Source organism: Streptomyces sp. NPDC051921 (assembly GCF_040680975.1).
In the GTDB taxonomy this organism is placed as follows: domain Bacteria; phylum Actinomycetota; class Actinomycetes; order Streptomycetales; family Streptomycetaceae; genus Streptomyces.
In genome coordinates, this window is sequence record NZ_JBFAXU010000013.1 from 31436 (window position 1) to 88456 (window position 57021).

Genomic DNA, 57021 nt, shown 5'->3' on the forward strand with positions numbered 1-57021 from the left:
CACCACGGTCGTTGTCACGACGCTCGAAGCCACCACGGTCGTCACGACGGTCGCGGTTGAACGACGGACGGTCGTTGTCCCGGCGGAAGCCACCGGACGGACGGTCGTTGTCGCGACGGAAGCCGCCACGGTCACCACGGTCGTTGTCACGACGCTCGAAGCCACCACGGTCGTCACGACGGTCGCGGTTGAACGACGGACGGTCGTTGTCCCGGCGGAAGCCACCGCGGTCACCACGGTCGTTGTCACGACGGTCGCGGTTGAAGGACGGACGCTCGTCGCGGTCGAAGTCGCGGCGCTCCTCGCGGACCGGCTCCGCGGCAGCGGCGGCGACCTCGGCCTCGGCGGCCTCCGTCACCTCGGCGACCGCGGCCTCCGGGTCCTCACCGCGCTCGCGGGCGGCGCGGGCCACCAGGCGGTCGGCCTCCTCGCGGAGCTCGACGGCGCGGCGCTGCAGGCGCTCCAGCTGCTTGGTCAGGTCGACGACCTCGCGCTCGGCCTGCTTGGCGGCGTTGTTCGCGGAGTCGGCCTGGACCTCGGTCAGCGACCGGGCACCGGTGATCTCGGCGACCTCGGGGTCGAACGCGCCCGCCCCGCCGACGATGTGGCGCGAGGCGTCCACGCCCGCGTCCTCCATCAGGCGGAAGATCTGGCGGCGCTGGTGCGGCAGGGCCAGGGAGACCACGACACCGGAGCGGCCGGCCCGGGCGGTGCGGCCCGAGCGGTGCAGGTAGTCCTTGTGGTCGCCGGCCGGGTCCACGTTGAGGACCAGGTCGATGCCGTCGACGTGGATGCCGCGGGCGGCGACGTCGGTGGCGACGAGGACGTTGACGTAACCGTCCTTGAAGTCGGCCAGGGTGCGGGTGCGCGCGCCCTGGGTCATGCCACCGTGCAGCGCGTCGGCCTTCACGCCGGAGTCACGCAGCTGCTCGGCGACGCGGTCGGCGCCCAGCTGGGTGCGGACGAAGATGATGGTGCGGCCCTTGCGGGCGGCGATCGCGGCGGTGACCGGGGCCTTGTCCTTCGGCTTCACGACCAGGACGTGGTGGGTCATGGTGGTGACGGCGCCGGCGGACGGGTCGACCTCGTGCGTGACCGGGGCCACCAGGTAGCGCTTGACCAGGGTGTCGATCTCGTCCTCCAGCGTGGCGGAGAAGAGGAGACGCTGGCCACCGGTCGGGACCTGGTCGAGCAGCTCGGTGACCTCGGGCAGGAAGCCCAGGTCGGCCATCTGGTCGGCCTCGTCGAGGACGGCGACCTGGACCTGCTCCAGGGAGCAGGCGCCGCGGTTGATGATGTCGCGGAGACGGCCCGGGGTGGCGACGAGGATGTCGACGCCGCGCTCCAGGGCGTAGATCTGGTTGCCCATGGACGTACCGCCGCAGACGACCTTCATCCGGAGGCCGAGCACGTCGCCGTAGGGCTGGAGGGCGTCCGCGACCTGCATCGCGAGCTCACGGGTCGGGGTGAGGATGACGCCGCGGGGCTTCTTCTTCTCGGTGTGGCCGTCCGCCAGCGTGGCGAGCAGCGGCAGACCGAAGGAGAGGGTCTTGCCGGAGCCGGTGCGGCCGCGGCCGAGGATGTCCTTGCCGGCCAGGGCGTCCGGGATGGTCGCGGCCTGGATCGGGAAGGGGGTGGTCACGCCGTTCTGGGCGAGCTTGCGCACGACGCCCTCGGGGAGACCCAGGTCACCGAAGGTGAGCTCAGGGGTCTCGTCGGCGGGGGTCTCGTCGGCCTCGACGACGGTGTGGACGTCGGCCTCGACTACCTCGATGACGTCGACGATCTCGTCGTTCTCGGGCAGGACGGCGTGATCAGAGCTGAAAATGGACATGCGAAATGCGAAACCTTCCGGAGTCTCGGCACGCGCCCGTCAACTCCGTGTTTCGCACTACGACCGCCTCAATGCGGTCAGCCACGGCAAGGGAGAGTACGCGCCAGTCACGGCGCTCTTCGGTCGTGGCGCCGGGCAAATGGGATCAAACGATCTACCACCATACGCACTCTCCCCCACCCAAGGCAAACCGAGCTGCGTCACACCGGCCCGGCCTGCGGTGATGCCTCCGGCTCCGTCGCCCCGCCGGGCCTGTCGGCGGCCCGCATGGCACTCATGTGGGTGTCCGCGCCGGGCGTCGTCGTGGGCGTCTCGGTGACGGTCGGTTCCGGCGTCGGCTCCTGCGTCGGGCTCGGCTCCTGGGTCGGCGTCGGCTGCGGCGGATCCACCGGAGGAGTCGTGGAACCGCCGGACGCCCCGGGGTCGCCGCCCGCCCCGCCGTCCCCGCCGTCGGGCGGCTGCTGCGGCTCCGGCGCCCCGCCCGGGCCGGCCGGGCCCGCCCCGTCGGAGGGCTTCGCCGTGACGGACGCCGAGCCGCTCGGCACCGGCGACTCCTTGCCCTCGCCGTCCGGATCGGGTCCGCTCCGCCCCGTACGGTCGAAGCCGCCCCCACCGTGCGAACCGGAGAGCCCGCCGTCATCCCCGGAACCGGCCGCCGCCTGCTTCCCGGCGGAGTTGCTGGGCGCCGGCTTCGCGCCGTCGTCGCCGACACTCATACAGCCGCTCAGACCCGCGCAGGCGGCGACCGCCAACGCGGTGGCGGCCCATCTCACGGGGGTGGGCAAATGGCGCACGGAGGGCACCTCCAGGACACGAACGGCAGGAACGGGACGCGGTCTCGAACGCGTTGCCCTGCCCAACTCCCTTTGTGCCACCGGGGACACGCCCTCCGCGCTCCTGCGGGAACTCAGCCGCCGAGGCCCAGGAGGCCGCCCACGAGGCCGAGCGGCGCGACGGCCTTGCCGAGGGCGCCGGCGGTGCCGGAGGCCTTGGCGGGGGTCGTGGCGGCGGCCGTGGCCGGGGTGGCGGTGGTGGTGCTCGTGGTCGTGGCGGTCTCCTTGGCGGTACCGGCGGTGTCCTTGACCGCCGCCGTGGCGGCGGCGGTGGTGCCGCGGTCGTCCGCGGACGCGCCGTCGCCGAGCAGCCCGACGCCTTCCAGGACGTCGTGCAGGTCCAGGACGTCGTCCACGTCGACGAGGTTGGCCACGCCGTAGACGTCGCCGGTGTCGGCGTGGGCGGCGCCCGCGGTCCCGAGGACGGCCAGGGCAGCGACAGCGGCGCTCGCGAGGGAGCGCTTGAGGGTGTTGTTCATGCCCCGCAAAACCCACGGGCCCCACGGAGGGTCACCGTCCTCACGCGATCGCCACTCCAATGCCGCTGCGATTCACCGCCCCGGCACCGGAGAATGGGCTCGTGCTGGAGATGACGCGCGACACGTTCGAAGAACTGGTGTCCCAGGCCCTGGACACGATCCCGCCGGAGCTCACCCGGGTGATGGACAACGTGGCGGTGTTCGTCGAGGACGAACCGGACCCCTCGGACCCGGAACTCCTCGGCCTGTACGAGGGAACGCCGCTCACCGAGCGCGGCGAGTGGTACGCCGGCGTGCTGCCCGACCGCATCTCCATCTACATGGGTCCGACCCTCCGCTACTGCGAGACGGCGGAGGACGTGGTCCACGAGGTGGCCGTGACCGTGGTGCACGAGATCGCCCACCATTTCGGCATCGACGACGAACGCCTCCACGAGCTGGGCTGGGGCTGACGCGCCCCGCCCGGGGAGCCCGCCAGGGGGCCGCCGCGAGCCCGCCACGAAACCGTTTTGGCGATACCGCCTGCCATCCCATATGCTTCTCACGTCCCCGACGCGCTGATGAAGCGCCCAGGCGGGCCCTTAGCCCTCATCGTCTAGTGGCCCAGGACGCCGCCCTTTCAAGGCGGTAGCACGGGTTCGAATCCCGTTGGGGGCACGCACAACCCTGTGCGAGACTTGTCTCGCACACCATATGGTCCTGTGGAGCAGTTGGTTAGCTCGCCACCCTGTCAAGGTGGAGGTCGCGGGTTCAAGTCCCGTCAGGATCGCTGGAGCTGGAAACAGCTTCGTGGCTGGGTAGCTCAGTTGGTACGAGCGATCGCCTGAAAAGCGATAGGTCGCCGGTTCGACCCCGGCCCCAGCCACAAGGAGAAGGCCCCGTTCGCGAGAACGGGGCCTTCTGCGTGCCCGCCCCCTACTCCTCCTGCTCGCGGCCGCGCCGGCCGCGCCAGGCGAGCGCCGCCGCCACCACCGCCACCACGGCCACGAGCAGCGCCCAGTCCGGGACCGCGCGCCCCAGGACGCCCACGCGCTCCTCCACGGCGAAGGAGTCGTCGACCGAGAGCAGCCCGGGCAGGGCCGTGGTGCCGTCGAAGACCAGGAAGAGCGTGCCGAGGGCGATGAAGAAGAGGCCCGAGAGCAGCGAGGTCGAGTGCAGCTCGAAGCGGCCCAGGCGGATCGGCCGGCCGCGCAGCCAGCGCCGCCGGCCCAGGTCGTAACGCTCCCAGAGCAGCGCGAGCACGAAGAGCGGAACGGCCATGCCGAGCGCGTACACGGCGAGGAGCAGGCCGCCGTAGACCGGGCTGCCGCTGAGCGCCGCCACCGTCAGGACGCTGCCCAGGATCGGGCCCGCACAGAAGCCGGCGAGGCCGTAGACCAGGCCCAGGGCGTAGACGGAGAGTGCCGTCGTGGGGCGGATCCGGCCGCTCGCCCGGGCGAGCCGGCGGGACGCGAAGCCCAGGCCGAGGATCTGGAGCACCCCGAGGCCCACGATCAGCCAGCCGCCGACGGCCACCAGGAGGTCCCGGTGGCCGTAGAAGAGGCGGCCGGCGAAGGAGCCGGCCGCGCCCAGCGGGACGAGGGTGGTGGCCAGGCCCGTGTAGAAGATCCCGGTCCGGGCCACCAGCCGGGTCCGGGTGTCGACGGAGTACGCGAAGAACGCCGGGAGCAGCAGGGCGCTGCACGGGCTGAGGAGGGCGAGCAGGCCGCCGAGGAAGGCGGCGAAGTAGCCGATCCCGGAGGTCATCGCGCGTTCCCGGCGGACGCCCCGTCCCGGCCCGCGTCCGGTCCCGCCGCCTTGGACCCGGCGGCCTCCGCCGCCCTGGCCGCCGCCTCGACGGCCTCGGTGAAGGTGTCCATCGGCTGGGCGCCCGCGATCGGGCGGCCGTTGACCAGGAAGGACGGGGTCGATGTGGCGCCGAGCGAGTAGCCCTGCTCCTGGTCCCTGCTCACGGCCTCCCGGGCCGCCGCGCTGTCGGTGTCCCGGGTGAACCGGGCGAGGTCCGCGACGCCCGCCTCCTTCGCGAGGACGGCCAGGCGCTGCGCGCCGAAACCCTTCTCCTTGGCGCCCGGCGCGTACGCGGCCCTGTGGAACTCCCAGAACCGGCCCTGCTGCCCGGCCGCCCACGAGGCGCGGGCCGCCGCCTCGGACTCCTCGCCGAAGATCGGGAAGTTCCGCCACTCGATGCGCAGGACGCCGGCGTCCACGTACTTCTTCACCAGCACGGGCTCGGTGTCCCGGGCGAACTTGCCGCAGTAGCCGCACTTGAAGTCGGCGTACTCGATCAGGACGACGGGCGCGTCGGCGCGGCCGAGGGCCAGCCCGTCGTTCGCGTCGCGGCGGGCGTAGGCCTCCAGCTCGGGGTAGACGCCGGCGGACGGGTCGGCCGAGACCTCGGCGACGGAGGACCCGGAGGGCGAGGACGGCTTGGTGGTCGCGTAGGAGACGACGCCGAGCAGCGTGGCCGCGAGGGCCACCCCCGCGACGACGGCGACGGGCTTGGACCTGGACATGCGAAAGCGCTCCTGAGGACGGAGGAGAAAAGGGGACGGACGGCGAGGAGGGGCGCCCGTCTAGACCCTCAGGATCGACAGCTCCAGCGGTGACGGCGGTACGAGCTCCGGCGGCGCGGGACCCGGCGTCGCGTCCGCCGCGGCCTGGTCCGCGCCCCAGCCGCCGCACGGGGTCCGCTGCCCGGCGAGCGCCGGGAGCAGCTCGCCCGAGCCGTGCGAGCGGGGCGGTACGGCGGGGGCCGCGGCCCCCGCGTCGTCGCCGTGGCCCCGGTCGCAGCCGGGGCCGCCGGCCGGCGCGCTCGCCACCGCGGCCGTGGCCGCGGCCGTGACCGTGACCGGGCCGGGGCCCTCGCCGACGGCGACGGCCGTCGCCGTGCCGCAGCCCAGCAGGACCAGCACCAATCCCGCCAGGGCGGCGAGGGCCGCCGGCACGCGGTGGGTGCGGGACATGCGGAAACCTTTCGGGAGGATGCTGGCCGGTGTGCCCGAAATACTACGCAGGGTCGCCGCGCCGCCCTCGTAAATCGGTTCGCCGCTTCTCGTCCGCAGGTGCGATCCTGGGTTCCGTATGTCTACTTCCTTCGCCGCCCTCCAGTCCGTCCTGGCCGAGGTCTCGCTGCGGGACTCCCACCGGCTCGGCCGCCGTCTCGAAGGCGCCCGCCGCATCCGCAAGCCCGAGGCCCGCGCGGCCGTCCTGGACGAGATCGCCGCCGAGGCCGGCAAGGCCAAGGAGCGCGTCGAGGCGCGCGCGGCCCTCGTGCCGCCCGTCACGTACCCCGAACAGCTGCCCGTCTCGCAGAAGAAGGACGAGATCGCCGAGGCGATACGCGACCACCAGGTCGTGATCGTCGCCGGTGAGACCGGCTCCGGCAAGACGACGCAGATCCCGAAGATCTGCCTGGAGCTGGGCCGCGGCGTCCGCGGCATGATCGGGCACACCCAGCCCCGCCGGATCGCCGCCCGCACGGTCGCGGAGCGCGTGGCCGAGGAGCTGAAGACCCCGCTCGGCGAGGCGGTCGGCTGGAAGGTCCGGTTCACGGACCAGGTGAACCCCGACGAGACCTTCGTCAAGCTGATGACGGACGGCATCCTGCTCGCCGAGATCCAGACGGACCGCGAGCTGCGCGCCTACGACACGATCATCATCGACGAGGCCCACGAGCGGTCTCTCAACATCGACTTCCTGCTCGGCTATCTGGCCCAGCTCCTCCCGAAGCGCCCCGACCTGAAGGTCGTGATCACCTCCGCGACCATCGACCCGGAGCGCTTCTCGCGTCATTTCGGCGAGGCCCCGATCGTCGAGGTCTCCGGCCGCACGTACCCGGTCGAGGTGCGCTACCGGCCGCTCCTGGAGGAGGACTCCGAGGAAGCGGACCGGGACCAGATCACCGCGATCTGCGACGCCGTCGACGAGCTCCAGAAGGAGGGCCCGGGTGACGTCCTGGTCTTCCTCTCCGGCGAGCGGGAGATCCGCGACACGGCGGACGCCCTGATCAAGAAGAACCTCTTCAACACGGAGATCCTGCCGCTGTACGCCCGGCTGTCGCACGCCGAGCAGCACAGGGTGTTCCAGGCGCACTCCGGCCGCCGGATCGTGCTCGCCACGAACGTCGCCGAGACCTCGCTGACCGTCCCCGGCATCAAGTACGTGATCGACCCGGGCACCGCCCGCATCTCGCGCTACTCGCACCGCACCAAGGTGCAGCGCCTGCCGATCGAGCCGATCAGCCAGGCCAGCGCCAACCAGCGCAAGGGCCGCTGCGGCCGTACGTCGGACGGCATCTGCATCCGGCTCTACTCCGAGGACGACTTCCTCACCCGGCCGGAGTTCACGGACGCCGAGATCCTCCGGACGAACCTGGCCTCCGTCATCCTCCAGATGACCGCGGCCGGCCTCGGCGACATCGAGAAGTTCCCCTTCATCGACCCGCCGGACCACCGCAACATCCGGGACGGCGTCCAGCTCCTCCAGGAGCTCGGGGCGCTCGACCCGACGCAGAAGGATCCGAAGAAGCGGCTCACGCAGCAGGGCCGCAAGCTGTCCCAGCTCCCGGTCGACCCGCGGCTCGCCCGCATGGTCCTGGAAGCCGACCGGAACGGCTGCGTCCGCGAGGTCATGGTGATCGCGGCGGCGCTGTCCATCCAGGACCCGCGGGAGCGGCCGGCCGAGAAGCAGGCGCAGGCCGACCAGCTGCACGCCCGCTTCAAGGACGAGACGAGCGACTTCCTCGCCTTCCTCAACCTGTGGCGCTACGTGCGCGAGCAGCAGAAGGAGCGCGGCTCCAGCTCCTTCCGCCGGATGTGCAAGCAGGAGTACCTGAACTTCCTGCGCATCCGCGAGTGGCAGGACATCTACTCCCAGCTGCGCACGGTCGCCAAGCAGATGGGCATCCACCTCAACGAGGAGGACGCGCCCGAGCAGTCCGTCCACGTCTCCCTGCTCGCCGGCCTCCTGAGCCACATCGGCCTGAAGGACGTCAAGGAGTCCAAGGACGGCGGCAAGGACGGCAAGCGGGAGGGCACGCGGAACGAGTACCTGGGTGCCCGCAGCGCCAAGTTCGCGATCTTCCCCGGCTCGGGCCTCTTCAAGAAGCCCCCGCGGATGGTCATGTCCGCCGAGCTGGTGGAGACCTCCCGGCTCTGGGCCCGGGTGAACGCCCGGATCGAGCCCGAGTGGGTCGAGCCGCTGGCCCAGCACCTGGTGAAGAAGACGTACAGCGAGCCGCACTGGGAGAAGGACCAGGCCGCCGTCGTCGCCTTCGAGAAGGTCACGCTGTACGGCGTGCCGATCGTCGCCGACCGCAAGGTGAACTACGGCCGGATCGACCCCGAGGTCTCCCGCGACCTGTTCATCCGCAACGCGCTCGTCGAGGGCGACTGGCGCACCCACCACAAGTTCTTCGCCGACAACCGCAAGCTCCTGACCGAGGTCGAGGAGCTGGAGCACCGGGCCCGGCGCCGGGACATCCTGGTCGACGACGAGACGCTCTTCGACTTCTACGACAAGCGCGTGCCGGAACACGTCGTGTCCGGCGCGCACTTCGACTCGTGGTGGAAGCACAAGCGCCACGAGGAGCCGGAGTTCCTCGACTTCGAGCGCGAGATGCTCATCAACGAGAAGGCGGGGGCGGTCACCAAGGCCGACTACCCGGACTCGTGGCGGCAGGGCGCGCTGAAGTTCCGGGTGACCTACCAGTTCGAGCCCGGCGCGGACGCGGACGGCGTGACCGTCCACGTCCCGCTGCAGGTCCTGAACCAGGTCACCGACGAGGGCTTCGACTGGCAGATCCCCGGTCTGCGCGAGGAGGTCGTCACCGAGCTCATCCGGTCGCTGCCCAAGCCGATCCGCCGGCATTACGTGCCCGCGCCGAACTTCGCGGGCCGCTTCCTGGACTCGGTCGTCCCGGTGCAGGAGCCGCTGACGGCGGCGCTCGCCCGCGAGCTGCAGCGGATGGTCGGGGTCCCGGTGACGGCGGAGGACTTCGACTGGGCGAAGGTGCCCGAGCACCTCAAGGTGACCTTCCGGATCGTCGACGAGCGGCGCCGCAAGCTGGCCGAGGACAAGGACCTGGAGGCGCTGCGCCTGCAGCTGCGCCCCAAGGCCCGCCAGGCGCTCTCCAAGGCCGCCAAGGCGGCCACGGCGGGCCCGGACGGCTCCGGGCCCTCCCTGGAGCGCACAGGGCTCAAGGACTGGACGATCGGCACCCTCACCAAGGTCTTCGAGACCCGGCGGGCCGGCCAGCCGGTCAAGGCGTACCCCGCGCTGGTGGACGAGGGCGAGACCGTGGCCGTACGGCTCTTCGACTCGGAGGCCGAGCAGGCGCAGGCGATGTGGCGGGGCACCCGGAAGCTGATCATGCTGAACATCCCGGTGAACCCGGCGAAGTTCGCCTCGGACAAGCTCACCAACCAGCAGAAGCTGGCCCTGTCCGCGAACCCGCACGGCTCGATCCAGGCCCTGTTCGACGACTGCGCGACCGCCGCCGCCGACCGGCTGATCGCGGACCACGGCGGGCCCGTGTGGGACGAGGAGTCCTTCCGGAAGCTGTACGACAAGGTCCGCGCCGACCTCGTCGAGCTGACGATCCGTACGGTGGGTCAGGTCCAGCAGGTCCTGGCGGCCTGGCAGGCCTGCGAGCGGCGTCTGAAGACCGCGCACAGCCCCGCCCTCCTGCCGAACCTGCAGGACGTGCGGGAGCAGCTGTCCTGGCTGATGCCGGCCGGCTTCGTCACCCGTACGGGCCTGAAGCGGCTGCCGGACCTGATGCGCTACCTGGTGGCGGTGGACCGGCGGCTGCAGCAGATGCCGACGGGCGTGCAGCGGGACACCACCCGGATGGAGAAGGTGCACGAGATGCTGGACGAGTACGCCTGGCTGCTCGAACAGCTCCCGAAGGGGCGCCCGGTGCCCGCCTCGGTCACGGACATCCGCTGGATGATCGAGGAGCTGCGGGTGAGCTACTTCGCCCACGCCCTGGGCACGGCGCACCCGGTGTCGGACAAGCGGATCGTGAAGGCGATCGACGCCGCGGTGCCGTAGCGGCACCCTCGCCGTCGGTGAGTTCGACCAGACCGCTGACCTGCTGTACAGTTTTCCTCGCAGCCACGCAGCAGAGGTTGCGAAGGTCCTGTGGAGCAGTTGGTTAGCTCGCCACCCTGTCAAGGTGGAGGTCGCGGGTTCAAGTCCCGTCAGGATCGCAAGTGGAAGGCCCGCACCGTTCGGTGCGGGCCTTCTTGCGTTGTCACCACCGAAGGACCAAGGTCCCACCAAGGGGTGACCAAGGGCGGGGTGGCGGCCGTTCGGGCGCTGGAAGGCTGTTCCACGACAACACTTTGACGGTGTGACGGGAGTCACTTAATCCGTTTCAGAAGGTGGCTCACTTACACCCCTCCTACATCACCCCCATTTAATATGTGCAATTGCACGGGGTCTACGCGGGATGCGCGAGGGTGCGGGCCGGCCCGCGCGGGCACAAAAAAGATCGCGCTGGACCCGGCGGAGTCCAGCGCGATCGATGACGGAGAGCCTGTTGGGGCAGGCACCAGTCGGCAGAGCTTGGGGTGGGCGAACCGGGTTGGGGGACCCGGAATGTGCCCGGTGAAGCGGGGTGTTACTGCGTTACGCGGGCGCCTCAGGCCTCGCTGCGCTGCTGCGGAATGCCCGCCAGCAGGGCGCGGACCTCGGCCTCGCGGTACCGGCGGTGTCCACCCAGGGTGCGGATGGACGTGAGCTTGCCGGCCTTCGCCCAACGGGTCACCGTCTTCGGGTCCACGCGGAACATCGTGGCAACCTCGGCAGGGGTCAGCAGCGGCTCGGCATCAGGGGTGCGAGCGGTCATGAGCGGCCTCCTCGGGAGAACCGAACCTTCTCGGTTCTTTCCTCTAAATTCTGCACCTTGACCCGCGTTGCCCGAAATGGCAGAAGCGGGCCGAGTCGGTTATAGGACGAACGGCTTGTCCTCGGCACTACAACTACACCATCCGTCCAGCCACGTCGGCCAAACCGATGGAATTGCCCTCGCAGGTGTTCATCAGCGGCGGAAGTCGATGGACCATGCCATAACGGACAGTCACGCCCCTGTGACGATCAGTCACAGAGCGATCAGGAGTCCTCAGACCCCCCATAGAGTGCAATGCTGAGCGTTCCGCCCTTACTTGGACGGAAGGAACCCTCCCCGGACTCCTTGTCCTATTTTGGCACGAGGGTGGGTGATGGACGCAAGGGTGCGTTAAGTGCTGTCCGTCACGCTTGAGCCAAAGGCCCGGATCGGGACCTACGTCCCGGCACACCCGCGCCATCGGCCCCACAAGAGCAGACCAAAGGCCCGAACTGGTGTCCAGCGACGAAGATCATTTACATCAGGTGGACGTGTCCTGTCGATGGTCAGTTGGCGAACTGCAGGTTGCGGATCGCCCGCCACCGCTCCGCGAGCCGCCCGTAGGCCTCCTCCGCGCCCTCGCCGTCGCCGTCCCGCAGCGCCGCGATGCCCTCGGCCAGGTCCGCCGCCGACCGGTCAGCCGCCAGCGTCTCCGCACCGACCGCGTGCACCAGGCCGCCGTAGTCCAGCTCCACCAGCGCCCGCGGATGGAACTCCTCCAGCCAGCGCCCCACCCCGACCAGGCCCTCGGTCATCGGACCCTCCGCGATCGCCCCCCGCAGCGCCTTCAGGGCCCGCGCGAGCCGCCGCCGCGCCTGCGCCATGGGCGTCCGGTAGCGCAGCACCGGCGCCTCGCCCGCCGCCCGGTCCCCCGGCGCGTACTCCCGCTCCTCGTCCGAGAACACGGCGAACCAGCTCAAGGGGACCCGCCACACCGCGCTGCGGATCCACGGACGCGCGTCCGGGTTGCGCTCCAGCCACCGCTCGTGGTCCGCCGCCACCTGCTCCCGCACCACCGGCGGCAGCATCGCGTCCAGCACCGGCGCCGGCAGCGTCCCGCCCACCAGCTCCTCCAGGGCCAGCCAGCCGCGCAGCCGGGTCCGCCACGGGCAGACCAGGACCACCCCGTCGAGCGTCGCCACGAACGCGTCGCCGCTCTCGTGCACCGGCACCGGCACCGGCGGGACCGACACCAAGTCGGCCAGCGAACGCCTCAGTTCCTCCTGCGCGCCCGGGGTGTCCGTACGGCACGCGTACCGGGCCCAGTGCCCCCGCTCCGGCTCCGGGAAGGCGGCCAGCGGCTCGTACACGCGCAGATACGCGGCATAGGGGACGAGTACCGACGAGGGGACCGACATGTCGTAAATCCTTCCACGCGGGTCATCCTGAAGGGGGTGATCCTCAGCACTGCGTCCCTGCTACGGCCAGGTAGGACTTACCCTTCTGCCGACCTGGTCCCACCCCCACCCGCAGGGGGGACCTTCCGCCGCTTCGTAATTGGGAGTCACCACCGTGACCGATGTGACCGGCGTTCCTGACGTACTGCACACCCTGTTCCACTCGGAGCAGGGGGGCCACGAGCAAGTCGTGCTGTGCCAGGACCGCGCCACCGGCCTGAAGGCCGTCATCGCCCTCCACAACACCGCCCTGGGCCCGGCCCTCGGCGGAACCCGCTTCTACCCGTACGCCACCGAGGCCGAGGCGATCGCCGACGCGCTGAACCTCTCCCGCGGCATGTCGTACAAGAACGCCATGGCCGGCCTCGACCACGGCGGCGGCAAGGCCGTCATCATCGGCGACCCGGAGCAGATCAAGAGCGAGGAGCTCCTCCTCGCCTACGGGCGCTTCGTCGCCTCCCTCGGCGGACGCTACGTCACCGCCTGCGACGTCGGCACCTACGTGGCCGACATGGACGTCGTGGCCCGGGCGAACCAGTGGACCACCGGCCGCTCCCCCGAGAACGGCGGCGCCGGCGACTCCTCCGTCCTCACCGCCTTCGGCGTCTTCCAGGGCATGCGCGCCTCCGCGCAGACCCTGTGGGGCGACCCCTCCCTGCGCGGCCGCAAGGTCGGCGTCGCCGGCGTCGGCAAGGTCGGCCACTACCTGGTCGAGCACCTCCTGGAGGACGGCGCCGAGGTCGTGATCACCGACGTGCGCGAGGAGTCGGTGCGCCGGATCACCGAGAAGCACCCGCAGGTCGCCGTCGTGGCCGACACCGAGGCGCTGATCCGCGTCGAGGGCCTCGACATCTACGCGCCCTGCGCGCTGGGCGGCGCCCTGAACGAGGAGACCGTGCCGTTCATCACCGCCCGCATCGTCTGCGGCGCGGCCAACAACCAGCTCGCGCACCCGGGCATCGAGAAGGACCTCGTCGAGCGCGGGATCCTCTACGCCCCGGACTACGTGGTGAACGCCGGCGGCGTGATCCAGGTCGCCGACGAGCTGCACGGCTTCGACTTCGACCGCTGCAAGGCGAAGGCGACGAAGATCTTCGACACCACCCTGGAGATCTTTGCACGTGCGAAGTCGGACGGCATTCCGCCGGCCGCGGCGGCCGACCGGATCGCCGAGCAGCGCATGGCCGAGGCGCGTCGGGCCTGAGCTTGACAGGGACGGCCCGCCGGGCGGCGAGCGATTCGCGAGACTTCGCTCACGCCGATCGGCGGGTCGGACCTCAAGAAGAGGTTAAAATCGCGATTGACCAGCGAGGACGGGGCACCTCGATGGTTCTGTACCGGGGTATGTGATGCGCGCGGCGTACCGTAGACCGACGGAAACAGGTACCGTTGAAGCCCTACGGACCGGTCTCTCTTCGAGAGCCCGTTTCGGACCATGAACGCGTGTCAAGACTCTGGGGCCAAAGAGCCCCGTCACCGAGGGGGTCGAGCCATGGGGCGCGGCCGGGCAAAGGCCAAGCAGACCAAGGTCGCCCGCCAGCTGAAGTACAGCAGCGGCGGGACTGACCTGTCGCGTCTGGCCAATGAGCTGGGCGCATCGACTTCGAGCCAGCCGCCGAATGGCGAGCCGTTCGAGGACGACGACGAGGAAGACGACCCGTACGCGCAGTACGCGGATCTCTACAACACGGACGACGAGGACGAGGACGACGAGTCCGGTCCGGCGTCCACTCAGCGTCGCGCTTGACCTTCTGAACATCGAAACCCGGTCCGGGGTACCCGGACCGGGTTTCTGCGCTGTCCGGAGCCGCTGAGGGGCGACACGGCGGCGTCACGGGCGCCCCTGGCGGGCCGCCTTCGGCGGATGCCACGAAGGAGCACTCCGAACGGGAATGCTCCTTCGTGGCTTCGTACGATGTACGGCAGGCGCTACTTCGCGTAGTCGCCGATCAGCTCCGCGCCGGTCGTGTGGTCGCCGCGCTCGGTGATCTCACCGGCGACCCAGGACTCGACACCCCGGTCGGCCAGCGTCGCGAGGGCCGCGTCCACCGAGTCGGCGGGGACCACGGCCATCATGCCGACGCCCATGTTCAGGGTCTTCTCCAGCTCCAGGCGCTCGACCTGCCCGGCCTTGCCGACCAGGTCGAAGACGGCGCCCGGGGTCCAGGTCGACCGGTCGACCACGGCGTGCAGGCCGTCCGGGATCACCCGGGCCAGGTTGGCGGCCAGGCCACCGCCCGTGATGTGGCTGAAGGCGTGCACGTCGGTGGTCCGGGTGAGCGCCAGGCAGTCGAGCGAGTAGATCTTGGTGGGCTCCAGGAGCTCCTCGCCCAGGGTCCGGCCGAACTCCTCGACCTGCTGGTCGAGGGCCATGCCGGCCCGGTCGAACACCACGTGGCGGACGAGCGAGTACCCGTTGGAGTGAAGACCGGAGGACGCCATGGCGATGACGGCGTCACCCGTACGGATGCGATCCGCGCCGAGCAGCCGGTCGTACTCGACGACACCCGTGCCCGCGCCGGCGACGTCGAAGTCGTCCGGTCCGAGGAGGCCCGGGTGCTCGGCCGTCTCGCCGCCGACGAGGGCGCAGCCCGCCAGGACGCAGCCCTCGGCGATGCCCTTCACGATGGCGGCGACCCGCTCGGGGTGCACCTTGCCGACGCAGATGTAGTCGGTCATGAAGAGCGGCTCGGCGCCGCAGACGACGATGTCGTCCATGACCATGGCGACCAGGTCGTGGCCGATCGTGTCGTACACGCCCATCTGGCGGGCGATGTCGACCTTCGTGCCGACGCCGTCGGTGGCCGACGCGAGCAGCGGACGCTCGTAGCGCTTGAGGGCGGAGGCGTCGAAGAGGCCGGCGAAGCCTCCGAGACCGCCGAGGACCTCGGGGCGCTGCGTCTTCTTCACCCACTCCTTCATGAGCTCGACGGCGCGGTCGCCCGCTTCGATGTCGACGCCCGCGGACGCGTAGCTGGCACCAGTGGTCTCAGGCATGGCTGGGAACTTTCGTGTCGTCGTACTGCGGTTGCAGCGGGGTCTTACGGGCGCCGCAGGGCGTCGGCAGCCGCGGTCGCGGCGGGGCCGGCGGCCAGCTCGGTCTCCAGGAGCTGCTTGCCGAGCAGCTCCGGGTCCGGAAGCTCCATCGGGTACTCGCCGTCGAAGCAGGCGCGGCACAGGTTGGGCTTCTGGATCGTGGTCGCCTCGATCATCCCGTCGAGGGAGATGTACGAGAGCGAGTCCGCACCGAGCGACTTGCCGATCTCCTCGACCGACATGCCGTTGGCGATCAGCTCCGCGCGGGTGGCGAAGTCGATGCCGAAGAAGCAGGGCCACTTCACCGGCGGGGACGAGATCCGGATGTGGACCTCGGCGGCGCCGGCCTCGCGGAGCATCCGGACCAGCGCGCGCTGGGTGTTGCCGCGGACGATCGAGTCGTCGACGACCACCAGGCGCTTGCCCTTGATGACTTCCTTGAGGGGGTTCAGCTTCAGCCGGATGCCCAGCTGGCGGATGGTCTGCGAGGGCTGGATGAAGGTCCGGCCCACGTAGGCGTTCTTCACCAGACCGGCGCCGAACGGGATGCCGGAGGCCTCCGCGTAGCCGATGGCGGCCGGGGTGCCGGACTCCGGTGTCGCTATCACCAGGTCGGCCTCGACAGGGGCTTCCTTGGCGAGCCGGCGGCCCATCTCCACGCGGGAGAGGTACACGTTCCGGCCGGCGATGTCGGTGTCGGGGCGGGCCAGGTACACGTACTCGAAGACACAGCCCTTGGGCTTCGCTTCTGCGAATCGAGAGGTGCGGATGCCGTTCTCGTCGATCGCGATCAGCTCGCCCGGCTCGACCTCGCGGACGAAGGTCGCACCGCAGATGTCGAGGGCGGCGGACTCGGAGGCGACCACCCAGCCGCGCTCCAGCCGGCCGAGCACCAGCGGGCGGATGCCCTGCGGGTCACGGGCGGCGTAGAGCGTGTGCTCGTTCATGAAGACGAGGGAGAAGGCGCCCCGGACGTCGGGGAGGACCTTCGCGGCCGCCTGCTCGATGGTGAGCGGCGTGCCGTCCTCGGCCACCTGGCCCGCGAGCAGCGCGGTCACCAGGTCGGTGTCGTTGGTGGCGGCGACCTGAGTGGTGCGCCCCTCCTTCTTGGGGAGGTCGGCGACCATCTCGGCCAGCTGGGCCGTGTTCACCAGGTTGCCGTTGTGGCCGAGCGCGATCGAGCCGTGGGCGGTCGCCCGGAAGGTCGGCTGCGCGTTCTCCCACACGGAGGCCCCGGTGGTCGAGTAGCGGGCGTGACCGACCGCGATATGACCCTGGAGGGAACCGAGAGAGGTCTCGTCGAAGACCTGGGAGACAAGTCCCATGTCCTTGAAGACGAGGATCTGGGAGCCGTTGCTGACCGCGATTCCCGCGGATTCCTGGCCCCGATGCTGGAGGGCGTAGAGCCCGAAGTACGAGAGCTTTGCGACCTCTTCGCCGGGAGCCCAGACTCCGAAAACGCCGCAGGCGTCCTGGGGGCCCTTCTCACCGGGGAGCAGGTCGTGGTTGAGTCGTCCGTCACCACGTGGCACGCCACCGAGTGTAGGCGAGATCGACCATCGGTCCGAATTCGCGAACGGGGCGTGGTAGGCCCTCCAACCTGCTCGTAGGATCACACGAACTGATCCTTCGATCCTTGTCGGAGCCCACAAAGCAAGGGCCGCAAGGGTTACTGACCAGTAGCCAAGATCAGGACCGTGCCGAGCGGACGCTCGTACGGTACGGGGCGAACGGTCGGGATGTGACGGAGTCCACGGTGCGGGACGGTCGTTGACACCTCCGACGGCCCTCGGCCAGGCTTGACGATCATGCAGCCCGTCAGCGACCTCGACCTTTCGGTCTCCCTGGTGACGCGCCGGCACGTGGACCTGGCCCGTGTCGCGAGCGCGATCTGTCGCCGCGTCTGAACCCGCACGGCCGCCCCAGGCCTTCCCACCGCCCCGCGCAGGCACCACCCGCCTGCCCCTTCCGGGCGTCCCACGCTGCATTCCCACCAGGAGACCCGTATGTCCACGCCCCTGTCCCGGCGTGCCCTCGGCGGTGCCGCCGTCGGCGCCGCCGCCGGAGTCGCCCTCGGCGCCTCGGCGCCCACCGCCTCCGCCGCGCCCTCCGGCTCCGCCACCGCCGCGCCCTCCGAGCGGCCCTTCCGGGCCGCCACCGGGCGTCACGCGCCCCGTCCCAACATCCTCTTCATCCTCGGCGACGACCTCGGCTGGGCCGACCTCTCCTCCTACGGCTCCCCGCACATCCGCACGCCGCACCTGGACCGGCTCGCCCGCCAGGGCGTCCGCTTCACCGACGCCTACTCCGGCTCCGCGACCTGCTCCCCCACCCGCTTCAGCCTCTACACCGGCCGCTACCCGGGCCGCACCAAGGGCGGACTCGCCGAGCCCATCGCCGACAGGTCCGTCGGCCTGGAGCCCACCCACCCCACGCTCGCCTCTCTGCTGCGCGACGCCGGGTACAGCACCGCGCTCATCGGCAAGTGGCACTGCGGCTACCTGCCCGACCACTCCCCCACCCGCTCCGGCTGGGACGAGTTCTTCGGCAACTTCGGCGGCGCCCTGGAGTACTACTCCAAGCTCGGCCTCGGCGGCGAGTACGACCTCTACGAGGGCGACGCCGAGTACAAGGACCTGCGGTACTACACCCGCGTCCTCACCGAGCGCGCGAGCGAGTACGTGAGCCGCGACCACGACCGCCCGTTCCTGCTCAACCTCAACTTCACGACCCCGCACTGGCCCTGGATCGCGGACGGCGACGAGGAGACCAGCGCCGAGATCGTCCGGCGGATCAAGGCCGGCGACCGCTCCGCCCTGTGGCACCAGGACGGCGGCTCCATAGAGAAGTACAAGGAGATGGTCGAGGACCTCGACCGGTCCGTCGGGACGGTGCTCGCCGCCCTCAGGCGGGCCGGCCGCGAGCGCGACACCCTCGTCTTCTTCGGCAGCGACAACGGCGGCGAACGCTTCTCCTACAACTGGCCGCTCGCCGGCAACAAGGGCTCACTCCAGGAGGGCGGCATCCGCGTCCCGTCCATCCTGCGCTGGCCCGCCCGGATCGACGGCGGCCAGGCCAGCGACCTGCCCGTGTACTCCCCCGACTGGACGGCCACCCTCCTCGACATCGGCGGCGCCCGCCCCCACCCCGCCTACCCCCTCGACGGCACCAGCCTCGCCGGACACCTCCTGCGCGGCGAGCAGGTCGCCGAGCGCGACCTGTTCTGGCGGGTGCGCGGGGAGCGGGCGCTGCGCCGCGGCGACTGGAAGTACTACCGGGGCAGGAGCGGCCGCGACCAGCTCTTCCACCTCGGCGAGGACGCCCGTGAGCAGGCCGACCGGGCCCCGTACGAGACGGAGCGCCTGGCCGAACTGAAGGCCGCCTGGGAACGGACGGACGCCGGGCTCCTGCCCTACGGGAGCTGACGGCGCCGCCCCTCGCGGCCGGACGACCTAGCCCGCCTGCGCGGTGAATCCCTGGCCGTCCGCGTCGGTGACGGTCAGGGTGCGGTGGTCCACGCGATAGGTGAGGGGGCCGTCGAGGGCGTCGTACAGCTGGGTCTCCAGCTCCATCTGCGGGCCCGTGCACATCATCCGGGTGGTGGCGATCGCGCCCAGGGTGATCGTCCGGTCCGTGATCTTCGCGGGGGCGGTGACCCGGTTGCAGCCGAGGCTTCCGGTGAGCCGGCCCTCCTTGCCGAAGGTCAGCTTCGCCTTGCCCTCGGAGCCGGCCGGCAGCGAGCCCGCGGTGTCGCCGGTGAGCAGCGCGTCCACCGTCCAGGCCGTGCCGACGAGCGGGGCGCCGGTCTCGGCGGCCAGCTCGACCCCGCTGCGTCCGTCGGCGGAGGTCAGGGTGAGCGCCTTGTCCTTCAGCGCTCCGTCGAGCTTGCCGGTGAGCGCCTTGAGCAGGGCCCGCTCGAACCGCTCCCGGTCGGCCGGGCAGCCGATCTCGGTGACCTCCTCGGGAGAGACCGTCAGGGTGTCGCCGTTCACGGCGACGGCGGCGCCGAAGTGGTTGCAGCCGGTGTTCCCCTGGGCACGCCCGTTCTCGGCGATCTCCAGCCGCGCCCCGGGCGGGGCCACCGACCGGACGCCGTCGAGCGTGACCGCGGCGATCGTCCAGTGACTGCCCTGGACGGGCAGATCGGGGGTCTCGGCGCCGGATCCGGGGGCCGCGCCCTGCTCCGTACCGCACGCGGAGAGCAGGACGAGGGCGGAGACGGCGAGGGCGGCGGCGAGTGTGCGCGGCTTCTGCATGCCGGTGGGACGGGCGCCGCGGCCGTACGGTTCCGGCGCCGGCGGCGTACCGGTCCGGGGCCGGTGCCGTACCGGACCGGGGCCGGTGCCGTAGACCCGGGCCGGCCAGGGCCGTGCCGGTCCGGGGCGTCCGGTGCCGTACCTGACCCGGACCCGGGCCGGGGGCCGTACGGTCCTTGGCCGGTTGGCGGGCTCAGCCCATCAGGGGGAGCAGGGCCGCCAGGTCCGCCCGTTCCCCGCTCGCGCTCACCCGGGCCGCGTCCAGCTCCGCCGCCCAGGACGCCCGGCCGGTCGCGAGGCGGATCCAGGTCAGCGGGTCCGTCTCCACCACGTTGGGCGGGGTGCCGCGCGTGTGCCGTGGGCCCTCGACGCACTGCACCACCGCGTACGGCGGGATCCGCACCTCCACCGCGCCGCCGGGGGCCCGGGCCGCGAGGGCGTCGGCGAGCAGCCGGGTGCAGGCGGCGAGCGCCTGCCGGTCGTAGGGGATGTCGAGCCCGGTCGCCGCGCTCAGGTCGTCGGTGTGGACGACGAGTTCGACGGTCCGCGTGACGAGGAAGTCGGCGAGGGTCATCGCGCCGAGGCTCACCGGCAGCAACCGGGTGTCGGCGGCCGCCGCCACCGCGGTCCCGTACGCCTCCCGGGTCCGCCCGTACAGACCCGGGAGATCGGCGGAGTCGAGCCCCCGGGTGTGCTCGTCGATCCGACCGGCCGCCCCGGCGGTCGCGAACGGCCATTCGAGGAGCGGGAGTTCCTGCTGCGCGGGCTCGGGTGCGGCGAGCAGCTGCGGCACGCTGTCGACCATCCACGCGATGTGCCCGGCCAGGTCCCGCACCGTCCACTCCCCCAGCCGGGTCGGACCGTCGAGCGCCTCCGTCGGCAGCGCGAGCACCGCGTCCCCGACATGCCCGAACTGGGCGAGAACGGCGGCACGGATCTTGGCGGGGTCGTAGCTGCGGGTGCGCTTCTTGGCGGGTGGCATGGGCTGAGGCTAGCCCCGAGACTGGAGAGGAGGGGGGAAGGCCCTTCGCGAAAGGCAGTGACGGGACCATGACCCATCACGAGCACCCCGATGCCGCCCTGGTGCGCCGGGGCTACGAAGCGTTCAGCAAGGGTGACATGGAGACCCTGGGCTCCCTGCTGACCGGTGACTGCACCCACCATTCGCCCGGCACCACCCGCTTCGGCGGGCATTTCAAGGGCCGGGACAACGTCCTCGCCCACTACGGGGACATATTCGAGTACACCGGCGGCACCATGCGCATCGAACTCGAGGGCGTCTTCCCCGACGGACGGGGACACGTCATCGCGACCCACAAGTGGTACGCCGAGCACGGCGACCGCGGGATCGAAATGCGCGGTGGCCTCTTCTTCACTCTGATCGGAGGGAAGGCCTCCGACATCGACGAGTGCGTCGAGGACATCGAGGAGGCGGACGCCTTCCTCTCCCTGGGCGACTGACCGCCGACAGCAGCAGAGCCCCCGCCCGGGAAGGGCGGGGGCTCAGCTCCGTACGCGTACGGGACGGGTCAGGCCAGCAGGCCCGGGATCGTCGCCTCGTGCACGGTGCGCAGCTCCTCCAGGGAGGCGCTGAACTCGCCCTGCACCTCGACCGCGTCGCCGTCGACGACACCGATCCGGGTCGCCGGCAGACCCCGCGCACCGCACATGTCGGTGAAGCGGAGCTCCTCGCTGCGCGGGACGGACACGACCGCACGGCCGGCCGACTCGCTGAAGAGGAAGGTGAAGGCGTCGAGGCCCTCGGGCACGACCAGGCGCGCGCCGTTGCCGCCGCGCAGGCAGGACTCCACGACCGCCTGGACCAGACCGCCGTCGGACAGGTCGTGCGCCGCGTCGATCATGCCGTCGCGCGAGGCCGAGATCAGGATCTCGCCGAGCAGCTTCTCCCGGTCGAGGTCCACGGCCGGCGGCATGCCGCCGAGGTGCTGGTGGATCACCTCGGACCAGGCCGAACCGCCGAACTCCTCCTTGGTGTCGCCGAGCAGGTAGAGGAGCTGGCCCTCTTCCGCGAAGGCGATCGGGGTGCGGCGGTTGACGTCGTCGATCACACCGAGGACGGCCACGACGGGCGTCGGGTGGATGGCCACGTCACCGGTCTGGTTGTACAGCGACACGTTGCCGCCGGTCACCGGGGTGCCCAGCTGGAGGCAGCCGTCCGCGAGACCACGGGTGGCCTCGGCGAACTGCCACATCACGGCCGGGTCCTCGGGCGAACCGAAGTTCAGGCAGTCCGAGATGGCGAGCGGCTTGGCGCCGGAGGCGGCGACGTTGCGGTACGCCTCGGCCAGCGCGAGCTGCGCACCGGTGTACGGGTCGAGCTTGGCGTACCGGCCGTTGCCGTCGGTCGCCATGGCCACGCCCAGGTTCGACTGCTCGTCGATCCGGACCATGCCGGCGTCCTCGGGCTGGGCGAGCACGGTGTTGCCCTGCACGAAGCGGTCGTACTGGTCGGTGATCCACGCCTTGGAGGCCTGGTTCGGGGAGCCGACCAGCTTCAGGACCTGGTCCTTGAGCTCGGCGCCGGTCTGCGGGCGGGCCAGCTTGCCGGCGTCGTCGGCCTGGAGGGCGTCCTGCCAGTCCGGACGCGCGAACGGCCGGTGGTAGGTCGGGCCCTCGTGGGCGACAGTGCCCGGCGGCACGTCCACGATGAGCTCGCCGTGCCAGAAGATCTCCAGGTGGTCGCCGTCCGTGACCTCACCGATGACGGTGGCGGTGACGTCCCACTTCTCGCAGATCTCCATGAAGCGGTCGACGTGCTGCGGCTCCACGATCGCGCACATGCGCTCCTGCGACTCGCTCATGAGGATCTCCTCCGGCGAGAGCGTCGCGTCGCGCAGCGGCACGGTGTCCAGCTCGACCCGCATGCCGCCGGAGCCGGCCGAGGCCAGCTCGGAGGTGGCGCAGGACAGGCCGGCACCGCCAAGGTCCTGGATGCCCGCGACCAGCTTCTCCTTGAAGATCTCCAGGGTGCACTCGATGAGGAGCTTCTCCTGGAACGGGTCGCCGACCTGGACGGCGGGGCGCTTGGTGGGCTTGGTGTCGTCGAAGGTCTCGGACGCGAGGACCGAGACGCCGCCGATGCCGTCGCCACCGGTGCGGGCGCCGTAGAGGATGACCTTGTTGCCGGGGCCGGAGGCCTTGGCGAGGTGGATGTCCTCGTGCTTCATGACGCCGATGCAGCCGGCGTTGACCAGCGGGTTGCCCTGGTAGCAGGAGTCGAAGACGACCTCGCCGCCGATGTTGGGCAGGCCCAGGCAGTTGCCGTAGCCGCCGATGCCGGCGACGACGCCGGGCAGCACGCGCTTGGTGTCGGGGTGGTCGGCGGCACCGAAGCGCAGCGGGTCGACCACGGCGACCGGGCGGGCACCCATGGCGAGGATGTCGCGGACGATGCCGCCGACGCCGGTGGCCGCGCCCTGGTAGGGCTCGATGTAGCTGGGGTGGTTGTGCGACTCGACCTTGAAGGTGACCGCGTAGCCCTGGCCGACGTCGACGACGCCCGCGTTCTCGCCGATGCCGACGAGCATGGCGTCGTTCTTCGGGGCCTTCTCGCCGAACTGCTTCAGGTGGACCTTGCTGCTCTTGTACGAGCAGTGCTCGGACCACATGACGGAGTACATGGCGAGCTCGGCGCCGGTGGGACGGCGACCGAGGATCTCGCGGATGCGCTCGTACTCGTCCTGCTTGAGGCCGAGCTCCTTCCAGGGCTGCTCGACGTCGGGCGTCTCGGTCGCGTGCTTGACCGTGTCCAGAGTCATCAGGCGTTGACCAGCTTCTTGAGGATCGAGGTGAAGAAACCGAGGCCGTCGGTCTTGCCGGTGCCGACCAGCGGCTCGACGGCGTGCTCCGGGTGCGGCATGAGACCGACCACGTTGCCCGCGGCGTTGGTGATGCCCGCGATGTCGCGCAGCGAGCCGTTGGGGTTCATGTCCAGGTAGCGGAAGGCCACCCGTCCCTCGGCCTCCAGCTCGTCGAGCGTGCGCTCGTCGGCGACGTACCGGCCGTCCATGTTCTTGAGCGGGACCTCGATCTCCTGGCCCACGGTGTAGTCCGAGGTCCAGGCGGTCTCCGCGTTCTCCACCCGCAGCTTCTGGTCACGGCAGATGAAGTGCAGGTGGTTGTTGCGCAGCATGGCGCCCGGCAGCAGGTGGGCTTCGGTGAGGATCTGGAAGCCGTTGCAGATGCCGAGGACGGGCATGCCCGCCTTCGCCTGCTCGATGATCGTCTCCATCACCGGCGAGAAGCGGGAGATGGCTCCGGCCCGCAGGTAGTCGCCGTAGGAGAAGCCGCCCGCGAGGACCACCGCGTCGACCTGCTTGAGGTCCTTGTCGCGGTGCCAGAGCGAGACCGGCTCGGCGCCCGCGAGGCGGGCGGCGCGCAGCGCGTCCTGGTCGTCCAGCGTTCCGGGGAACGTGACGACGCCGATGCGTGCGGTCACGACTCCACCTTCACGGTGAAGTCCTCGATCACGGTGTTGGCAAGGAAGGTTTCGGCCATCTCATGGATGCGGGCGAGGGCGGCCTCGTCGACCGGTCCCTCCACCTCGAGCTCGAAGCGCTTCCCCTGACGGACGTCGGCGATCCCGTCGAATCCGAGGCGGGGCAGTGCACGCTGCACCGCCTGTCCCTGCGGGTCGAGGATCTCCGGCTTGAGCATGACGTCGACTACGACGCGTGCCACTGGCACTCCCGGTGGTGTGTTGCGGGCGGTTCCCTCAGCGTACCTGCCTCCAAATTCTACGCGGGTAGAAGTCTGAAGGATCCTACAAAGCACCCTCAAGCGCCGGGGTGGTGAATTCAAGCGGAATATCGTCCACCGACCGAGACACGCGGAAGCAATTGACTGGGCTTCACAATGCGACACCGGTCGCTGTACAAAGGGAATGCAGGGAAAGTTCGACAGGCCCGGCATTACCCCCGGGGAGCCGTCACATCGGCATCGCCGCACGTCAGAGCGGTGAACCCACCGAAACGACACGGCCCTCCGCAGGAAAGGACCGATATCAGTGGCACAGCGTGTGGTGGTCACTCTCTCCGACGACATCGACGGCGGAGAGGCGGCGGAAACGGTCGCGTTCGGCCTGGACGGGAAGATGTACGAGATCGACCTGAATCCCGCCAATGCAAAGAAACTGCGCAAGGCCCTCGCCCCCTACCTGGCCGCCGGCCGCAAGGTGAGTGCGACAGGTCACAGGAAGGGCGCCAAGCCGGGCGACGGGGGCTACCGGCACACCACCCTCGAGCCCGACCCGGCCGCGGTGCGCGCCTGGGCCCAGTCCAACAAGCTCGACGTGCCGGCCCGGGGCCGGATCCCCAAGCGGGTGTACGAGGCCTTCCGCGCCGCCGGCTGAGCCGATTTGCCATGCACCCCCCATGATCCGCTACAGTCTGAATCACGCCGAGGGGCGAGGCCGAAGGGCCGGACCTCACGCAGCGTGCGGGTGTAGTTCAGTAGCAGAACAGCCCCCTTCCAGGGGGAAGGCGCAGTGTGCAATCCCTGTCACCCGCTCTGCATCACGGTTACCGAGCACTCCGGTGCATCAGGTAGAGTGGTGCTCGCACCGCCCGGTGAAAGCCGGTCGGAGGCATGCGGACGTGGCTCAGTTGGTAGAGCATCACCTTGCCAAGGTGAGGGTCGCGAGTTCGAATCTCGTCGTCCGCTCAGGGAGCAAAGGCCCCGGTTCTCAGGAACCGGGGCCTTTGTCGTCCCTCCACCCACAGGGTGTGGTGACGGCCACAGGTCACGGCCGGGAAAACCGTGTCATCGGCCCCCACCATCCTGTGTATAGTTAGCAGCGCGCTACGGCGCATGCGGACGTGGCTCAGTTGGTAGAGCATCACCTTGCCAAGGTGAGGGTCGCGAGTTCGAATCTCGTCGTCCGCTCCATGAAGAAAGCCCCCGGTCGAATCGACCGGGGGCTTTCTCGTTCCCTAGGACCAGGTGTACCCGGTCAGCAGCTCGTACGCCTCGACGTACTTGGCGCGGGTCCTCTCCACGACCTCCTGCGGCAGGGCCGGCGGCGGCTGCTCGCTCTTGCGGTCCCAGCCGGAGGCCGGCGAGGTCAGCCAGTTCCGCACGATCTGCTTGTCGTACGAGGGCTGGGCACGGCCCGGCTGCCACTCTGCGGCCGGCCAGAAGCGCGAGGAGTCCGGGGTGAGGACCTCGTCGGCGAGGACCAGGCGCTCGCCCTCCGGGGTGCTCTCGAACCCGAACTCGAACTTGGTGTCCGCCAGGATGATGCCGCGGTCGCGCGCGATGTCCCGGGCACGCGTGTAGACGGCGAGGGTCGTCTGGCGCAGCAGGGCGGCCGTCTCCGCGCCGACCTGGCGGGCGACCTCCTCGTACGAGACGTTCTCGTCGTGGTCGCCGACGGCGGCCTTCGTCGCCGGGGTGAAGATCGGCGCGGGCAGCTCCGAGCCGTCGGTCAGGCCCTCGGGCAGCGCGAGGCCGCACACCGTGCGCGCCTCGTCGTACTCCAGGAGGCCGGAGCCGGTGAGGTAACCGCGGGCGACGCACTCGACCGGGACCATGTTCAGGGACTTGCAGATCAGGGTCCGGCCCGCCCAGTCGGCGGGGGCGCCGGCCGGGAGCTCGGTCGACAGGACGTGGTGGGGGACCAGGTCGGAGAGCCGGTCGAACCACCAGAGCGAGAGCTGGGTCAGCACCCGGCCCTTGTCGGGGATCTCGGTCGGCAGCACCCAGTCGTACGCGGACATGCGGTCGCTCGCCACCATGACGAGATCGCCCGCCTCGGTGCGGTACAGGTCGCGAACCTTGCCCGTGTGGAGATGGGTCAGGCCCGGGACCTGGACGGGTTCGGGCTTTTCTACGAATCCGGACACGGTTCCTCCGCGTAGGTTGATCCAGGAGCGTGTCCGATTCTCTCGCACATCCGGGCGGCTCGGGCCGCCGGGCCCCGTGACCCCCCGCTCAGTCCCTCTTGCAGATGCGGTCGAGGAGGTTCGCGGTGGCGCGCTGGATGCGGGTGTCCACGTGGCCCGGCCGGTCCAGTGCCGGTGACCAGGCGAAGGTGCCCGAGGCGAACACCCAGGCGCCGGACGGGGCCCGGTAGAGGCTCGTCTCCTGGTGGCGCAGGGCCCCTTCGCCGTCCCGGTAGGGCGAGTGGGAGAGCAGGATGCGGCCCTGGTGCTCGGGGAGCGCGGTGCGCGGGAAGTAGCGGTCGGCCTCGCCCGCGACCAGGCCGGGGATCTCGTCGCCCTCGCCGGCGCCGGTGGCCTCCCAGAGCCAGTGGTCCGCGTTCCGTACGACCATCGGGTGCGGTTCGGGCACCCGGCCCGCGTACTGGATGCCGAGCAGCTGCTGCTCGGGCCGGTCGACCTCCCGCCAGAGCGCGGGGCGGCCCGGGCCGCGGCGCTTGCGGCAGGTGAGGAGCCGGTCCGGGGCGCCGGACGGGGAGGGGGCGAGCTCCACCTGCCAGTACATGGTGTTGGCGGAGAGGAAGACCAGCGACGTGCCCTGGTCGCGGGCGAGCTCGACGGTGCGGCGCATGGGCACGGACCAGTACTCGTCGTGGCCGGGGAAGACCAGGCCCCGGTAGCGGCTCGGGTCGACCCGGCCCGCGTGCAGGTCGCGGGTCTCCGCGTACGCCAGGTCGTAGCCGTAGCGCTCGGCCCAGCGGATGAAGTCGTAGGCGTGGCCCACGTGCAGCGGCAGGCCCGCGCCCGCGTAGGGACGGTCGAAGGAGACGGTGACCGCCGCCTCCTCCTCGCCCAGCAGCCGGCCCTCCTCGTCCCACGCGTGGTAGAGGCTGGCGCCCGTGCGGCCGTCCTCCGGGTAGAGGTTGTACGCCTGCCACGTCACGTCCGGCAGGACGAGCAACAGGTCCGCCGGGTGGCTGTCGCGGACCGTGAAGGGGACGTGGGAGCGGTATCCGTCGGCGGTCGTGAGCACGGCGACGTACGCGCCGATCGACCAGTACGACGGCACCTGCAGCCGCCAGGACTGCCACCAGTGGTGGCAGGACACCGTCCGGTCGGCGGTGAGCGGGGCCGGCTGGACGATCCCGGACAGCCGCGGGCTGGTGGTGATCTTGGCGGCGCCGTCGCCGCCGTAGTGCCCGATGCGGTAGATGTCGACCGAGAACTGCTGCGGCGGGTCCACCGTGATGTGGAAATCGATCGCCTCGCCGGGCGCGACGGCCCCGTTCGAGACGAAGCCCTTGATCTGGCCGTGCGCGTCGTCGGCGGTGCGGGGGCCGCCGGTGCCGCCGCGGGCCAGGGTCTCGTCCGCGTACCAGGGCACCATCTGGCCGGTGTCGTCGAAGTAGTTCTCCGAGCCGCGCAGCCAGGGCAGCGGCCCCTGGCCGAAGGGATCGGAGACCGCATGGGCGAGCGCGCCCGATTCCCACCGCCTGATCTGCTCCGCCCCCATGCCGCGCCCCTCCCTCGACTCCCCCGGTCGGCCGGTCAGTGCCTCTGGATACTGCCTCTGTCAGTGCCGGTCTCCAGCACATCACATAACGCGCGCACTCCGTCACCGTTCGTCGTGAATTGACGAGAGTGGAAGACAGTCCTCCGGGTTTGTTCCTCCCGTCCTCCGGCCCGGCAGCCCCTGGCCGGGGCTGCCTCAGATCAGGCGTACGGGCTTCTCCGGGCGCACCCCGGTCCTGGCGAGCCAGGCGCGCAGCGGCTCCGGGTCGCCGTCCTCGACGAGCATCAGGACGGCACCGGTCAGATCCGTGCTCCGCTCGCCCCGTACGAACAGGGCCGGTCCGTCCAGCCAGTCGAGGCCGGGCGCCGCCTCGGCCGTGTCGACGGCGGCGCAGCACACCATCGCCGTCACATGGTCCGCGAGCAGATCCCGCCCGCTCCGCGGCGGCTGCAACGGGAACAGCGGCACCGGCCCGTCCGGCCCCTCGGCCGCGGGCGCGACCGGCCGCAGCCCGTCCTCCCGCGCGGCCTGCGCGGTGAGCGCGGCGGCGAGCGCGTCGGCGGCCCCGCCGTCGCCGCCGTGGGGGCCGGCGAGGTGGGCCATGACGCGGGAGAGGGTGGGGGCGGCGTCCGAGTCCGACGCGGCGGCGCTCCCGCGCACCGGCCCGTCGGCGGGGTCGGGGGCGGCACCGGCCGGGTCCGGGGCGGCGTCGGTGGGGTCGGGGGCGGCACCGGCGGCGGGTCCGTGGGCGGTCGCGCCGGCCGGCTCGGCGGGCGCGGGCGACGTCGGGACGAGCGCGTTTGGCGTCGGGTCGGGCGCGGGCGGCGGCCAGGCTCGCGTGTCCGGCGTCGGGGCGGGCGCGTCCGGCGTCGGGGCGGGCACAGGCGACATCGGGTCGGGCGCGGGCGGCGTCCGGCCGAGGCGGTCGAGGACCTGGTGGAGGCGGGAAGCGTCGGTGCGCCACTTGCGGTCGACGACCTCTTCCGCGTACTCGCTCCACTCCACCGGGGCCCAGTCCGGGCTGGGCTCGGCCGGGGCGCCGTGGAAGAGGCGGGCGGCCAGCAGGGACGTGGCCTCGTCGACGGCGCCCGGCTCCTCCAGGAGGTCACAGGCGGGGCGCTCGCCGAGACGGGACGTGAAGCCCTCGGCGAGGCGGTCGCGGCGGGACAGCTCGGTGAGGGCGGAGACCACACCGGCGTCGAGGCGGGCGGGCCAGCGGCCCATCCGCCACGCGGGCAGCGCGACCCGGGTGAGCAGCCGGTCCCAGCCCGCGTAGGCGAGGCCGACCTGCTCCTGGGCGACGATCCGCACGCCGTAGTCGACGGCCTGGGCCCGCTCGGAGCCGGCCGCCGCGACGCCCCGCTCCATCTCGGCGGCGTGACCACGGCAGCCCTTCAGGAGGATCCCGGCCAGTCGGCTCACGCCGACCGCGCCGAGCCTGCGGACCGGATCGAGCCCGGGCCGCCGGGGCACGGCCACCGCCGCGTCGAGGCCGCGCACGAAACGGCGGGCCGCGGCTATGTCGGGCTGCGCCGCCGGGCCCGTACCGGCGACGACGGGGGCGAGGACCGCACGGAGCTCACCGACGCGCATCCACCACAGGAAGGGGGAGCCGATGACCAGGACGGGGGCCTGACCGGCCTGCTGACGGCCCGGGTGCCGGCCGTGCGCCGGGTGCGAGCGGTCCTCCAGCCAGCTGTCGCAGTCCGGCGTCAGGGCTATCGCGGAAGGCGCGGGGACGCCCAGCCGGTCGGCGAGGTCGCGCACCAGCCGGTAGAGGTCGGGGGCCGCGCTCTCGGCCAGCTCCACCGTCGGCGTCATGGCCGGCCGGGACCGCGCCACGACCAGGGCGACGGCCGCCCCGACGAGCAGGACGACCACGGCCAGGGCGGTCACCACCCAGCGGGCGGCGTCCCAGCCGGAGCCGGTGAAATGGCCGGTGACGCCGCCCGCGTAGAGGACGACGGCGAGGGCGGCGGGGAGGATCGCGAGGCCGAGGGCCCTGCCGCGCACGCGGAGCACGGCGAGGGCCCGGGCCCGCGCGGCGCGCGCGCCGAGCTCCTCGCCGAGTGCGGAACCGGTGCCGGTCACGCCGTACATCACCCCCTCCTGCCCTGTCCGGGACTGCCCGTGGCGGTGTTGCTCACTCCCCCACTGTGGCACCCGTCACTGACATCGCAATGTCGGTGGGCCAACTGCCGGAGGACACCCGGAACTCACCGGGAACGCCTTCGCCGCACCCTAGTTGGGGCGTCGGCGGGCGTCATCCGGATGGCGGAGCCGTCACTCGATGGAATGGCTTTGGGCAAAGGTGATGACGGTGGCGCGGCCGTGCGGTTCACTGCACGACCGCGCCCTCGAGGCGCCGCGGGTCAGCCCCGGGCGGCCTTCTCGGCGATGTCCGTACGGTGCTGCGAACCGTCAAGGCGGATACGGCCGACCGCCGCGTAGGCACGCTCGCGGGCCTCGGTCAGGTCCGAACCGGTGGCGGTCACGGACAGCACCCGGCCGCCCGCGCTCAGGACCGCGTCGCCGTCCCGCTTCGTACCGGCGTGCAGCACGTACGCGTGCGGCGCGTCCTTCTCCGCGACCTCGGCCAGGCCCTCGATCGGGTCCCCGGTGCGCGGGGTGCCCGGGTAGTTGTGGGAGGCGACGACCACGGTGACGGCCGCCTCGTCGCGCCAGACGAGCGGGGCCTGGTCGGCGAGGGTTCCGTTGGCGGAGTTCAGCAGGACGCCGGCCAGCGGGGTCTGCAGGCGGGCCAGCACGACCTGGGTCTCGGGGTCGCCGAAGCGGGCGTTGAACTCGATGACCCGGATGCCGCGGCCGGTGATGGCCAGACCCGCGTACAGCAGACCGGAGAACGGCGTGCCGCGGCGGCGCAGTTCGTCCACGGTGGGCTGGAGGACGGTCGCGAGGACCTCCTCGACCAGGTTCGGGGCGGCCCACGGCAGCGGCGAGTAGGCGCCCATGCCGCCGGTGTTCGGGCCCTCGTCGCCGTCCAGCGCGCGCTTGAAGTCCTGCGCGGGCTGCAGCGGGAGGACGGTGGTGCCGTCGGTGATGGCGAAGAGGGAGACCTCGGGGCCGTCGAGGAACTCCTCGATGACGACCCGGTCGCAGGCGAGGGCGTGCGCCCGGGCCTGCTCGACGTCCTCGGTCACCACGACGCCCTTGCCGGCCGCGAGACCGTCGTCCTTGACGACGTACGGAGCGCCGAAGGCGTCCAGCGCCTCCTCGATCTCCTCCGGGGTGGTGCAGACGTAGCTGCGCGCGGTGGGCACACCGGCGCCGGCCATGACGTCCTTGGCGAAGGCCTTGGAGCCCTCCAGCTGCGCCGCCTCCTGGGATGGGCCGAAGACCGGGATGCCGGCCGCGCGGACGGCGTCGGCGACACCGGCGACGAGCGGGGCCTCCGGGCCGACGACGACCAGGTCGGCACCGAGCTCGCCGGCGAGTGCGGCGACGGCGGCGCCGTCGAGCTGGTCGACGGGGTGGAGCTCGGCGACCTCGGCGATTCCGGCGTTGCCGGGCGCGCAGTGCAGAGCGGTGACGTCGGGATCGAGGGAGAGGGAGCGGCACAGGGCGTGTTCGCGGGCGCCGCCGCCGATGACGAGGACCTTCACGCCAGCCAGGGTAGCCCGCGGGGCGGGATGCCCCTTGTGCGGGCCACCGAGCGAGACGGTCCTACTCGTTCGTGTATTCCTCCAGGACCGTGGCGCCGAGCTCGCGCACGATGAGCTCGTGCCCGGAGAGGGCGGAGTCCACGAGGTCCGGATCGTCCTCCTCCGGCACGTCGTCCTCGGGGGCGACCGGCGGCGGTGCCTGCGGGACGGGCGCGGGCGCCGGGGCCTGTACGGGAGCGGGGGCCGGCGCCGGGGCGGCGGCCTGGGGGGAGGGCTGCGACGGCGCGGGGGCGGGCGTGTAGGCGGGTGCGGGGGCCGGGGCGGGCGCGGCCGGACGGCCACCGCCGAAGCCACCGCCGCCACCGCCGCCGCCGAAGCCGGCGCCACCACCGAAGCCGCCGCCTCCGCCGCCGCCGGAGAAGCCGCCGGCCGCGGGCGGCGGGTTGGCGCCGCCCGACGGGTCGATGATCGCCTCGATCCGCCAGTGCACGTTGAACTGCTCGCCGAGGGCCGCCTTCAGGACGTCCTCGCTGCCGCTGCTCGCGAAGTTGTCCCGGGCGCCGGCGTTGAGGAAGCCGAGCTGGAGCGTGGTGCCGTCGAAGCCCGCGACCTGCGCGTTCTGCGAGAGCAGGATCCAGGTGAACCGGCGGCGGTTCTTGACCGCCTCCAGGATCTGCGGCCACATGTTGCGCACCTGGGCGGCACCCGCGGCCATGTTTCCGGAGCCGCCGGCCGCCGGAGCCGGGGCGGCCTGGGGCGCGGGGGCCTGCGGGGCGGGAGCCTGCGGCTGCGGGGCGGCCGCGGGCGCGGACGCCCCGGGCCACGCGCCGGGCGCACCGCCGCCGGGCCGCGCGGCGCCGGGCCAGGCACCGGGCTGCGGCTGGGCTGCGGGGGCGGCGGCCGGGGCGGGCGCCTGCGAGGGCGCGGGAGCCGGAGCCGCCTGGACCGGGGCGGGCGCCGGCTCGGGAGCCGGCGGCGGGACATGGGCGTCGGGCGCCGGCACGTACCCCATCTGCGGCGCGGGAGAGGTCGTGGTGAACACGGCCGGGGGCGCCGCGGCGGCGCCGCGCTCCAGCCGGTCCAGGCGGGCCTGGAGCGAGCGCTCGTCGTCGAAGGCGGCGGGCAGCAGCACGCGCGCACAGATCAGCTCCAGCTGGAGTCGCGGCGAGGTGGCGCCGCGCATCTCGGTGAGACCGGAGTTGACGAGGTCGGCGGCCCGGCTGAGCTCGGCGGCCCCGAACACCGACGCCTGCGCCTGCATGCGCTCGATGACGTCGACCGGGGCGTCGACCAGCCCCTTCTCGGCGGCGTCGGGCACGGCCGCGAGGATCACCAGGTCGCGCAGCCGCTCCAGGAGGTCGGCGACGAAGCGCCGCGGGTCGTTGCCGCCCTCGATCACGCGGTCGACGACCTCGAAGGCGGCGGCGCCGTCACCGGCGGCGAAGGCGTCCACCACGGAGTCGAGCAGGGACCCGTCCGTATAACCGAGGAGCGACGTGGCCATGGCGTAGGTCACACCGGCGTCGGTGGCGCCGGCGAGCAGCTGGTCCATGACGGACATCGAGTCACGCACCGACCCGGCGCCGGCCCGGACGACCAGCGGGAGGACACCGTCCTCCACGGGGATGCCCTCGCGGCCGCAGACCTCGCCCAGGTACTCCCGCAGGGTGCCGGGGGGCACGAGCCGGAAGGGGTAGTGGTGCGTACGCGACCGGATGGTGCCGATGACCTTCTCGGGCTCCGTCGTCGCGAAGATGAACTTGAGGTGCTCCGGCGGCTCCTCGACCACCTTCAGCAGGGCGTTGAAGCCCGCCGAGGTGACCATGTGCGCCTCGTCGATGATGTAGATCTTGTAGCGGCTGGAGGCGGGCCCGAAGAATGCCTTCTCCCGCAGGTCACGGGCGTCGTCCACACCACCGTGCGAGGCGGCGTCGATCTCGATGACGTCGATCGAGCCCGGCCCGTTCCGCGCGAGGTCCCGACAGGACTGGCACTCGCCGCAGGGGGTGGGGGTGGGACCCTTCTCACAGTTCAGGCACCGCGCGAGGATCCGGGCACTGGTCGTCTTGCCGCAGCCGCGGGGCCCGCTGAACAGGTACGCGTGATTGACCCGGTTGTTCCGCAGCGCCTGCTGCAGCGGGTCGGTGACATGCTCCTGCCCGATGACCTCGGCGAAGGACTCGGGGCGGTAGCGGCGGTACAGCGCGAGAGACGACACGTATACGAGGTTATAGGCGCCCACTGACAACCCGGGAACGCAAGCGCCCCCCACGCACCCGCCAGAGCCGACCTACCCTTGCTGCCTTCCGGCCCTGGGGGAGTTCAGTCAGATAGCGCCACGTGAGGGGCTCCGCCCAGAGTACCCGATCCGAGCGCCCTCCTGCCCCCACCCCCGCCCCCTCCCCGACCTGCACCCTTCGACGGACCCCCCTCGCCGAATGGTGTGCACGAGCACCCTCTCCGGTCATGTAATGTTCTCCACGGAGGATTCGCCTAGAGGCCTAGGGCGCACGCTTGGAAAGCGTGTTGGGGGCAACCCCTCACGAGTTCGAATCTCGTATCCTCCGCCAGTGCCTCACCGGGCACGTTGTCGAAGGGCCCCACCGTTCGCGGTGGGGCCCTTCGACGTTCCTCAGGCCCCGTTGTCCTGGTCTTTGTCCACAGTGGGCTTCGCCGAGGGGCCCCAGATTGCTTCGGCGATCTTCCGGGCGACGTCCTTCAGCATGGCGTCCGGCACGTGGAGGTACCGCGCCCGCATCCGGGAGGACGTGCCCGGCTCCCATCCCATGATCTGGTCGATGACCCGGTCCGGGACTCCGAGCAGCATGAGCACGGTCGCGGCTGTGTGCCGGGCGTCGTGCAGACGTGCGTCACGCACGCCCGCGTCGCCGAGCAACTTCTTCCAGTCGTGGTAGTCCGTGTTCGGGCTGAGCGGGCCACCGAGCTGCTTGGTGAAGACGTACTCCGAGGCGGTCCACAGGTTGCCCGCGGCTGCCCGCTCACGCGCTTGTGCCTCCCTGTGGGCACGGAGCATCACGACCAGGGGTCCGGGCAGCGGCACAGCGCGGCGGCCGGCCCGCGACTTGGTGTTCTTGGTCTCCCGCCGCACCTGCTCGCGCTTCGGACAGTAGCCAGCCTTGCGCCCGCACGGGGATGCTTCGGAGCATCCGTGCGCGTACTTCGGCCGGAGACGGTTCCGGCGCAGCTTCAGGTACTCGTTGTCCAGGTCCACGTCGGACCATCGCAGGCCGAGAGTCTCGCCCTGCCGTAATCCGAGAGCAAGGGCGAGCATCCAGCGAGCGCTGTTACGGCGCTTGTTCACTGCGATCAGCAGGCGCTGGACCTCTTCGACGGAGTAGGGCTCGATCTCGTCTTCGTCGCCCTCCATTCGGGGCGGCTTGGCCAGGGCGGCGGCATTCTTCGCCGCGTGGCCGCGTCGGACGGCTTCGCCGAGCGCGGTGCGGGCGGTGCGGTGGGCCTGGTGAGCCGTGGCGGGCTTGCTGCCGTTCTTCTGCATCCGGCGGTACAGGCTTTCCAAGTGCTCGGGCTCCAAGCGGTCGATGCGGTGCTTCCCAATGCCGGGAACGAGGTGCACGCGCACCGCCACTTCGTAGCCGTCGTAGGTGTTCTCGCTGACGACGTCCTTGGCGATGTTCTCGACCCAGTGCCAGAGCCACTTCTCGACGGTCCACAGCTTTCCGGGTTGTTGGGCGGTGCCCTGGTCGCGCTGCTTCTCCAGCCGCTTGACCTCATCCTTCAGAGCATCTTCCGAGGGGCGGGTGATGTGTCGGCGGTAGGGCTCCCCGTTGTCCTTGAAGCCCATCGGCACTCGGGCGTGCCAACGTCCATCCTTGCCGAAGTAGATCGCCGTCTCGCCGTTCGCCCGGCGCGTGCGCTTCTTCTGTTCCACAGTGGCCTCTCAGGCGGCCGGCCGATTGGCGCGGCGGAGTTTGGCGGCGAATTCGATGACGGCATCGGCGGGGATCCGGCGGAGGCGGCCGAGAGGTACGGATTCCAGCTCGCCGGTGCCGATGTAGCGGTAGCAGAGGGTCCGGCCGATCTGGAGACGGCGAGCTGCCTCCTCGGGCTTCAGCAGGACGAGCGTGGGGTCAAAGGTCACTTCGGGAAGGGCCGCTTCCATGCGGTGCTCCTTGGCAGATCGGAGGTGGCAGATGTGTCCGAGGTCGGGATTTCTGCGTCACTGCGTCATTCGCGTCACTCGCGAAGCTGACCTGCGGTTTTCGGTGACGCAGGGGCCCGCGTGCTGTGTCACCGACTGACACAGGCCTGCGTCAGTCGGTGACGCAGGTGACGCGGGGTGACGCAGGATTCGGGGCTCTGCGTCACCGCTGTCTGCGCAGGTCGCGGGCGGTTTCGGGGCCGTCTGTGACGCAGGTGACGCAGCGTCTTCCTACTTAGGAAAAAGAGAGGGGTGGTGTCTGTGGTTGTGCGTGCCTTCGGGAGTAAAGAAGGAGCCGCTTCGCGGCGCGCCTTTTGAGCGGCGGCGCGGCCGCCGAGAAGCAAGAGGAGCACGCCGCGCCCGGGGCGGGGTGCTCCTCTTGCCTGTGCGTGCGCGGTCGCGGCGCTGGGTCAGAACATCGGGTTCTGCTCCTCGGTCGGCGGCTTGGAGCGGCTCATCTCGATGTAGCGGGCGGCGTTGGTGCGCCCCCAGTCGACGAGCACGCCGCGGGCGGCGAGTACGGGCTGCAGCCGCTTGAGCCGGTCGGAGAGGACTTTCCCGGTGGTGGGCCATCCCTTGGGCAGGGGGCGGAAGTCCTCGCCGGTGTAGAGCTGGGTGAGGCAGTGCAGCCACTCGGCCGACGTCATCCGAGATTCCGTGCCGGGCTCGATGCCGGCGGCGTGCTTGAGGACGGTCTGGGCGAGCAGGTCCCCCTCGATCACGTCGTCGTTGAGGTCGTCCAGGCTGGCCCGGTACGCGTCGAGTGCTCCGAAGCCGGTGGCGGCGTCGAGCTGCGCGCACAGGTGCGCGAAGTCGGCCATGCGCAGGTCGGTGGGGATGTCTGCCTGGGTTGCGCGGACCTTGACCGTGAGGTCGAGCAGCGAGCCCAGGACGATGGGCAGGATCTCCTCGTACTCCGCCCAGAGTTCCGCCTCGGTCCGCCGCACCCGCGGGCGCTCCAGACGGAGAGGCAGGAGTCGTTCGGCGAGGTCGGGGCGGATGACACCGACGTCGATGCCGGTCATGAGCAGCGGCCGGCGGTAGCGGGAGCGCACCACGTCGCCATCGGTGAACAGCGCGCGCTTGATGTTCTCCGCTCCGGTGACGATGCAGCACATGGCGTCGGAGAGGTCCGGGCCGAGGTGGGAGAGGTTGTCCAGGGCGGTGACCCATCCGGCGGCCACGGCAGTGATCAGGTTCTCCTCGTCCTTCGGGGCGCGGCGCAGGTCGCCGCTCATGCCTTCGATGATCCGCATGAGCATCCGTCCGCCGGTGGACTTGCCCGCGCCCTGGGGTCCGGTGAGGAACGGGGCGGGCACGGGCACGGACGGGCCGAGGCAACCGATCAGCCACGCCAGGGCCAGACTCTCGGCCTCGGCGCTGGCGAAGTTGCACAGCCGCATCAGCAGGTCGATGCCCTTGCCGTCGGTCTTCTCGGCCGGCAGGGGCAGTTCGCCGGTGAGCTGGGTGCGACGCCAGCACACCTCCCTGGGGTCGGGGGTGAGGATCTTCCAGCCGGTGGGGTGGATGCGGACGGACTTGCCGTCGTCGCGGCCCAGGTCGAGCCAGGTTGCGCCGTCGAATCCGGGGGCGACGCGGATGTGGGTGGGCTGTACGTCCTCGGTGAGCGCGAGTGCTTCGATCAAGTCCAAAGCCTCCTTCAAGGCCGTGCCGTTGAAGACGCCCAGGCCGTCGCGGAACAGCCCGACCATGAGTTCTTGGCGGTGGCTGCCGGTGGTGCCTTGGGAGCGGATGGGGCGGGCGACGGGGTGGCCGTTGCGCTGGGCGTAGACGGTGCCGTCGACGGTGCGGAAGTACCGGAAGTTGGCCTGCGCGTAGTCGGTGATGATCTCGCGGGCCGGAGTCTTCTCGTCCTCGGCCACGATCAGAGCCCCAGGCTCGTACGGGCGTTGGTCCAGGCATCCGTGCAGTGCCGGGCCGATTCGCCCTTGGCCTGCGCGGCGGTGAACAGACGGGCGATGTGCACGTCGGTCAGACAGCCGCACCGGCCGTGGGCGGACAGCACCGCAAGGAACGTCCGGTAGACGGTGGCGTGGATCGCGCTGTCCGCGTTGGTGATGCGCTGCTCGGCCATGGCGATGCCCCGTTCCAGGTAAGCGGGCGAGCGGTGGCGGCACGGTCCGCCACCCGCCGGCGCGGGCACGGCGACCGCGACTCGGGCCGAGCGCACGGCCGGTGCCTTGACGATCAGGGAGCGAACAGCCGCCGGAAGGGGAGCAAGGGTGCCGCTGCCAGGGCCGAGCCAGCGCGCGTAGGACATAGAGGACTTGATGTCCACACCCGCCCGCACACCGTTGGCGGACTGCATCGTGCCCCGGTAGATCCAGTGCTCGCCCCGCGTCGTGGCCAAGGTGCGCGTCGGGGGCAGGGTCTCCTGGGCCCAGATGACCGCGTCGGCGTCGTCGAGGTCGACGACAGTGACCCCGGCGCCGCCGGGGTGGTAGGCGACGGCCCCGGCCCGGCGCCAGGAGGTCGCCCACGGGCCGGAGGACAGCACAGCGGGGTCGGTGGTCGCTGCGGCCCAGGCGTGGCACGGACGCGGGCACTGGCACGGTCCGGGGGTCTTCATGCTGGGCCGTCCGCCGCATCGGTTGTCTCGGCAGGCGGGGCAGTTGCCGAACGGGCGCTTGTCAGCACTCAGCGGCAGCACCGGCAGGCCGCTGGCGGCGAGGGTGAGCGCGGTGTCGAGGGTGTCGCGTGCGAGGGTCATGCCGCCTCCAGCAGCGGCCAACGGCCGTCTCGCCGGAACTGAATCGGATGAGTCATGCTGGTCTTGCTCCTGTTTCTGTCGAAGGGACGGAGAGCCGAGGCGGTCGCGGTCTTTGGAGAGAGGCGACCGCCTCGGGCGTAGCTACTGCCGGGCGATCCAGTGGGCGTACTGCTGGCGGGCGTAGTGGCGGGGGTCGACGTCGGTCGTGATGCCGTCGCCGCCCATCAGCTGCCGTCCCGCTTCCTCGGCGGCTGCGGCGGCTTCATCGACGGCCGGGGAGATGTCGTCGCCGAGGGCGATGCGGTCCAGGAGCGCGGCCTTGCGGAGCCAGAACTCGCGGCCTCCCTTGAACGGCTTGGCGGCCACGGCGCGGGCGATCCACCCGATCTCTCTGGTGATGCTCGGTGCCTTCGCGTAGGCCTGTTCCGGGGTGGGCCAGTCCTCGGCGGCGGGGTGGTGGTCGGCGCTGACGTACAGGCGGGTCTGGTGTCCGTCGCGGGTGGGGTGCTTGCGTACGACGCCGGTGGTGAAGGCGCCGGCGAGGGCGGTGGTGACGCGGTCGGTGTCGTCGGGGTCGCAGATGATCCGGATCTCGAACACGGGTCAGTGCTCCTTGGTGGTGTTGGTGGCGGGGAGTTCGGGGAGTCCGGCGCGGGTGAGTGCCTGGGGGTCGAAGGCCGGCAGTGCGGCGCGGGTGATGAGGGCAGTGGCGAGCTGCTCGGCGTAGAGGGCGCCGGAGCGGGCGACTTCGATCTGTGCTCCGGCGCGCAGGGCTTCCACGCGCTCGATGTGGGCGTGCTCCTCGCGGCGCTCGCTCGTGTGCCGTTCGTGGGCGACGGTGGCGCGGCGGTCGGTGCGCCAGTAGCGGGCGGCGAGCCCGTACGTGATGGCGGTGGCGATCGCGCACAGCAGCAGCGGGAGGGAGAGGCCGTCGGCGTATCCGGCGACGCCGGCGAGGGCGAGCCCGCCGGAGGCGGCGAACGCGGTTCCGGCGAGGACGCCGTCTCCGTTGCGTCCGGCGGAGGCGAAAGCGCCGGCCGTCGCTGCTCCGGCGGAGAGCACGACCATGAGGGCGGCGTTGCCGGTGGAGTGTTCGGCGCCGTTGGCGTTCCAGATGCGGCCGAGGATCAGGACGGTGGTGGTGGCGATGGCGGGTGCTGCCTTCGGCAGGGCCGCGGCGAGCCAGTGCCGGGCGGTGTTCGGTTCGTTCATCGCAGGCGCTCCTTGGGCTAGTTGGCGAGGTCGGAGAGGGCCGTGGCGGAGGCCTGGACGAGGTGGGTGATCGGCTCGTAGGCGCCGGTACCGGCGGCGAAGAAGCCGAAGAGGAACAGGACGAGGGCGGCGCCGACACCGGAGGACTTGGTCTTGACGGCGAAGGTGGAAGCGGCGCCGAAGAGCAGAACGGCGGAGATCTCGAACATCACGGGTGGGCTCCTGTCGTTGCGGGTCAGCGGGTGCCGGCTCGGTGGATGCGGGCGGCGCGGTTGTAGAGCCAGCGGCCGAGGCGTATGCGGATGCCGTGGCCCTTGCAGCGGCGGCAGGTCTTGCCGCGCTTGGGCTTGCCCTTGCGGTCCGTCTTGAGGGCGAAGCCGAGTCCGTTGCACTTGCGGCACCGGCCGAACGGCGAGGCCGCACACAAGGACGCGTAACACAGCGTGATGAAGGCAAGGCATGCGCTAGCAGCAAGGAACGGGGTCACCGGGGGCCCTCCGGGCGGGATTCGGGGGTTTTCGCAGGTCACCCGCTAGGCACTAGCGGGCTGATCAGATGCGGTATGGGGTGCTAGCGGTGCCGCTAGACCTAGCGGGGTATGGCGCTAGGTCTAGCGGCGAATCCGGCTAGCTCGCGTCTCGGTTTCCGTCACGTTCTGTGATGGCCGTGGAGATGCGGGAGCGCTCGATGCCGCGCCGGTTGGCGCCCTTGCCGCTGTCGGTCTTGCCCCACACCTGGGTGGTGGAGATGCCGTGCGGCTTGAGGGCGGCGGCCAGTCCCTCGGGGTCCCAGCCGCCGTAGACGTCGGGGCGCAGCTCGGCGAGGCGGGCCGCGACGACTTCGGACCAGACCTTGGGCTCTTCGGCGGGGACGACGGCGAGGATGTCGCGCAGCAGGTCGTACGCGCTGGTCTCGCCGGTCTCGAACGACTCGCCCAGCGCGTGGCCGGAGAGGGTGCCGGCCTGTTCGCGGAGCTTGCGGGCGCGCAGGCCGATGGTCTCGGCGGTGGGGGCGTCGACGTAGACGGAGGAGACGATCCGGGCGTCCGCTCCTTCGCCGACGAAGTAGTGGATGCCCTTGTCCTTCCAGGAGAACATCGTGGCCCGCACGCCTCGCTTGTACGAGGACGTGCCCAGGACCATGTCGTTCTCCAGCTGGCCCATGACCTTGAGGCAGAACCGGGCCGAGGCGTTCGCGCTGATGCCGGTCGGCAGGGCCTTGGCGTCGGGGCGCTGGGTGGCGAGCAGCAGCACGATGCCGGTGGCCGGGCCGCGCTTGACCAGGTCGGTGCAGATTTCCTCGAACTCCGCCCCGTGCTTGGGGTGTTCGAACCAGACCTGGCACTCGTCGACGCCGACGACGATCGGGTGGAGTCCCAGGTTCTTCATGTTCGCCAGTTCGCTGGTGACCTTCGACTCCGGGCAGATGTCCCGGGGCAGGGAGCGGATCATCTTCGCCCGGCGCCGCAGCTCGTCCCGCAGTTCCCGCAGGTCAGCGAGGGCGTACTCGATGTCCTCGTCGTCGTCTCCGGCGCGGTGGCGGTGCGAGACGCGCTCGCCGACCGGGTCGAGGTCGCCGGTGCCCTTGAGGTCGTAGGTGTGCAGCTCGGCCCGCGGGTCGAGGGCGACGATCAGGAGCAGCAGGCGCAGGAGGAACGTCTTGCCCATGCGAGGGATCGCGCCGATGACGGCGGCGATGTACATGAGCGTCATCTCCACCCAGCGCCCGCGCTGGTCGGTGCCGAACGCGACCGGCTTGAACAGGTCCGTGGCCCCGCCCTTGAGCAGCGGCCATGCCGGCTTCTTCGCGGTCGACATGTCCTGGTCGCCGACCCACAGCACCAGGTGGCCGGTGTGCTCCTCCGGGACCGCCTCGGGCCACACGCAGCCCAGCGGGCGGCGCAGGCCAGAGGCGAGCTTGTCGCGGCGCTCGATCACGTCCGTGACGGTCACGCCGTAGGGGAGGTCGCCCTCCGCACGCCAGCCCGGCCCGTCGCGGGTGATCGGAGCGGTGAACGTGAACCCGTCGCGGCCCTTGCCCTGCGCCTGGTTGATCGCCGGAATCCCCAGCGCCCCCAATGCCCGCAGCACGATGTCGGATGTGAGCTTCGGTGCCTTGGTGACCTCCACGGCCCGGTTCACCACCGGGGCGTCGGCCCGGCCGCCGGCCGACCCGAGGGCGAGCAGCAGCGCCCCGACCGAGACCGCCTGAAGCCAGCCCGGAGCCAGGACGTACAGGGCGAGCGCGGCGCCCATCCCGATCAGTGCGGCGAGGGTGGCGACCAGGGTACGCAGGCGTACCCGGCCGTCGCGCTGCCGCGACAGCTTCAGGTACTCCCCGGCGTCCTCGCGCCGGACGGCGGCGAGTCGGACGGGCTCGCCCTCGCGGTCGGCCACCCAGCGCAACGTGCCGCCGACGAACTTCGCCGCGCCCCGCGGGGCCTGGAGCGCGAGGCGCCCGGCGTAGACCGGGGAGCGGAGCGCGTGGTACCCGGCGAGGTGGGCGTAGTGCGAGGCCACCCAGGTGGCCGCGGTCTTGAGTTCAGCCGTCGACCGCAGCCACGCCGGGACGATCGCCCGCCGCTTCGCACCGATCAGTCGGCCGAGGTATCCGGGCCCGGCGACATCCGGGCCGTCGACCAACCGGCGGGCCGACGGGTCGCCCGACTCGTCCGCGTGGGAGTCGGGCGACGCGTCGGCGGTGGAGTTGGCCGACTCGGCGCGGGCGGTACGGGCCTTGTCGAGGTCGACCACGTCGGCCCCGTCGTCGGCCGACCAGTCGGCGGACATGTCGGCTTCGAGTCGGTCGAAGAACTCGTTCTCTTCGTCGGGGTGCTTCACTGAAGCTTCCTTCTCTCGGGAGGGAACGGCGGGCCCGGCCGGCGCTGTGGAAGGTGAGCGGCCGGGCCCGTGCGGAGAATCGTCAGCCCGTTTCGGAGGAGAGAGGGGTAGGAAAGTACCCCCTTGCTGACGAGTAGGGTTTGCACCTCTTTGGTGATCAAGAGGTGCGCTGGTCGTTGAGGTAGGCACAGGGGACGCAGGTGCCGAGCGAGGTCGGGATCACGTATCCGACGTCGGTACGGCACTGCGGGCAGGTCCGCCGGGCGAGCGCGCCCCACTTCCGTGAGGTCATCGGCCGGACCGGCTTGGCCAGGTCGATGCGGTAGAGGTAGCCGACCAGCACGCCGGACTTCCGTCCGCGGCTGCGGCGCATGACCTGAGCCGCGACCGGCTGACCGCCGGGCCGCAACCCTCGGGCCCGGAGCTGGCGGCGGGTGGCATAGCCGTCGGGGGCGTAGCGCCACGGGTAAGTCGGTATCCCGAACGTCGCCCCGGTCGGGTCAAGGCACTTCCCGAACGTCGGGGACATCAAGCGGCCGCCACGATCGCAGGGGCGTCGGTGCGGGCGCCTCGGCGTCCGGAGCGGCGGCCAGCGACGGTGGCAAACAGCCGCCCCAGCCCCGCCCGCCGAACGCCGGCGCGGGCCTGTTTGGCCGCGTACATGGCCTCATCGGCGCGGCCAAGAAGAGCGGACAGGTCTTCGCCCGGGTGGTCGGCGGCGCGGACCCAGCCGAGGGACACCGTGGTGGCCACCTGCGGGCTGGCCTGGTCGGCGGGGCGGGCCAGCACGCCGTGGAGGACGGCGAGGAGGTCCGCGACGCTGCCGTGGGCGTCGATGACGACGGCGGCGAACTCATCGCCGCCCAGGCGCCCGGCAACACCGTTCGGGCCGACGTAGTGGGCGAGCCGGTCAGCGGTCGCCCTCAGCAGCGCGTCCCCGGCGGCGTGGCCATGGCGGTCGTTGATCTGCTTGAAGTGGTCGACGTCCGCGAGGATCACCACCGCCCGCTCATCGCGCAGGAGCGCGGCGGCGCGGCGGGTGAAGCCCTCGCGGGTCCTCAGCCCGGTGAGCGGGTCGCGGCGGGCGGTGCGCAGTCGCGTGCGGAGCCACAGCACATGGCCGGACCATCCGGCGGCGAGCGGGCCGCCCGCGGCGAGGACGGTTAAGAGCGTGTTCATGCGGCGACCTCCTCGGCCGTCTCGGTGGATTCGGCGGGCTCCTCGGTCTTGGTCTCGACCGGGTGCAGCGGCAGGCGGTCGGCTCGCTCGGCGAGCAGCGCATCCCGCAGGGTGCGGGAGTTGGCGGCCGAACAGTGCAGCGCGGTCCGGATGGCCTCGGCGTTGATCGCTGCAGGGACCCAGTCGGCGGTCAGCTTGCGGGCCTCGGCCAGTAGCTCGGCCGCGGTGCGCGGCGCCTTCGGGCTCTTGCCCTTCGGCTTGGACGGACCGCGCTTGCGGGGTGTCCGCTCCTTCGGCTCCTCCGGCGGCGAAGGAGGTGCCTGGGTCTCGCCCTCCGGCTCCGGCTCCTCCTCGGCAGGCTCGGGCGCCTCGGGGGCGAGCTCGCCCAGCCGCAGCAGGACCCGCTCGCGGCGCGGGGTCTTCGACCGCCACCGGCGCCCGTAGGTCTCGCGGAGATCGGCGCGGGCGAGCTGCCGCTCTTTCTCGCGGGCGAGAGCGTCGGCGTAGGAGGTGATCTCCCACAGCGTCATCCGCCGCCACAGCGAGAACGTGGACGGGAAGGCGAGCAGCCACCGGGACGCGCGGATCTTGTCCATCCGGCGGCCGGTTGCGGCCCCGATCCGTACGGCGTAGATGTGGGCGCCGATCTCGGAGAACACCACCCACAGCAGCGGCATCGTGCCGTGCGCCAGCTTCGCCCACACCCCCTGACCGGCGGCAACGTTCAGGCCGCAGGTCACCAGGGTCAGGACCCAGGGAACGAACCTGACCCACGCCAGGGCCATGTCCATCCGGATCAGCAGCAGGTTGGCCACAGTGAACACCGGGATCGCCACGTCGATGCCAACCGGCAGCATCCACGGCTCACCGAACCCCCACCGCAGAGCGGCAGCGGACACGGCATCGAACGAGGAGATCAGTCCGAGGGCACCGACACCGGCCGCGGCGAGCGCGCCGACGCCGGCGAGGCCCATCTCCGGACGGGTCAGCGGCGGGACCCCGGCGCGGTCCGCCTCGGTCACGGCCGTCATGCCGCCACTCCCCTGCGGGAGCGCGTCCGGCGGGCCGTGGCCCGGGCCAGCGGGATGACGTTGAACAGCTCCGGCGCGTACGCCTCAATCGCCTCGGCGGCGATGCGGCTCACGTCGTCCGGCAGGTTGGGGTTGTCCGCGACGATGTCGCGGGCCGCGTCCAGGCGGGCCGCGCGCTCCTCCTCGGTCTCGCCCTCCACGCCGAGCCACAGCTCAACCGGCGTGCCGAGGGCGAGCTCCACAAAGTCGTTGGTGCTGACGGCCTGATGAGTGCCGATGTACGCACGCACGATTGATCGCTCCTGAGTGTCGAAGGGAAGCCGGGCTGTCGCGGTCTTTGGAGAGAGGCGACAGCCTCGGCGGCTCGCGCGGCGAGTGCCGGCGGGCCGGTGTCCCGGCCGGGAGTCGAACCCGGCCTGACGACCATCGGGACTGTGCTTCGGACCTCCGATACGCATGGCACCGCTTGCCTTGGAGAGGTCCGATCTCCCAAGGGGCAGGGCGGCATCAAGGTGGGCCATGCGGTTCTTTAGAGCCGATTGCGTGTCCCCCTGCGGGGTGTGAGGCCCGGTTGTGACGCGGGCCCGGTCTCGGTCGGCTGGTCTCCACTCGCCTCGGCCGGTGCGCTCACGGCCGTCCTGCTGCGGTGGATCACGCTGTGGAGTTGTCGGCGGTGCATTCGTGCAGCTCAGAGCAGCCCAAAGAAGGCCCCTCTTGAGTCGTTGATCAGCAGTTGGACCACCGTTTCCGGGGCGCCCTGCTTGGTGACAAGCCTCTTCGCGTCCGACTCCGAAATCGAATGACGGCTTGTCATATGAGGCCTGTCGCCGGAGCGTTGGCCTCACGACAAACATGGTGCACTTAGTGCACCATGTTGGCAAGTGGCTCGGCTCACCTGAAGGGAATGGATGCGGGGGAGACTGGTGTACTAGGTGCAACAACCCCGACTGGAGGACCATCCCGATGACCGAGTTTCGAGGACAGCCGGCGTACCTTCAGCTAGCCGATGACCTGCGTGAACGGATCCGCAGCGGCAAGCTCGCGACGGGTACCGCGTTGCCATCGGCACAGGAGTTGATCGCAAGTTCCGGTGCTTCAAGCACCGTGGTGAAGAACGCTCTGTCTCTGCTGCGAGCAGAGGGATACGTCGTGGGGCACCAGGGCAAAGGGGTCTTCGCTCAGTTCCCGCCCCGACTCGCGGATCACTCGCGCGGTGCGGCGGACTGGGCCTTGCCGGTTCTGATCGCAGGCCTGGAGGTCGAGGCAGCGCTACGACAGTCGATGGGCAAGGGTGGCACCGGTTCGGCGGACGCCGAGGCGGCTCTTGAGCACTGGCGGGAGGCCTTCGAGAACCTGCCGGCGAGCGTCAAGAGCCGCTTGGCCCAGCCTTAGCGATCGCTGCTTGAGACTGCCGACCAGGCGTCGGAGATCATTGCCTCAAGGCTGGATCGTTCGGGCTTCCATCCCAGGTCAGTCGTGATCCGGGAGATGTCAGCGACCAGCCGCGGAGGCTCGGGCTGAGGCGGGCGGTGCACTACAGGCACCGCCTTTCCGGTCACCCGTTCTACGGTGTCAACGATCTCGCGCATGCTCGCTGCAGTGGCACCGACGTTGTAGAGCCGGTACGGGGCGGACGTGCTGCTCTCAAGGGCCAGCACATAAGCGCGAGCCAAGTCATCGACATGGACGAAGTCCCGGATCGCGTCGCCCTCGCCGTTCATCTCAAGGTGCGGGTGGCGGCCGGCCGCCACCGCCACGGCCTTGGGGATGATCCGGCTTTCATCCGCGTCCCCCACCCCAGACACGGCCCCCGAGATGTTGAAGCAGCGCAGACTGACGGCCTCGACCTCGCCCGCCTCAGCTCGGGCTCGGAGCGCATCCTCTGCGGCCAGCTTCGAAACGCCGTAGGGGTTGCTCGGCGCGGGCGCCGTGTCCTCGCTGATGGGCTGCTGCTCGGGGGCACCGTAGACCGCCGCGGTCGAGCCAAGGATGACCCTGGGCGTCAGGTTCGGGGAGGCAGCGGCAAGCGCGTCCAGCAGTGCCACGGTGCCGCCGGCGTTCACGTCCTGGTACTCCTCCGGGTGGTCGAAGGACTCACGGACCCTGGTGAGAGCCGCGAGGTGACAAACACCCTCAACGCCGTCGAGAGCTTCCGCCAGTGCCGTCTTTTCCCGGATGTCGCCGTAGACGACTCGCGAAACCGGCAGCTCTGGACGGGGAGCGTCAGCTGGCCGATGTGTGAGTGCCACGACCTCATGTCCTGCTTCGGCGAGCCGTCGTACGACCGCGTTGCCGACGAACCCGTAGGCGCCGGTCACAAGTACGCGCACTGATCTGCCTCTCAGCCCAGGATGAGCCCGCGATGCTGCCACGCCAGGTCGAGGCACGCGGCGGCGGCGGATGCCAGAGGTTCATTGTCCAGCAGGCGCCGGATGTTGGGCTCGGTGAACTCGATTCCGGTACCGCTGCCTCCGGCCCGGCCAGCCACGACCGCGCCTTCAGAGTTCCGCGACACCATGCCGGAAAACACGGAGTCGTAGACGTCGGCGTCGATCACCACCACGCTCAGAATCTCGCCGGCCAGCGTGAGCGGGTCCAGGCCGATCCCGAAGCAAAACGGACGCACCTTGCCCTCTCGCCGAGCCTGGTTGAGCGTCCGGAACGGCTCCGTCCCGTCGTAATCGATCGGCTCGCCGCTACTGCCGTCGGCTTCGGGGTCGCCGAGAAACTCCTCCGCGTACTCGCGAAGCACGTTGCGCCAGAGGTCGAAGTCGTTCGACTGGTCCCAGGGCATGACCGAAGACGGCTGGAACACCCCCGCTGGCATGACGTGGTAGTTCCCGCCGGCCAATGCAACATTGCTCGCGGACCGGTGGTGGAGTGGGAACGATGCGCCTTCCGGGCCCAGCCGGATAGTCAGGGTGTCGATCGACGGCAGCAACGGTCGGTGAGCCAGGTCGAAGGGGTCTCCGACCAAGGCCCGGAACGGAAGTTCCGCCCAACTTGGATCGCTGATCCAAGCGGGGTCGCTGCCGGTCTTCAGCCAGGCGCTCGCCAGCTCGTGCGCCACTCCCTCGCAGACGTCGGCCATGTCGAAGTACGTCGTGTATCCGAACGACAGCTTCGGCCGTCCGTCCGCTTGGGCGACATCGAGCAGGCGGAAGCTCGGACGGTTCACGAACAGGGACGGTCGGTCGATCATCCTGATGGCCTGGGTGTAGCGGTCGAACTTGGAGCCGTTCGCCGCGAGCGGCCGGACGCCCTCCGACTCCCTCTCTCGCCCGCTCACCTCCGGCGGAAGCGTCTGGGTGAGCCAGGACAGTTCGACGTCTGCGAAGTCGACTGGCTCGGGCCACATCCAAGACTCACGAGTGAGCACCGGGCTGTTTCCGGCGCGGCATACGTCCGGGTAGAGACGCGCGGCGGCCTGCGTGAGGTCGGCCCGGTGCCGGTTGAGCTCGCGACGCGTCATGCGCCAGCGACGTTGGTCGTCGACAGCGGCAAGTGGGCTCCGCTCCCCCGTGTCAGGAACGGAGGCGACCGTGACCGCCGGTTCAGCAGGCGGGAGCAAGCCCAGTTCCTCTTCAGGCAGGGCGAGCACGGTAGCGAGCCTGCGAAGCTCAGCCATGTCCCGGATGGTCCGCTTGCCGCGCTCGAGCAAGGACACGTACGACTGGTCGTAACCGAGCAGGTCAGCGAGATCCTGCTGCTTGAGCTTGTGGAGGGCCCTGTACGCCTTGAGCACATCGGCCAGGTTCGAGCCGTCCGGAGGAGCAGTCCGCTCCTTATCCCCGACAAGCCAGTGTGGCGAGGAGGGCTCAGGCGGTACAGCCTGCGGGTGACCGCCAGAGGCTCCAGGGCCGATTGCCCTGCGGCAGGGGCTGCACACGGTGTCGGTGTTGCTTCGGCTTAACTTCGTGCCGCACCTCGTGCAGAGGGATGGTGCCAGCGGCGGAACATTCATTCAAACTCCTTGGGTGGAACAGCAATCATTCCGACGCAGCCGAAGCGCTTGAAGAGACAGGCGGGCTCGTGGGCGTTGAGCGGTTGACCGGCATGGCTTACCTCTGAAGAGGCAGAGAGGGGATGAACGAAGAGGGCCCCCAGCGCTACCACTCCGGCAATATACTTACGCCGCCTCCCGTGGAGAACATGCTAATGGGAACAGTCGACTCGGTAACCGTGGACCAAACACTCACACCCATGACTCGGTAGTCAACCGAGGCCACTTTATTGGACCACTGTCGGAACTCGCGCACGTCCATATCCGTGACACTTTTCACCACGGGCCTGATGCAGGTCAGGACAGAATCGAAACAGGCACCAATCAAGTCGGAGATAAGATGGGAGTCATCAACGGCGCTAAAAGTGAACGTAATGGCGTGAGGGTCCGCGGTGAGTACGTGAACAATAGGACTAAGTCGCCGTACCTGGCTCCAGAGCGCCGTTGGTTCTAGCGTGCGATGCCGCATGTAAAATTCGGCATGCCATAGGATCCCGCTGGCGTTTTCGACCGAGTCAGGCCACACCGCCCAAGGGCGTTGACTAGCCGTAACTTTCAAGGTCACGCCGTATTGAGCCTTCGCGTGACGTATGAGTCGCTGAGCTGTCACATGCTCGCCGCCGATCCAGCCCGTCGTCACAGGGTCAGTAAAGTTCTCGGGGTCTGGAGCCCTGCGCCGATTGTAGGAAGCGCAGGCGATGAAGGCTCCTCTTTCAAGGTCACGCAATGTCTGCTCAAGGCGCCCAAGGTCATCCTGATGCGGCTTACGGACGTGCCCAATACGATGACGGATTCGCTTCAATTCTTCCTGCCGGCCATCCCATGACCGCTTTTCCAGCAGGGCGTACCCCATGTGATCCCAATTGGCCTCGATTACAGTCAACAATTGACTGTAATCCAAGTAGGCCAGCGGGTTTTCACTATCCGCCGTCGACATGTGCTTGAATTCCGCATCCTGCCGCTGCCTACCGAGGGCCAACTTCACCTGGTCAATCCAGCTTTCGCCGTACCTGGCTCTAAGTTCGACGTAGGCCAGTTCCCTCAGCCATGTCTCAATTTGCCACCAGCGCGCATAGGTCGCCAATGACTCAGCAGGCATCGCCCCGTCGGCGACCACGCCGCCTACAGCCGCGCGGGCATCGTCGGACCAGTGATCAAAGAGGCCAGCACTCATGGCACGGTTCTACTACAGCTGCGCCTCCGGCTGGGCCGATATCGCTGAGCTGCGACCAATGCCCCTTCGTGCAGCCGACCGCTGCACCGCGCACCCTCGAGGGCGGCCAGTCGCCGTCAACGACTGTCATCGCCCGGGGCCAGTCAGGGGGCGGATGGCGACGTGTCATCTCTCCCACATGGCCCACAGAGCCCCCGCCGCGACCCCAAGCGTTGTCCTGGTCTTTGTCCAGTGCATAGGAGGACACCACCGTTCACAGGCGGCCTCATGGACCCACTGGACAGTCACGGGAACGCCTGCGGACACCCCCAGACCGCGGGGCGGACAGTTGGAAAGCGTGTTGGGGGCAACCCCTCACGAGTTCGAATCTCGTATCCTCCGCCAGAGCCTGAACAGGCGAAACGAAGACCCCGGACCGCATCAGCGGCCGGGGTCTTCGGCATGCCCTGGTCTCAGTTTCGGTCTCGTTTACTTGCGGGACAGGCTCGAGGAGCGGCGAACGTCGGGGGCGACGGGGGCACACCGAGTCCCCAGAAGTAGGAGTATGTTTTATGTAGGCGTACTTCTATATCTGGAGCGCTCGTGGACAAGCCTGCCGAGATGTTCGACCGGGATTACGAGTGGTCGGCGCTGAGCCGGTTCATCACCGATCCGCAGCCCGGCGCGACTCTGGGCGTGGTCTCCGGGCGCCGCCGCCAGGGCAAGACGTTCCTGCTGGATGCCGCCTGTCGTGCCGCCGGAGGGTTCTATTTCGGTGCGACCGAGGCCGCCGATGCCGAGTCGCTACGGCGGATCAGCGCGGCGCTGACCGCCCACGTCCGTCCTGCCAGCCCGTTCCACTTCGCGGACTGGGCAGAGGCCGTCGATGCACTTCTCGCGCTCGGCGCCGAGCGGCCCGTCCCCGTGGTGATCGACGAGTTTCCGTACCTCGCCAAGGCCAACCCCGAGCTGCCCTCGATCATCCAGGAGGCGCTGCGGCCCCTGCGTGACCAGCGCACCGGCTCCCGTACCCGGCTGCTGCTGTGCGGCTCGGCGCTGTCTTTCATGGGCAGGTTGCTCTCAGGTAACGCCCCACTGCGCGGACGGGCAGGGCTGGAGTTGGTCGTCCGCCCCCTGGACCACCGCCTCGCCGCCGAGTTCTGGGGCATCACCGACCCCCACCTGGCCATGAAGGTGAACGCGATCGTGGGCGGCACCCCGGCCTATCGGCGCGAATTCGCACGCGGCGACACGCCAACGGGTCCGGATGACTTCGACGACTGGGTCGTCCGCACCGTCCTCAACCCCGAAACCCCCCTCTTCCGCGAGGCCCGCTATCTGCTGGCCGAAGAACCCGACCTTCGCGACACCGCCCTGTACCTGTCCGTCCTGGCCTCCGTCGCCGACGGCAACGCCACACGCGGGGGCATGGCCGGCTACCTGGAACGCAAGGCCACCGACATCGCCCATCCCATCAACGTCCTCGAAGACGCGGGTCTGCTACACCGGGACGCGGACGCCTTCCGCGATAACCGTCCCACCTACCGCATCGCCGAACCGCTGATCGGCTTCTACCACGCGATCATGCGACCGGTCTGGGACCAGCTCGAACGCCCCGGCAGCGCGGCAAGGGTCTGGCAAGCCAGCCGCCGCCGCTTCGTCAGCAACGTCCTCGGGCCCCACTTCGAGCAGGTCTGCAGGGACTGGGCCCTGCATCACGCCGACCCCGAACTGCTCGGCGGTCTGCCGGCCCGAGTCGGACACGGCGTTGTTCACGACCCCAAGGCCCGCACCGGCCTCGAGGTCGACGTGGCGATCGTCGGAATCGCGGATGGCGGCAAGCCGCCGCTCCTGGCCATCGGAGAGGCCAAGTGGAACGACACCATGGGCGCTGCCCACATCGAACGTCTCCGGCACATTCGCAACCTCGTCACCCTGGCAGGCCGCTACGACACCACAGACACCCAGCTCATGTGCTTCAGCGGAGCCGGCTTCAACGACAAGGCACACGCCGCGGCAGCGGCCGGTCCGGACATCCGACTGATCGACCTGGCGACCCTCTACGGCCGAGTCTGACCGCTGCCCGTGCTGTCGCATGGTGAGCGCGCCCTATGAGACGCATCCACAGGCCGGAGGCATCTCCCTGCGGATCACGTGGGAGGTGCGCAACCTGATGGCATGAGCGGCAACAAGCCCACCAGTCCACTGCCGGGACAGCAGTCGGGGCAATCACGGCCTTCGCCTGCGGCCCCTCGCCACGCAGAAGGATCCTTAGCCGTGCCGCCGCAGCGCTCGGCGGACTACTGGGCGGTGTGCTCGTCGGCGTGGTGGGATCGCCCTCACTCCCGCCCCATCGACAGCCCACACTCCGCGGGTGAACTCCCCGCCGAGTGGCGACGGTGGACCCGTCTCATGCGCGATTCTTGGCCTCACTCGGGGCCGCTCCGGTCCCTAGCCGTGTTCCCCGGCCTCGCGAGGTGTTCCCATGACGTCCCGATCCACGCTGACGGCCTGGCTGGCCGGCCTCGACGCCCCACGGCTGTCGCGCGTGCTCGGGATACGGAAGGACGCCGCGGCGCCACCGGAGCCACGTTCCGTGGAGGAATCGGCGGAACGTCTTCTGCGGCCAGGCTCGGTGGCGCTCGTCCTGCCAGAGCTACCGTTGCCCTGCCTCCAAGTGGCCGAGGCCCTGGCCGCCTCGGGAACTCCCCTGTCGCGCGGCGCCCTGGCGGGGGCACTGGGCGCGACGGCAGCCACTGCCGCTGGGGAACTGGACGCCGTTCTGGAGGCTCTGGCCGATCACGCACTGGTCTGGCCGGACGGCAACGGGAACCTCCACATGGCCGCCCCGTTGCGGCAGGCGTGGGACGCGCCTCTCGGGCTGGATGCTCCGCTGGAGGAGCTGCTGGAGGGCGTGACCTCCGAAGAGCTGCGCGGCATGCTCGTGGCGCTGGGCATCAAGCCGCCCGGCACCAGGCAGCAGCGCACGGCCGCCGTCCTGGAACACCATGGCGATCCGCAACGCGTCGCCGCGGTGATCGCGAAGGCCCCTTCGGCCGCCCGGCAGTTGCTGGGGCGACGAGCGGAGTCCGCACCGCAGCACACGGAATTCTTCGTGTTCGGAGCACCGATGGCCGATGCCCAGCCGGGTGAGCGATGGGCCCTGGACAGGGGGTTGCTGATCCGCAGCCGCCACGGATACGGGCCGGCCCGCATGCCCGCCGAAGTGACGCTCGCGCTGCGCGGGCGGGACTGGCGTGCGCCGTTCGACCCCCTACCGCCCGTGGCGGAGCTGGTGCCCGTCCCCGCGGTGGATGTGGAACGGGAGGCTGCGGCGGCGGCCACGGCGTTCGCCGCCCACGCGGCCTCGGTCCTGTCGGCCTGCTCGGCGGCTCCACCGGCCCGGCTGAAGTCCGGCGGGATCGGCGCGCGTGAACTGGGACGGATCGGCAGGGCCGCGCAGGCCGACGACGCGGTGGTACGCATCACCCTGGAGGTCGCCTACTCGGTCGGGTTGCTGGGCGCCGACGGCGACCGCATCACACCCACCGCGGTATACGACACCTGGGCGGTGCAGGAACCGGCAGCGCAGTTCGCCGACCTGCTTCACGCATGGTGGAACCTGCAGTTCACTCCCTCGCAGTCCCGCGACGAGGACAACAAGTCGCTTGCTGCCGTGGCCGGGGCCCCTCGCTGCAGTCCCTGCCTGCAGGCCCGGCGCGGGCTGCTCGCAGCGGCGGCGGCGCTTCCGGAGGGTCAGGGTGTGCGGGTCGGCACCGATCTGGGTCCGCTCGTCGCCTGGCACCGTCCGCTCGCTCATCCGTCGTTCCACGACGAGACGCCCTTCGCCGCGGCGGTCCGCGAGGCCGAGCTGACGGGCGTCATCGCCCGAGGCGCTCTCTCCCGGCTCGGCGCGGCCCTGGTGACCGGTGACCGGGAGGAGCTGGCCGTCGCATGTCGGCGGCTGCTGCCGGAGGCCACGAGAACAGCCCGGTTCGGCGGCGACCTCACCGCCATCGTCACCGGCACGCCCTCCGCACGCCTGGCCGAGCTCCTGGACTCGACCGCCGACCGGGAGACCAGCGGCACGGCGTCGGTATGGCGCTTCAGCGCCGACAGCGTCCGCCGCGCCCTGGACACCGGTCGCGCTCCGGACGAGATCTCGGCCGAGCTGACCGCCGTCGCCGACGGCCCCCTGCCGCAGCCCCTGTCCTATCTCATCGCCGACGCCGCCCGCCGTCACGGCCGTATGCGCGTCGCCCCCGCCGCCTGCGTCATCCACAGCGACGAACCCGCGCTCTTGGCCGAGCTCGCCGCCCACCGGGAACTCGCCGCACTCGGGCTGCGGCAGCTCGCCCCGACGGTACTCGTCAGCGGCAGCCCGCCCGACAAGACCCTCGCCGCGCTCCGGGGCCAGGGCTATGCGCCCGTCGCCGAGGCCGCGGACGGGACCGTACGCATCGAGAAGGTGCCGCCTCGACGGGCCGCCGCCGTTCCGGCCCCTCGGAAGGCCACCACGAAGGCCGGCACCGGACGCTCAGCACGCCGAAGGGCGGAGGCGCCTGCCGCAGTCGATCCGTCCGCGCTGGCGGTCCGGTTGCTGGCCGCCCCGCCGACCGTTGCGGAGCCCGATCCATTCGGCAGCGGGGTTCCCTTCGGCACGGACACCGAGGAGATCGTCGCCGGATACGCGAAGCAGCTGACGTACACCGACGTCCGCCAGCTCGCTCATGCCATCGACGCCGGTCAGGCCATCACCGTCGAGTACGTCGCCACCTCGGGCAACCGGACCGTGCGCACCCTCAGCCGGCTCGACCTCGACCCGCCCTACCTCGAAGCCTGGTGCCACCTTCGGGACGCCGAGCGCGTTTTCACCCTCTCCCGCATCCACAGCGTCATGAGCGCCGCGCATGAATGGGGAAGATGGTATCGATAGCGATACTCGTGGGGCCGCTGAGCCCGGCCGACATCGGCAAGATGCTCGGGCTCGAGCCGGCCGCCGCCTTCGACGCCGCCCTGATCACGGGCGGACGAGTTCGAAGCTCGAATCCTCCGCCGGCTCGAAGGGGCCCCACCGTTCACAGTGGGGCCCTGCGGCGTCTCCCTGGTCCGGTCGTCCCTCCGCACAGCGGCCCGAGACCGCCGTGGGGCGGGGACTCCGTGGGCGATGCGGCTGGACGGGTGTAGTTCGGCGCCTGCCTCCGGTGCCCTCCGGCCGGAGCGGTACGCCGCCGGATTACATGGGCCTGCGCCTCTGCGCGGGGCGTGCCGGCGTCCTTCACGGGCCGGATCCGACGAACGAAAGAGCGCGATGGCAGAGCGCGAATTCCGCAACCGCACCGGCCGCCGCCCGCTTCTCCGCGGGCTCGCCGCTGCCGTGCTCACGGCCGGCATGCTGGTGGCCTCGGCGGGAGCTGGACACGGGACCGGCCGGACCGCTCCGGCGCCCGGCGCACAGTTCACGCCGTTGACGGCGGCGGTGATGACCGAACCGACGCCGTTCGTCGCCACGGACGGCAAGACGCACCTCTCGTACGAACTGCTCACCACGAGCGCCCTCTCCAGCAGCACGCCGGTACGGCTCGACCGCGTCGACGTCCGCGACGCCCTCACGCACGCGGTCGTCGGCTCGCTGACCGGGCAGGCGCTGGCCGACGCCGCGAATCCGGTGGGCGACCCCCTGCCGGGCGCGGACGGGTACACCCCGGCGCCCCCGGGGCCGACGCCGACCGTCATCCGGGGCTCACAGCAGTGGGTCATCTGGCTCGACCTGGCTCTCGACCGCGGCCGGCGGGCGCCCAAGGTCCTCGAACACCATCTCTCGGGTGCCGTCCTGACCCCCTCCGGCCCCTCCGCCTTCGAGGAGACGGTGCAGGCCACCCGGACCTCCGGCACCCCGCCGTTGAACCTGCGCCCGCCGGTCCGCCCCGGCACCTGGTACTCCAGCGAGTCGTGCTGCGGCAACACCCACCACCGGCGCGGCCTCGCCCCGGTCAACGGCCGCTTCGACGTACCGCAGCGCTTCGCGATCGACTGGTACCGGGTCGGCGAGCGGGGGCAGACCTGGGAAGGCGACCCCGCACGGCTCACCAGCTACCTCAGCTACCGCCAGCCGGTCGTGGCCTCGGCCGGCGGCAGGGTGGTGGAGGTCCAGGACGGGCTCCCGGACCAACAGCCGCCCGTCGCACCGCCCGTCCCGCCGATCGAGGACACCGTCGGCAACCACGTCACCCTGGAAGTCGCGCCGGGCCGCTATCTGCTCTACGCCCACCTGCACGCCGGCTCGCTCGAGGTCCGGGAGGGCGACTGGGTCGAACCCGGCCGCGTCCTCGGGCTGATCGGCAACAGCGGCAACTCCACCACGCCGCACCTGCACTTCCAGGTGATGACCACGGCCGAGTTCTTCCCGACCGACAGCCCGCCGTTCACGTTCCGGAAGTTCCGCGTCGTCGGACAGGTCGAACCCCGGATCTGGGACGACAACCTGGGCCTGCAGCCGACCGGCGTCCTGCCGATCACGCCCTCGCCGTACGAGGGCCCGCACCGTGCGCGGTATCCGCTCGACCGCGAGGTGCTGGAGTTCTGATCGGACTCCGGTCGCGCGGGTCCGCGGAGGGCCCGGAACGGGCGTGCGGAGACTGCGAGACCCGCGCGGTGACCCGGCCGGACCGGTCGCCGGGAAACGGGAGGGCCGGACCACCGTCGGTGGTCCGGCCCTCCCGCCGTGTGCGGACGGCGCACCGCTGATCACCCCGCAGGGGTGATCAGCTCACCGGGGTGGTGATGGCGGCCGTGCTGTTGCCCAGGTTGGGGTCGGGGGTGTCACTGACGGCGAAGACGCCGTTCGTGACGCTGGCGCCACCGGTCGTGGGCACGGGCGCACGGACCTTCACCGCGAGCGTGACGGTCGCGGCGCCGCCCCTGGCCAGGG

Annotated in this window: 49 protein-coding genes, 8 tRNA genes and 1 other RNA gene (1 of these 58 running past the window's edge); 20 read left to right on the forward strand and 38 right to left on the reverse strand. The window is 70.8% G+C overall.

All coding sequences use genetic code 11. The features are described from left to right. From AB0M16_RS18510 to AB0M16_RS18520, 3 genes are all read right to left on the reverse strand, one after another. The coding region (locus tag AB0M16_RS18510; RefSeq protein WP_365344068.1) for a DEAD/DEAH box helicase at window positions 1-1834 on the reverse strand (1834 nt) is incomplete at its 3' end. Window positions 1835-2034: 200 nt separating this feature from the next. Further along, window positions 2035-2550, reverse strand: a complete 516-nt coding sequence (locus AB0M16_RS18515) for a hypothetical protein (RefSeq protein WP_365344070.1) — start codon at window positions 2548-2550, stop codon at window positions 2035-2037. Window positions 2551-2741: 191 nt separating this feature from the next. Continuing rightward, window positions 2742-3146 carry a hypothetical protein gene (locus AB0M16_RS18520; protein ID WP_365344072.1) on the reverse strand — a complete coding sequence of 135 codons (405 nt, stop codon included), beginning with the start codon at window positions 3144-3146 and terminating at the stop codon, window positions 2742-2744. Window positions 3147-3247: 101 nt separating this feature from the next. On the opposite strand from AB0M16_RS18520, the gene AB0M16_RS18525 reads away from it, so the two are divergent. From AB0M16_RS18525 to AB0M16_RS18540, 4 genes are all read left to right on the forward strand, one after another. Then, a complete protein-coding gene (locus tag AB0M16_RS18525) occupies window positions 3248-3598 on the forward strand; it encodes a metallopeptidase family protein (protein WP_365344074.1) in 351 nt (116 codons plus the stop codon). A gap of 132 nt (window positions 3599-3730) precedes the next feature. Then, a tRNA-Glu gene (locus AB0M16_RS18530) sits at window positions 3731-3803 on the forward strand. A gap of 38 nt (window positions 3804-3841) precedes the next feature. Continuing rightward, window positions 3842-3915: transfer RNA gene (locus AB0M16_RS18535), tRNA-Asp, on the forward strand. 22 nt (window positions 3916-3937) lie between these two features. Then, a tRNA-Phe gene (locus tag AB0M16_RS18540) sits at window positions 3938-4011 on the forward strand. Window positions 4012-4061: 50 nt separating this feature from the next. On the opposite strand, the gene AB0M16_RS18545 is transcribed toward AB0M16_RS18540, so the two are convergent. Genes AB0M16_RS18545 through AB0M16_RS18555 form a run of 3 tightly spaced genes read right to left on the reverse strand, consistent with a single transcriptional unit; the run spans window position 4062 to window position 6109 of the window. Further along, window positions 4062-4892, reverse strand: a complete 831-nt coding sequence (locus AB0M16_RS18545; protein ID WP_365344076.1) for a cytochrome c biogenesis CcdA family protein — start codon at window positions 4890-4892, stop codon at window positions 4062-4064. Then, window positions 4889-5659 carry a DsbA family protein gene (locus AB0M16_RS18550; RefSeq protein WP_365344078.1) on the reverse strand — a complete coding sequence of 257 codons (771 nt, stop codon included), beginning with the start codon at window positions 5657-5659 and terminating at the stop codon, window positions 4889-4891. The genes AB0M16_RS18545 and AB0M16_RS18550 overlap by 4 nt, the downstream gene beginning before the upstream one ends. Window positions 5660-5719: 60 nt before the next feature. Further along, on the reverse strand, window positions 5720-6109 hold the full coding sequence (locus tag AB0M16_RS18555; protein ID WP_365344080.1) for a hypothetical protein: 390 nt from the start codon (window positions 6107-6109) through the stop codon (window positions 5720-5722). A 118-nt stretch (window positions 6110-6227) separates the two neighbouring features. On the opposite strand from AB0M16_RS18555, the gene hrpA reads away from it, so the two are divergent. Continuing rightward, window positions 6228-10199, forward strand: coding sequence for an ATP-dependent RNA helicase HrpA (gene hrpA, locus AB0M16_RS18560; protein ID WP_365344082.1), 3972 nt, complete (start codon window positions 6228-6230; stop codon window positions 10197-10199). Window positions 10200-10283: 84 nt separating this feature from the next. Next, window positions 10284-10357: transfer RNA gene (locus AB0M16_RS18565), tRNA-Asp, on the forward strand. Between the two features lie 434 nt (window positions 10358-10791). Here the strand turns inward: AB0M16_RS18565 and bldC are convergent. Together bldC and AB0M16_RS18575 are read right to left on the reverse strand one after the other, a co-directional pair. Beyond that, window positions 10792-10998, reverse strand: coding sequence for a developmental transcriptional regulator BldC (gene bldC, locus AB0M16_RS18570; protein ID WP_003949541.1), 207 nt, complete (start codon window positions 10996-10998; stop codon window positions 10792-10794). Window positions 10999-11543: 545 nt separating this feature from the next. Beyond that, window positions 11544-12395: a hypothetical protein gene (locus tag AB0M16_RS18575; protein WP_365344084.1), complete on the reverse strand. Its 852-nt coding sequence runs from the start codon at window positions 12393-12395 to the stop codon at window positions 11544-11546. A gap of 154 nt (window positions 12396-12549) precedes the next feature. Between AB0M16_RS18575 and AB0M16_RS18580 the strand changes: the two genes are divergently transcribed. Beyond that, entirely contained in the window at window positions 12550-13638 is a 1089-nt protein-coding gene (locus tag AB0M16_RS18580) for a Glu/Leu/Phe/Val dehydrogenase dimerization domain-containing protein (RefSeq protein WP_365344086.1), read from the forward strand. Between the two features lie 288 nt (window positions 13639-13926). Then, entirely contained in the window at window positions 13927-14181 is a 255-nt protein-coding gene (locus AB0M16_RS18585) for a DUF3073 domain-containing protein (protein WP_265861184.1), read from the forward strand. 182 nt (window positions 14182-14363) lie between these two features. Here AB0M16_RS18585 and purM read toward each other — a convergent pair whose 3' ends face one another. Together purM and purF are read right to left on the reverse strand one after the other, a co-directional pair. Next, window positions 14364-15431, reverse strand: a complete 1068-nt coding sequence (purM, locus tag AB0M16_RS18590; RefSeq protein WP_365344088.1) for a phosphoribosylformylglycinamidine cyclo-ligase — start codon at window positions 15429-15431, stop codon at window positions 14364-14366. A 44-nt stretch (window positions 15432-15475) separates the two neighbouring features. Further along, window positions 15476-17002: an amidophosphoribosyltransferase gene (purF, locus tag AB0M16_RS18595; protein WP_365344090.1), complete on the reverse strand. Its 1527-nt coding sequence runs from the start codon at window positions 17000-17002 to the stop codon at window positions 15476-15478. 276 nt (window positions 17003-17278) lie between these two features. On the opposite strand from purF, the gene AB0M16_RS18600 reads away from it, so the two are divergent. Together AB0M16_RS18600 and AB0M16_RS18605 are read left to right on the forward strand one after the other, a co-directional pair. Further along, window positions 17279-17377 (forward strand): putative leader peptide, encoded by a 99-nt coding sequence (locus AB0M16_RS18600; RefSeq protein WP_365344092.1) that lies wholly within the window; start codon window positions 17279-17281, stop codon window positions 17375-17377. A 99-nt stretch (window positions 17378-17476) separates the two neighbouring features. Continuing rightward, a complete protein-coding gene (locus AB0M16_RS18605) occupies window positions 17477-18895 on the forward strand; it encodes a sulfatase-like hydrolase/transferase (RefSeq protein WP_365344094.1) in 1419 nt (472 codons plus the stop codon). Between the two features lie 27 nt (window positions 18896-18922). Here the strand turns inward: AB0M16_RS18605 and AB0M16_RS18610 are convergent, their stop codons facing one another. Next, window positions 18923-19726 carry an META domain-containing protein gene (locus tag AB0M16_RS18610; RefSeq protein WP_365344096.1) on the reverse strand — a complete coding sequence of 268 codons (804 nt, stop codon included), beginning with the start codon at window positions 19724-19726 and terminating at the stop codon, window positions 18923-18925. 193 nt (window positions 19727-19919) lie between these two features. Continuing rightward, complete coding sequence (locus tag AB0M16_RS18615; RefSeq protein ID WP_365344099.1) at window positions 19920-20708, reverse strand: sterol carrier family protein; 789 nt, start codon at window positions 20706-20708, stop codon at window positions 19920-19922. A gap of 68 nt (window positions 20709-20776) precedes the next feature. Between AB0M16_RS18615 and AB0M16_RS18620 the strand changes: the two genes are divergently transcribed. Continuing rightward, a complete protein-coding gene (locus tag AB0M16_RS18620) occupies window positions 20777-21187 on the forward strand; it encodes a nuclear transport factor 2 family protein (RefSeq protein ID WP_365344101.1) in 411 nt (136 codons plus the stop codon). Window positions 21188-21255: 68 nt separating this feature from the next. Here AB0M16_RS18620 and purL read toward each other — a convergent pair whose 3' ends face one another. The 3 genes from purL to purS are packed head-to-tail and all read right to left on the reverse strand — an operon-like array spanning window position 21256 to window position 24427. After that, window positions 21256-23505 carry a phosphoribosylformylglycinamidine synthase subunit PurL gene (purL, locus tag AB0M16_RS18625; RefSeq protein WP_365344103.1) on the reverse strand — a complete coding sequence of 750 codons (2250 nt, stop codon included), beginning with the start codon at window positions 23503-23505 and terminating at the stop codon, window positions 21256-21258. Beyond that, on the reverse strand, window positions 23505-24185 hold the full coding sequence (purQ, locus tag AB0M16_RS18630; RefSeq protein WP_365344105.1) for a phosphoribosylformylglycinamidine synthase subunit PurQ: 681 nt from the start codon (window positions 24183-24185) through the stop codon (window positions 23505-23507). Before purQ ends, purL begins: the two co-directional genes overlap by 1 nt. Next, on the reverse strand, window positions 24182-24427 hold the full coding sequence (gene purS, locus AB0M16_RS18635) for a phosphoribosylformylglycinamidine synthase subunit PurS (protein ID WP_137994413.1): 246 nt from the start codon (window positions 24425-24427) through the stop codon (window positions 24182-24184). Before purS ends, purQ begins: the two co-directional genes overlap by 4 nt. Window positions 24428-24752: 325 nt before the next feature. Here purS and AB0M16_RS18640 point away from each other — a divergent pair, with 325 nt between their 5' ends. The 4 genes from AB0M16_RS18640 to AB0M16_RS18655 all read left to right on the forward strand — a co-directional run bounded on the left by AB0M16_RS18640 (window position 24753) and on the right by AB0M16_RS18655 (window position 25633). After that, window positions 24753-25097, forward strand: coding sequence for an Lsr2 family protein (locus tag AB0M16_RS18640; protein WP_365344108.1), 345 nt, complete (start codon window positions 24753-24755; stop codon window positions 25095-25097). A gap of 86 nt (window positions 25098-25183) precedes the next feature. Continuing rightward, window positions 25184-25255: transfer RNA gene (locus AB0M16_RS18645), tRNA-Gly, on the forward strand. A gap of 80 nt (window positions 25256-25335) precedes the next feature. Then, window positions 25336-25408: transfer RNA gene (locus AB0M16_RS18650), tRNA-Gly, on the forward strand. Between the two features lie 149 nt (window positions 25409-25557). After that, a tRNA-Gly gene (locus AB0M16_RS18655) sits at window positions 25558-25633 on the forward strand. Window positions 25634-25677: 44 nt separating this feature from the next. Here AB0M16_RS18655 and AB0M16_RS18660 read toward each other — a convergent pair. The 6 genes from AB0M16_RS18660 to ffs form a co-directional block, all read right to left on the reverse strand. Further along, window positions 25678-26589 carry a phosphoribosylaminoimidazolesuccinocarboxamide synthase gene (locus AB0M16_RS18660; protein WP_365344110.1) on the reverse strand — a complete coding sequence of 304 codons (912 nt, stop codon included), beginning with the start codon at window positions 26587-26589 and terminating at the stop codon, window positions 25678-25680. 88 nt (window positions 26590-26677) lie between these two features. Continuing rightward, window positions 26678-28138, reverse strand: a complete 1461-nt coding sequence (locus tag AB0M16_RS18665; protein WP_365344112.1) for a N,N-dimethylformamidase beta subunit family domain-containing protein — start codon at window positions 28136-28138, stop codon at window positions 26678-26680. A 195-nt stretch (window positions 28139-28333) separates the two neighbouring features. Beyond that, window positions 28334-30238 carry a hypothetical protein gene (locus AB0M16_RS18670; protein WP_365344114.1) on the reverse strand — a complete coding sequence of 635 codons (1905 nt, stop codon included), beginning with the start codon at window positions 30236-30238 and terminating at the stop codon, window positions 28334-28336. Between the two features lie 272 nt (window positions 30239-30510). Continuing rightward, window positions 30511-31761 (reverse strand): phosphoribosylamine--glycine ligase, encoded by a 1251-nt coding sequence (purD, locus tag AB0M16_RS18675; RefSeq protein WP_365344116.1) that lies wholly within the window; start codon window positions 31759-31761, stop codon window positions 30511-30513. A 61-nt stretch (window positions 31762-31822) separates the two neighbouring features. Continuing rightward, a complete protein-coding gene (locus AB0M16_RS18680; protein ID WP_365344118.1) occupies window positions 31823-33979 on the reverse strand; it encodes a DNA polymerase III subunit gamma and tau in 2157 nt (718 codons plus the stop codon). 36 nt (window positions 33980-34015) lie between these two features. Next, window positions 34016-34114, reverse strand: an RNA gene (gene ffs, locus AB0M16_RS18685) — signal recognition particle sRNA small type. 129 nt (window positions 34115-34243) lie between these two features. Between ffs and AB0M16_RS18690 the strand changes: the two genes are divergently transcribed. Continuing rightward, a tRNA-Ser gene (locus AB0M16_RS18690) sits at window positions 34244-34331 on the forward strand. A gap of 62 nt (window positions 34332-34393) precedes the next feature. Here AB0M16_RS18690 and AB0M16_RS18695 read toward each other — a convergent pair. The 13 genes from AB0M16_RS18695 to AB0M16_RS18755 all read right to left on the reverse strand — a co-directional run bounded on the left by AB0M16_RS18695 (window position 34394) and on the right by AB0M16_RS18755 (window position 45224). Beyond that, a complete protein-coding gene (locus AB0M16_RS18695; RefSeq protein ID WP_365344120.1) occupies window positions 34394-35671 on the reverse strand; it encodes a site-specific integrase in 1278 nt (425 codons plus the stop codon). Between the two features lie 9 nt (window positions 35672-35680). Beyond that, window positions 35681-35902, reverse strand: coding sequence for a helix-turn-helix domain-containing protein (locus AB0M16_RS18700; protein WP_365344122.1), 222 nt, complete (start codon window positions 35900-35902; stop codon window positions 35681-35683). Between the two features lie 449 nt (window positions 35903-36351). Then, entirely contained in the window at window positions 36352-37824 is a 1473-nt protein-coding gene (locus tag AB0M16_RS18705) for an ATP-binding protein (protein WP_365344124.1), read from the reverse strand. 2 nt (window positions 37825-37826) lie between these two features. Further along, complete coding sequence (locus AB0M16_RS18710) at window positions 37827-38672, reverse strand: bifunctional DNA primase/polymerase (protein ID WP_365344126.1); 846 nt, start codon at window positions 38670-38672, stop codon at window positions 37827-37829. 141 nt (window positions 38673-38813) lie between these two features. After that, complete coding sequence (locus AB0M16_RS18715; RefSeq protein WP_365344128.1) at window positions 38814-39272, reverse strand: hypothetical protein; 459 nt, start codon at window positions 39270-39272, stop codon at window positions 38814-38816. Window positions 39273-39275: 3 nt separating this feature from the next. Next, window positions 39276-39884 carry a hypothetical protein gene (locus tag AB0M16_RS18720; RefSeq protein ID WP_365344130.1) on the reverse strand — a complete coding sequence of 203 codons (609 nt, stop codon included), beginning with the start codon at window positions 39882-39884 and terminating at the stop codon, window positions 39276-39278. A 17-nt stretch (window positions 39885-39901) separates the two neighbouring features. Then, window positions 39902-40093 carry a hypothetical protein gene (locus tag AB0M16_RS18725; protein ID WP_365344405.1) on the reverse strand — a complete coding sequence of 64 codons (192 nt, stop codon included), beginning with the start codon at window positions 40091-40093 and terminating at the stop codon, window positions 39902-39904. 26 nt (window positions 40094-40119) lie between these two features. Continuing rightward, window positions 40120-40371, reverse strand: coding sequence for a hypothetical protein (locus AB0M16_RS18730; RefSeq protein ID WP_365344131.1), 252 nt, complete (start codon window positions 40369-40371; stop codon window positions 40120-40122). A 139-nt stretch (window positions 40372-40510) separates the two neighbouring features. After that, the gene (locus AB0M16_RS18735) at window positions 40511-42724 is read right to left on the reverse strand and encodes a cell division protein FtsK (protein ID WP_365344133.1); all 2214 of its coding nucleotides are present in this window, start codon (window positions 42722-42724) and stop codon (window positions 40511-40513) included. A gap of 157 nt (window positions 42725-42881) precedes the next feature. After that, entirely contained in the window at window positions 42882-43253 is a 372-nt protein-coding gene (locus AB0M16_RS18740; protein WP_365344135.1) for an RRQRL motif-containing zinc-binding protein, read from the reverse strand. Then, window positions 43253-43903 carry a GGDEF domain-containing protein gene (locus tag AB0M16_RS18745; protein ID WP_365344137.1) on the reverse strand — a complete coding sequence of 217 codons (651 nt, stop codon included), beginning with the start codon at window positions 43901-43903 and terminating at the stop codon, window positions 43253-43255. Before AB0M16_RS18745 ends, AB0M16_RS18740 begins: the two co-directional genes overlap by 1 nt. Next, complete coding sequence (locus tag AB0M16_RS18750; RefSeq protein WP_365344139.1) at window positions 43900-44934, reverse strand: DUF2637 domain-containing protein; 1035 nt, start codon at window positions 44932-44934, stop codon at window positions 43900-43902. Before AB0M16_RS18750 ends, AB0M16_RS18745 begins: the two co-directional genes overlap by 4 nt. Continuing rightward, window positions 44931-45224, reverse strand: a complete 294-nt coding sequence (locus AB0M16_RS18755; RefSeq protein WP_365344141.1) for a hypothetical protein — start codon at window positions 45222-45224, stop codon at window positions 44931-44933. Before AB0M16_RS18755 ends, AB0M16_RS18750 begins: the two co-directional genes overlap by 4 nt. Before the next feature lie 673 nt (window positions 45225-45897). On the opposite strand from AB0M16_RS18755, the gene AB0M16_RS18760 reads away from it, so the two are divergent. Beyond that, window positions 45898-46326, forward strand: coding sequence for a winged helix-turn-helix domain-containing protein (locus AB0M16_RS18760; protein ID WP_365344143.1), 429 nt, complete (start codon window positions 45898-45900; stop codon window positions 46324-46326). On the opposite strand, the gene AB0M16_RS18765 is transcribed toward AB0M16_RS18760, so the two are convergent. From AB0M16_RS18765 to AB0M16_RS18775, 3 genes are all read right to left on the reverse strand, one after another. Then, window positions 46323-47264, reverse strand: coding sequence for an NAD-dependent epimerase/dehydratase family protein (locus AB0M16_RS18765; protein WP_365344145.1), 942 nt, complete (start codon window positions 47262-47264; stop codon window positions 46323-46325). The two genes, AB0M16_RS18760 and AB0M16_RS18765, sit on opposite strands and share 4 nt — an antisense overlap. 11 nt (window positions 47265-47275) lie before the next feature. Next, window positions 47276-48679 (reverse strand): helix-turn-helix transcriptional regulator, encoded by a 1404-nt coding sequence (locus tag AB0M16_RS18770; RefSeq protein WP_365344148.1) that lies wholly within the window; start codon window positions 48677-48679, stop codon window positions 47276-47278. Window positions 48680-49043: 364 nt separating this feature from the next. After that, entirely contained in the window at window positions 49044-50111 is a 1068-nt protein-coding gene (locus AB0M16_RS18775) for a Swt1 family HEPN domain-containing protein (protein WP_365344150.1), read from the reverse strand. A gap of 582 nt (window positions 50112-50693) precedes the next feature. On the opposite strand from AB0M16_RS18775, the gene AB0M16_RS18780 reads away from it, so the two are divergent. The 3 genes from AB0M16_RS18780 (at window position 50694) to AB0M16_RS18790 (ending at window position 56676) form a co-directional block, all read left to right on the forward strand. Continuing rightward, the gene (locus AB0M16_RS18780; RefSeq protein WP_365344152.1) at window positions 50694-52166 is read left to right on the forward strand and encodes an ATP-binding protein; all 1473 of its coding nucleotides are present in this window, start codon (window positions 50694-50696) and stop codon (window positions 52164-52166) included. Between the two features lie 409 nt (window positions 52167-52575). After that, complete coding sequence (locus AB0M16_RS18785) at window positions 52576-55026, forward strand: helicase C-terminal domain-containing protein (RefSeq protein ID WP_365344154.1); 2451 nt, start codon at window positions 52576-52578, stop codon at window positions 55024-55026. 375 nt (window positions 55027-55401) lie between these two features. Then, on the forward strand, window positions 55402-56676 hold the full coding sequence (locus AB0M16_RS18790) for a M23 family metallopeptidase (protein WP_365344156.1): 1275 nt from the start codon (window positions 55402-55404) through the stop codon (window positions 56674-56676). A 178-nt stretch (window positions 56677-56854) separates the two neighbouring features. On the opposite strand, the gene AB0M16_RS18795 is transcribed toward AB0M16_RS18790, so the two are convergent. Then, window positions 56855-57021, reverse strand: partial view of a hypothetical protein gene (locus AB0M16_RS18795; protein WP_365344158.1) — the end only. Its footprint extends 1645 nt past the window's final position; 167 of the gene's 1812 nt are visible here — the last part of the coding sequence; its start codon lies off the right edge, out of view; it ends in the stop codon at window positions 56855-56857.

Bases quoted from the DNA above. Each gene is read 5' to 3' on its own strand.
- AB0M16_RS18610 (WP_365344096.1), bottom strand. From the start codon at position 19,726: ATGCAGAAGCCGCGCACACTCGCCGCCGCCCTCGCCGTCTCCGCCCTC.
- AB0M16_RS18750 (WP_365344139.1), bottom strand. From the start codon at position 44,934: ATGACGGCCGTGACCGAGGCGGACCGCGCCGGGGTCCCGCCGCTGACC.
- AB0M16_RS18670 (WP_365344114.1), bottom strand. From the start codon at position 30,238: ATGTACGGCGTGACCGGCACCGGTTCCGCACTCGGCGAGGAGCTCGGC.
- purM (WP_365344088.1), bottom strand. From the start codon at position 15,431: ATGCCTGAGACCACTGGTGCCAGCTACGCGTCCGCGGGCGTCGACATC.
- AB0M16_RS18785 (WP_365344154.1), top strand. From the start codon at position 52,576: ATGACGTCCCGATCCACGCTGACGGCCTGGCTGGCCGGCCTCGACGCC.
- AB0M16_RS18515 (WP_365344070.1), bottom strand. From the start codon at position 2,550: ATGAGTGTCGGCGACGACGGCGCGAAGCCGGCGCCCAGCAACTCCGCC.
- AB0M16_RS18575 (WP_365344084.1), bottom strand. From the start codon at position 12,395: ATGTCGGTCCCCTCGTCGGTACTCGTCCCCTATGCCGCGTATCTGCGC.
- bldC (WP_003949541.1), bottom strand. From the start codon at position 10,998: ATGACCGCTCGCACCCCTGATGCCGAGCCGCTGCTGACCCCTGCCGAG.
- purL (WP_365344103.1), bottom strand. From the start codon at position 23,505: ATGACTCTGGACACGGTCAAGCACGCGACCGAGACGCCCGACGTCGAG.
- AB0M16_RS18760 (WP_365344143.1), top strand. From the start codon at position 45,898: ATGACCGAGTTTCGAGGACAGCCGGCGTACCTTCAGCTAGCCGATGAC.
- AB0M16_RS18725 (WP_365344405.1), bottom strand. From the start codon at position 40,093: ATGTTCGAGATCTCCGCCGTTCTGCTCTTCGGCGCCGCTTCCACCTTC.
- AB0M16_RS18700 (WP_365344122.1), bottom strand. From the start codon at position 35,902: ATGGAAGCGGCCCTTCCCGAAGTGACCTTTGACCCCACGCTCGTCCTG.
- AB0M16_RS18775 (WP_365344150.1), bottom strand. From the start codon at position 50,111: ATGAGTGCTGGCCTCTTTGATCACTGGTCCGACGATGCCCGCGCGGCT.
- AB0M16_RS18520 (WP_365344072.1), bottom strand. From the start codon at position 3,146: ATGAACAACACCCTCAAGCGCTCCCTCGCGAGCGCCGCTGTCGCTGCC.
- AB0M16_RS18720 (WP_365344130.1), bottom strand. From the start codon at position 39,884: ATGAACGAACCGAACACCGCCCGGCACTGGCTCGCCGCGGCCCTGCCG.
- AB0M16_RS18555 (WP_365344080.1), bottom strand. From the start codon at position 6,109: ATGTCCCGCACCCACCGCGTGCCGGCGGCCCTCGCCGCCCTGGCGGGA.
- hrpA (WP_365344082.1), top strand. From the start codon at position 6,228: ATGTCTACTTCCTTCGCCGCCCTCCAGTCCGTCCTGGCCGAGGTCTCG.
- AB0M16_RS18710 (WP_365344126.1), bottom strand. From the start codon at position 38,672: ATGACCCTCGCACGCGACACCCTCGACACCGCGCTCACCCTCGCCGCC.
- AB0M16_RS18615 (WP_365344099.1), bottom strand. From the start codon at position 20,708: ATGCCACCCGCCAAGAAGCGCACCCGCAGCTACGACCCCGCCAAGATC.
- AB0M16_RS18745 (WP_365344137.1), bottom strand. From the start codon at position 43,903: ATGAACACGCTCTTAACCGTCCTCGCCGCGGGCGGCCCGCTCGCCGCC.
- AB0M16_RS18550 (WP_365344078.1), bottom strand. From the start codon at position 5,659: ATGTCCAGGTCCAAGCCCGTCGCCGTCGTCGCGGGGGTGGCCCTCGCG.
- AB0M16_RS18600 (WP_365344092.1), top strand. From the start codon at position 17,279: ATGCAGCCCGTCAGCGACCTCGACCTTTCGGTCTCCCTGGTGACGCGC.
- AB0M16_RS18665 (WP_365344112.1), bottom strand. From the start codon at position 28,138: ATGGGGGCGGAGCAGATCAGGCGGTGGGAATCGGGCGCGCTCGCCCAT.
- AB0M16_RS18585 (WP_265861184.1), top strand. From the start codon at position 13,927: ATGGGGCGCGGCCGGGCAAAGGCCAAGCAGACCAAGGTCGCCCGCCAG.
- AB0M16_RS18605 (WP_365344094.1), top strand. From the start codon at position 17,477: ATGTCCACGCCCCTGTCCCGGCGTGCCCTCGGCGGTGCCGCCGTCGGC.
- AB0M16_RS18620 (WP_365344101.1), top strand. From the start codon at position 20,777: ATGACCCATCACGAGCACCCCGATGCCGCCCTGGTGCGCCGGGGCTAC.
- AB0M16_RS18740 (WP_365344135.1), bottom strand. From the start codon at position 43,253: ATGTCCCCGACGTTCGGGAAGTGCCTTGACCCGACCGGGGCGACGTTC.
- AB0M16_RS18545 (WP_365344076.1), bottom strand. From the start codon at position 4,892: ATGACCTCCGGGATCGGCTACTTCGCCGCCTTCCTCGGCGGCCTGCTC.
- AB0M16_RS18790 (WP_365344156.1), top strand. From the start codon at position 55,402: ATGGCAGAGCGCGAATTCCGCAACCGCACCGGCCGCCGCCCGCTTCTC.